Here is a 48,805-nt window from a genome sequence, read left to right as displayed (position 1 = left end):
CCGGTGGCCGTCAGGGTCGCGAGGGTACGCCCGTGAAAGGCGTTTTCCATCACAATGATGCTGGGGTTGGTCACGCCGCGCTGGTGGCCGTAATGGCGTGCCAGCTTGATGGCCGTCTCGTTGACCTCAGCGCCGGAGTTGGCGAAGAAGGCACCGTCCATGCCGGTAAGGCTGCAGACACGGTGCGCCAGCTCCTGCTGGAGCTTGCAGTGGAACAGGTTTGAACAGTGGGTCAGGCGTTCCGCCTGTTGGCTTATGGCGCCCGCCACGCCGGGATGGCTGTGCCCCAGGCCGCATACGGCGATACCTGTGAAGGTGTCCAGGTAGCGCTGGCCCTCGGTATCATAGAGCCACATCCCGCGACCGTGTTCAAAGACGACGGGCAGGCGACCGTAAGTGTTGAGCAATGGCTGGTTCGCCATGGCAGAGGGCCTCACTGAAACAAAAAAGGCAGCCTTCAAAGCTGCCTCCGTGTGAAGCCAATACTAGCGTTAAACTCGGGGGCTGGCAAACCGGGCCGGTGGCTGCACGCTTCGCCGGAAGGCTGTAGCGAATAACCCAGTACAATGGTCAGGTATGGGTATGTCCTGTAGAATGAAGCCCGATAACGATCAGCGTGTTCCAGCTGGAGGATCAATGGACATCAACGACACCATCAAGCAACAACTCAGTGAAAACCCCATCCTGCTGTATATGAAGGGAACGCCCCAGGCGCCCCAGTGCGGGTTTTCCGCCAAGACGGTCCAGGCTCTCATGGCCTGTGGCCAGCGTTTCGCCTACGTGAATATTCTCGATAACGACGAGCTGCGCGAAGGGCTCAAGGTCTATTCCAACTGGCCGACCTACCCGCAGCTGTACGTGAACGGTGAGCTGGTCGGTGGCTGCGACATCATCCTGGAGATGCACGAAAGCGGTGAGCTCCAGGAAGTGGTGGACAGTGCCGCCGAGGCAACCGAGGATAATTCCGGCGCCTGAGATCACTCCGGCCGGGCCGGCTCGAATATGAGCCGGACACTGAAGCGGCGGCGTCCCTCCGGTGGCACCGGGAAGGGCGTTGCCGCCAGGGCGGCTTCCCGCGCCACCCCATCAAGCTCCGGGATCCCCGAGGGTGTGCCCACCCGGGCCCGCCTGAGGGCTCCATTGGTCATAAGCCTCAGATCCAGGACTACCTCTCTGGGCTCCTCCAGTTCCGCCAGAAGCGGCGTGTATTCCACTTCCCGGGCAATCTGTTCCCACAGTGCGATTTCGTAGTCTGAGCGTTCCCGTCTGTCGTCCTGGCTGAGCCGGGTAACCGGTGTGCGCGTATCGGCCTCGTTGGCCGGGGCATCGTGGCCGGCGTTACTGGCCGCCTTGTCCGGCGAAGGCGATTCTTCGGGCTGGGCAGCGGTTTCCCGGGGGGCATCCTTTCCGTTGGCTTTTCCAGCCGGTGAAGCCGTCGGCTCCGCGGACCTGTCTGTTGTGCCCGGTGTGGTGGCGTTGGCTTCGGGAGCGCTGGTTTCCGGGGCCTCATCGCGCGGGGCCTTCTGGTCCCGGGTTCGGGGCGGGGACTCCGGCTGCACCGGTGACCGCTGGTTGCTGCTGCCCGGCGGAGCGATGCGTACGCTGACAGCCGGCGCGGGCTCTTCTGGAGCCGGCAGGGAAAGCCACGCATTGACCAGGGTGCCCAGGACCACATGGATAAAAAGGGCCACCGACAGCGCCAGTACAAGCGGGTAAGGGGTCTGTTGGTTCGGGGGCTCTGTCATGTACTCCAGGGCCGTTGGCCGTCCATGCTTTAGCCGGCCTTGCGGTTCAGGCCTCCGACAACGGCATGCAGTGCCCGGTCGATCAGTGCGCCCTGCTCGAGCAGGGTCATGCGCCCGCGCCTGAGCTCGTGGGCCAGGTCGGCGCGGCTCTTTTCCGCCACCTTCAGGCCCATGCGGTTGACGAATACAAAGCTGTCGGCATCCTCAATGACTGCGGACAGCTTACAGCGGAATTGGGTGCCGTTGACAAGGTGAAATTCCACCCAGTCGCCGATGCTGATGGTTTCCAGCTTCTCGTAGTGCTCCGCCATGGCGGCATCCTCGAACGCCTGGCTCTGCTTGACCGCGGTCTGTACGACAGGTCCCGGGGGCGGGCCGTCCTCGGCCGCTTCCGCCAGGGCCTGGCGGCGGAAGGCCTGGGTGAGATCCCGTTTGAGGCCTGTCATGGTCTCGTCCAGCCGGTTGGCATTGTAGGAGACTTCCTCCAGGCCGGCCCTGATGGTCTTGATCAGGGTGGGCACAAGGCGCACCCACTGCTCACGGCCATCGCTTTCCGCCTGGGGGCGCAGGCACCACAGCAGGTCGTCCACAACCCTGACGGTATGGGCCCAGCGGTGTTCGTTGTCATCGCGCAGATAGGCCAGGAACATGACCCGGCTCCAGCCCTGGGTCAGCAGCTGGTGTACGTGTTCCGGGACATTCCGTCCGTCCAGCCGCTCCCGCAGGACCTGGTCGACCGTCTCCTGAGCGCGGCGGGACTTGATACGGCCCCTTTCGGATTCCCGCGTGCGCTGCTCGACCAGTGTCGCCTTGCGGGTCTCGCGCTGCAGGAACTGTTCGAACTCGTCGTACAGCGTTTCGAAGAGGGCGATGTCGCCATCAAATTCCTCCAGGATGCGTTGCACCACCCGCTGGATCTCGTTATACAGCCGATCCCGGTTCTTCTCGCTGTGGTCGTTCCATCCGATGCCTGCCCTCGCCAGGGCGTTGAGCAGCTTGCGCGCCGGGTGGGAGGGGTTGCTGAGGAAGGAGCGGTCACGGACCACCACCTTGAGAACCGGAATCTGCAGCCGGCTGATCAGTGCCTGGATCGGGGGTGAGAGGTTGCGGTCGTCGAGGATGAACTCGAACAGCAGGGCGACCAGGTTGATCAGGTCCTCGTCCATGGTCTCGAGTGCGGCCTGGTTACCCTGCGTCTCGGACTGGCGCTCCAGCAGCTCGCCCACCAGGCCGCGCAGATCGGGGCGGTCCGGGGCGCCCTGGCTCAGGTCGCTCCGGGGCTGGGGTTGGGGGATTCTTGAAAGCAAATCGTACAATTCCCTTTTGGATACGATATGGAAGGAGTCTGAGGGCGCGTTGCCCATGGCATCGGTGCTGTAGCGACGGTAGCCGGACAGCAGCGAGCTGATGCTCGACAGGAATTCCCTGGCCTCGTCACTGGCTTCCTGTTCCGTGCGGTCGCCCGTTTCATGCCGGGGGCGCTCCGGATCCGGGTGATCCTGGCTGCCCCGGGTATGGACCTCGTAGCGGAAATCCGGGATCACTCCGGCCTGGATCAGGATGCGGTTGGCCTCATCGAGCACGATGCCCAGGCTGGCGAGCAGATACCGGTCAAAGTGTTTGAGCAGGATGAGCCTTTCCCGGATCTGGATATCCAGGTCGGAACAGGCGTCACGGAACGCGCTGCACAGGTGCTCCGGAGCCAGCGGGTTCACCGTATGCTCGCGGTCATGGCCGGGATAGAGGGCTGTGAGGCGCGTCTGGAGCTGGAGCAGGGGGCCCTGGAAGCTGACCGTCGCCTTGGTGATCATGGCGTTGATGGCAACCTGTTCTTCAAGGTCGTCGTTGTCGACCAGTGACAGGCTGTCGGCATCGACGCTCTGTGGCTGGTCGTGAGTTTCCTCGGCGTTGCTCCCCGGGGGGTTGAGGAACAGGTTGGTCAGTGCCTCGCGGAATTGTTTCTCGATGCCCTTACGCTTGATGCGGATCTCGCGCATGGTCTCGAAGTAGCGGTTCTGGTCGTTGTTACTGCGTGCGCCGTTGGCCAGCTCGAACAGGGCATCATCAATGGCGTCCAGTGTGCCGCCCAGAAGATCGCACAGCCCGGGCGTTACCGTGTCACGGACCTGGCGGATCGCTTCGGGAAGGGTGCTGCCGTTACGCCGGCCCTGGCCGGGCGGAACGGGATGAATGCCGGATTGTTCGCTCATGGCGTGTCCCCACTGGCTCGCATGGCGCACTGGGCTTGCGATGTATACTCAGTGTACAAACACTAAACCATAATAACAAAGTGTTACTTGTCCGGTTTCTCATTTTCTGGTCCGGAGGGAGGCTCGGGGAGCTCAATCGGGTGGATGCGGACCGTGCGGATAACATTGTCCTTGATCTGGAGGGTTTCCAGTCGCATGCCGTGCAGCGACAGGCAGAGGTTGTTTTCCGGGATGGATTCCAGGTAGTCCGTGATCAGGCCATTGAGGGTCTTGGGGCCGTCCGTGGGCAGGTCCAGGTTCAGAGCCCGATTCAGGGTCCGGATGGGAGTGGTGCCGTCAACAATGGTGGTGCCGTCGCTCTGGGGCAGAATGTCCTGGCTGCTGCTGGAGGCGAAGTCGGTTGTGAACTCGCCCACGATCTCCTCGAGAATGTCCTCAAGAGTGGCGATACCGAGCACGTCACCGTATTCGTCCACCACGATACCGATGCGGCGGCGTTCCTTCTGGAAATTGAACAGCTGGGTGTGCAGCGGCGTGCTTTCCGGGATGAAATAGGGCTCCCGGCAGAGCTGCATCAGCGTGGCCTTGTTGATCTCATCCGTGTGCAGCAGGCGGCTGATGTTGCGCAGGTGAAGAATGCCCACGGTGTTGTTGATGTCGCTGCGGTAGACCGGCAGGCGGGTGTGCTGGCTGCCGCGTACGAGCCTGAGAATCTCATCCATGGGGTCATCCAGATCGATGCCCACGATCTCGTTACGCGGAACCATGATGTCGTTCACCGTGACCTTTTCCAGGTCCAGGATGCTGAGCAGCATGTCCTGGTGGCGGCCCGGCAGCATCGAGCCGGACTCATTGACCAGGGTGCGCAGTTCCTCCCGGCTCAGGTGGTCGCTGCCCTGGTCGCCTTCCAGGCGCACCCCCATGAGGCGCAGCAGGTTGTTGGTGATCAGGTTGAGGGTCCACACCACCGGGTAGAGCAGTTTCAGCAGTGGTCCGAGCGCGTGTGAGGCTGGGAAGGCGATCTTTTCCGGGTACAGGGCTGCCAGTGTCTTGGGCGTCACTTCCGAGAAGATCAGGATGATGATGGTCAGGCCGATGGTGGCGATGACGACACCGGCGTCACCCCAGATGCGGACCGCGATCAGGGTGGCGATGGCCGAGGCCAGAATGTTCACAAAGTTGTTGCCGATCAGGATGACGCCGATCAGCTGGTCCGTGCGGGCAAGGAGGCGGTCGGCGCGGAGGGCGCCCCGGTGGCCGGTCTTGCTGAGGTGGCGCAGCCGGTAACGGTTGAGCGCCATCATGCCGGTCTCGGAACTTGAAAAGAACGCGGACAGGATGATCAGCAGGAGCAGGATCGCGCTGAGCGTGGTTAATGAGGCTTCGTTCAAGGCTGAGGGTCCCTGTCCATACGGTGTTCGTCAGAGGATGACGTCAATGACCAGGCGGCTTCCGAAGTAGCCCAGGGTCAACAGAACGCAGCCGGCCAGGGTCCAGCGGCTGGCCACGGCACCCCGCCAGCCGCGGATCTGGTGCCCGAGGATGAGCGCGGCGAATACCAGCCAGGCCAGCAGGGTGAACACAGTCTTGTGGGCCAGCTGCTGGCTGAAGAGGTCCTGGACGAAAATGGCGCCGGTGATGATCGCCAGGGTGAGGATGGCAACCCCGGTGTGGATCAGCCCGAACAACAGCGCCTCCATGGTCTCCAGCGGTGGCAGCGCGCGCACCAGAAAGCCGCTGTGATGGGCCTTGAGGTGATGGTGCTGGAGATAGAGCAGGACAGCCTGGATTGCGGCCAGCGCCAGCAGGCTGAAGGCGGTGATGGCCAGACTGACGTGCAGCAGAACCCCCAGGTTGGAATCATCGATGATCCGGGGGCCGGTATAGAAAGCAAGTTTGACCAGAATGCTCAGCAGCGCGATTGGGTAGGCGATCAGCAGCAGCGGCTGCACCGGGTAGCGCAGGGACAGGATGAGCACCAGCGCTGCCAGTAGCGCGGCGATGGTTGTGCCGGCAACCAGCATGGAGAGGTTAACGCCACCCTCCAGGACCATGAAGCGCAGGGCGAAACTGAGATGGGCGGCAATGGCCAGAACCCCGGTGAACTGGGCAAGCCAGCCAGCGCGCTGGTTGCCTGATCGGATCCGCAGTGCCTGTAGCAGTGTTCCCGCACCGTAGAGGATGACAGCGGTGAAGGCGATGATGGTCGTGCCCATGTGTGTTGGTATGACCGGCTCCGGTTCGTCTCCAAGCGCTCAGTCTGGTTATAATGGCGTTAAACATCAACCGACAATTGCGGGCGTCCATGTTTGATAATCTGACCGATCGGCTCTCTGGAAGCCTCCGGAAGATCTCCGGCCAGGCGAAGCTGACCGAGAACAACATCAGTGAAACCCTGCGCGAAGTGCGTATGGCGCTGCTCGAGGCGGACGTAGCGCTGCCCGTGGTCAAGGACTTCGTCGAGAACGTGCGGCAGAAGGCCATGGGCCAGGAGGTGATGCGCAGCCTCACGCCGGGGCAGGCGTTCATCAAGCTTGTCCAGAGTGAACTGGAAGCCGTCATGGGGGCGGCCGAGCCGTTGAAGCTCGACGGCAAGCCCCCGGCGGTGATCATGATGGCCGGCCTTCAGGGCGCGGGTAAGACCACCAGTGTGGCCAAGCTGGCGCGCTATCTGAAGGAGCGCGAGAAGAAGTCAGTGCTGGTGGTCAGCGCCGACGTCTATCGTCCGGCGGCCATCAATCAGCTGGAGACGCTTGCGGGTGAGGTGGACGCCACCTTCTATCCGAGCAGCACCGACCAGGATCCGGTCACCATCGCCAACAACGCGGTGGATGAGGCACGCCGGCGTTTCATCGATGTGGTGATCGTCGACACGGCGGGCCGCCTGCACGTCGATAACGACATGATGGACGAGATCGGGCGGCTGAATAAGGCGGTCCAGCCCAACGAGACGCTGTTCGTGGTGGATGCCATGAGTGGCCAGGACGCGGCCAACACCGCGAAGGCCTTCAGTGAGGCGTTGCCGCTCAGTGGCGTCATCCTGACCAAGGCCGATGGTGATGCCCGCGGTGGTGCCGCGCTTTCCGTGCGCCATATCACGGGCCGGCCCATCAAGTTCATGGGTGTGGGCGAAAAGAACGACGCGCTTGAGGTGTTCCATCCGGACCGCATCGCTTCGCGCATTCTGGGCATGGGGGACGTGCTCTCCCTGATTGAGGATGCTGAGCAGAAGGTCGACCAGAAGAAGGCCCAGAAGCTCACCAAGAAGATCAAGAAGGGTAAGAAGTTCGATCTGGAGGATTTCCGGGACCAGCTCCAGCAGATGAAGAGTATGGGCGGCATGGGCGCCATGCTCGAGAAACTGCCCGGTATGGGTCAGTACCAGGAGATGGCGGAAAAGCAGGTCAATGATAAGTCCATCGGCCGCATGGAGGCGATCATCTCCTCCATGACTCCGCATGAGCGCCGCTACCCGGACGTCATCAGCAGTTCCCGCAAACGCCGCATTGCCTCCGGCTCCGGTGTGCAGATGCAGGAGATCAACCGCCTGCTCAAGCAGCACAAGCAGATGCAGAAGATGATGAAGAAGATGGGCAAGAAAGGCGGCATGGAGAACATGATGCGCGGCATGCAGGGTATGATGGGGCAGGGCGGTCCCGGTGGACCCGGAGGTGGGCCCGGCGGTATGGGCGGTGGTGGCATGCCTCCCATGGGGCGGCGCTGACGCCCGTTATCAATGCTTTTCAGGGCCGGCGTTTTACAGTAGAATGCCAGCCCTTTCGCACGGGCGTAACTGAGCCCGTGACAGCCGGTTCGCATGCACAGGCTTGCCTGAACTGATTATTCGAACGCAACAGGACAGTCGTTGAAATGGTAACAATCCGTTTGACACGAGGCGGCGCCAAGAAGCGCCCGTTCTACCACGTCCAGGTCACGGACAGCCGTAAGCCCCGTGATGGCCGCTACATCGAACGGCTGGGCTTTTTCAATCCGGTGGCGCGCGGCAACGAAGAGCGTCTGCGGCTCGACACCGAGCGTGCCCAGTACTGGATCGACCAGGGTGCGCAGCCCACTGAGCGGGTGAGCAGCCTGCTGAAAGAGGCGGCTTCCGAGTAAGGGAGTCGTATCCATGGGGGTCGGGGAAACCGTACTGGGCCAGATCACCTCGGTTTACGGGGTGCAGGGCTGGGTGAAGGTGTATTCGTACACTGAGCCCCGGGAAAATATCTTTCAGTACAGCAACTGGACCCTGGTGGATGGGCGTTCACCGTCCCGCGAGCCCCGCAAGGTCCGCCTTGTGACCGGCAAGCCCCATGGCAAGACACTGGTTGCCAGGCTTGAAGGCATTGAGGACAGGGATCAGGCGGCCAGCCTCTGCGGTCTCGACATCCGTGTTGAGACCAGTGAGCTTCCGCCGCTCGGGGAGGGCGAGTACTACTGGTACCAGCTCCAGGGGCTGCGGGTAAGGACTGCCGATGAAGGGCATGACCTGGGGGTGGTGGACCACCTGATCGAGACCGGGTCCAATGACGTGCTGGTGGTGCGTGCTGACGCAGCCAGCATGGATGGCAGGGAGCGGCTGATCCCCTTCCTGCCGGATGAGATTGTCCGATCGGTGAACCTGGAGGACGGTGTCCTCGAGGCTGACTGGGATCCGGAATTCTGAGAAACGGCCCGCGCACCGGGTGAACGGTCACGGGTCAGACAAGAGGCGCTCGGGTTGCGGGTTGCGGCCATCAGTATTTTTCCGGAAATGTTCCGGGCAATCACCGACTATGGGGTGAGCGGCCGGGCGGTTTCCGAAGGGCATCTGGTGCTGGACTGCATCAACCCCCGGTCCTTTACTCACGACCGTCATCGTACGGTTGATGACCGCCCCTACGGAGGCGGACCGGGCATGGTCATGAAGGCCGAGCCGGTGGAGGCCGCCATAGACGAGGCGGTTGAGCGGGTCGGCGGGGAGGCGAAGGTCATCTGCCTTTCGCCCCAGGGCCGGGTGCTTGATCAGGCGATGGTCGAGTCCTTGGCAGCGGAACCCGGTCTGGTACTGCTGTCCGGGCGCTACGAAGGCATTGATGAGCGCGTGCTGGAGTCGCGGGTGGATGAGGAGATCTCCATCGGCGATTACGTGCTCAGTGGCGGCGAGCTCGCGGCCATGGTTCTGGTGGATGCAGTAGTCCGCCAGATACCGGGGGTTCTGGGGCACAGCCAGTCCGCCGTGGAGGATTCCTTCGCGGACGGGCTGCTTGACTGCCCGCATTACACGCGCCCGGAGGAGCATCGCGGATCCAGGGTGCCGAAGGTCCTGCTCGGTGGCGATCACGAGCGGATCCGGCGCTGGCGGCTGAAACAGTCGTTGCAGCGGACCCTGATCAGACGCCCTGAACTGCTCCGCGAACGGGAACTGACCGCCGAGGAGCAGCGACTGCTGGCGGAGATTGAAAACGAACGGCCGGATGGCGGGTCGGATTGGTGACACATTCAGGAGTGAGCGAAACGATGAGTGGCAAGAACAGTATCATCCAGGAAATTGAAAACGAGCAGCTCAAGGACTCCGTTCCCGAGTTCGGCCCGGGTGATACCGTGGTCGTTCAGGTGCGGGTAACCGAGGGCAACCGCGAGCGTCTGCAGGCGTTTGAGGGCGTGGTTATCGGTAAGCGCAACCGTGGCCTGAACTCCTCGTTCACCGTACGCAAGCGCTCCTATGGCATCGGTGTCGAGCGGACCTTCCAGACGCATTCCCGCTTGATTGACAGCATTTCGGTCAAGCGTCGCGGTGATGTGCGCCAGGCGAAGCTGTACCATCTGCGTCAGCTCTCCGGTAAGGCCGCGCGGATCAAGGAAAAGCTTGGCTGAGGAACGCAACGAGCAACTGGTTGCGTCATTCAGTGAGTCGCTCTGGCTGGAATCCGGCCTGAGCGACCGCTCCCGGCTTTCCTACGAAAGCGATCTCAGACAGTTCGGACGCTGGCTCGCCCGGCAGTATCCTGAAAAGGATCTGTCCAGCGTGGACCGGAGCTGTCTCATGGACTACCTCTCCAGTGTGCTCTCTGCTGGAGCCCGCTCAAGTACGGCGGCCAGGCGTCTCTCCTGCCTCAGACGGTTTTACCGCTACCTCCTGCGTGAAGGCCTGATCGACGAGGATCCGACGCTGCGTCTGGACAGTCCGAAACTGGCCCGGCGTCTGCCGGATACTCTGACAGAGGCGGATGTGGAAGCCCTCCTGGATGCGCCTGACACGGAGGAAGCCATTGAACTCCGCGACAGGGCCATGATGGAACTGCTCTATGCCTGCGGTCTTCGGGTCTCGGAGCTGGTGGCGTTGCGGCTCTCCCAGGTGAACCGGCGCCAGGGTGTGGTTCGGCTTCTGGGCAAGGGCAACAAAGAGCGCCTGGTGCCCATGGGCGAGGAAGCCCTTGAATGGCTTGACCGGTATCTGCAGGAAGCCCGGCCGGAGCTGGCCGGGGGCGCCGGCACGGACGCCCTGTTTCCCGGAGGTCGTGGCGGGCACCTCACGCGCCAGGCGTTCTGGTATCGGATCCGGCGCTACGCCGTGCGGGGCGGCATCCACAAACCGCTCTCGCCCCATACCCTGCGCCATGCCTTCGCGACCCATCTGCTCAACCACGGCGCGGATCTCCGGGTGGTCCAGATGCTGCTGGGGCACAGTGATCTGTCGACCACCCAGATCTATACCCATGTGGCGCGGGAGCGGCTGCAGCAGCTCCACCAGACCCACCATCCCCGGGGCTGATCAACGACAGACCAGCGGAAATCCGGTATCCTCCGGAACATTGAAAGTGAACCCGGAGTTGATCATGAGACGCCTATCAGCCGCTTTTCTGCTGCTCGCTGCCATGCTGCTGACCACAGCAGCACAGGCGGAATCCCCGCAGGAGCGGATCCGCGAGCGCCTGAAAGAGAGCTTTCCTGACATGCCCTTGGACAGCATCCGGGAAACGGAACGTGAGGGCCTGTACGCCGTTCAGGGTGGCGGTAACCTGATCTATACAACCGCTGATGGCCGCTATCTGTTCACAGGCCAGATGCTGCGTCTTGGCGACGATGGCATCGCCAATCTGACCGAGCAGACCCGTACCCGGCAGCGCCGACAGACGCTGTCGAAGCTGGACAGCGGTGAGATGATCCGTTTCGGGCCGGATGAAGGCGGGGTCAAGGCCGATCTCTATGTGTTCACGGACACGACCTGTGGCTACTGCCGCAAGCTTCACCGTGACATGGAGGCCCTGAATGACCTGGGTATCCGGGTCAACTATCTGGCCTATCCCCGGGGAGGTCCCGGCAGCAAGGGCGCCCGGCAGCTGAATGCGGTCTGGTGCTCGGACGATCGCCGCAGCGCCATGACACGGGCCAAGCAGGGAGAGTCCGTATCCGCGGGCCAGTGCGAGTCACCGGTACAATCCCACTTCCGGATGGGGCGTGCATTCGGCGTCCGCGGAACACCGGCGCTGGTTACGGAATCCGGCCGCATGATCCGGGGCTACAAACCCCCGAGAGTCCTGGCGAGGGAGCTCGGGCTCGACGGCTGACGTAACCGTAACGCTGGGAGGTTGTCGAGTTTTTTTCGGCGCGCAAAGCGTATAACATGCGCGTTTCCCCGGCATTGACGTGCATTTTTCAAGCGAACGAGAGGTGGCCAGTTGAAGGACGTGAACATCGGAATCTGTGGTCTCGGGACCGTTGGTGGCGGAACCTGGGAGGTCCTGCAGCGCAACGCCCGGATCATCGCCGGTCGTGCCGGCTGCAACCTGCGCGTGGCGCGTGTAGCGAACCGGAGCCCGCGCCCGGACCTGGGTCTGGGTGACACGCCGTTCTCCACGGACTTGAACGATGTGGTCAATGATCCGGACATCGATATTGTCGTTGAGCTCATCGGGGGCTATGACGATGCCCGCCGTCTGGTGCTGGCCGCCATCGAGCAGGGCAAGCATGTGGTCACCGCGAACAAGGCCCTGATCGCACAGCACGGCAATGAGATCTTCGACGCGGCCCGGGAGAAGAACGTCATTGTCGCCTATGAGGCGGGCGTTGCCGGTGGTATTCCGGTCATCAAGGCGATCCGGGAGGGACTGGCCGCCAACCGGATCCAGTGGCTCGCGGGCATCATCAACGGCACCGGCAACTACATCCTCACTGAGATGCGGGCCGGGCGCGATTTCGATGAAGTGCTGAAGGAAGCCCAGGAACTCGGGTATGCCGAAGCCGATCCCACCTTCGATGTTGAGGGGATCGATGCGGCCCACAAGCTGACCATCATGGCCTCGGCCGCCTTCGGCGTACCACTGCAGTTCGACCGGGCCTATACCGAGGGCATTGCCAATATCACGCCCTACGACATCACCCACGCGGAAGCTCTGGGTTACCGGGTCAAGCACCTGGGCATCGCCCGTTCCCGTGAGGATGGCATTGAGCTGCGTGTGCACCCGACACTTGTGCCCGAGAAGAATCTGATTGCCAAGGTCGACGGCGTTCTCAATGCCGTGCTTGTTGATGGTGATGCGGTCGGCCAGACCATGTACTACGGCCCGGGTGCCGGGGATGAGGCCACGGCCTCCGCGGTGATCGCGGACCTGGTGGATGTGGCGCGTACCGTGTCGACCGACAGCGCGCAGCGCGTGCCCTATCTTGGCTTCGAGTCTGATGCGGTGACCGATCACCGAATCCTGAGTCCGAACGAGATCCGCTCGGCCTACTATCTGCGCATCCAGGCGCTGGATCGGCCCGGTGTGCTCGCCAAGGTGGCCTCCATCATGAGCGAGAACGGCATCAACATCGAATCCATCATGCAGAAGGAATCCGAACTGCATGACGGCCAGATCCCGGTGATCCTGCTGACCCATACGGTTCTGGAGAAACAGGTCAACGATGCCATTGCCGAAATGGAAGCACTGCCCGAGGTAGAGGGCAGGGTGGTGCGCATCCGCGCCGAGAACTTTCTCTGAGAACTGACCCTGGACACTGACGGAATACTGCCTTGAGATACATCAGCACCCGCGGGCAGGCGCCCGCGCTCAGCTTTGAAGACGTGCTCCTGCAGGGGCTTGCCACTGACGGCGGGCTCTACGTGCCCGAAACCCTGCCGCGCTATACGCCGGAGGATCTGATGGCGCTGCGTGGGCTGCCCTACGACGAACTGGCCTGCCGGGTGATGTATCCCTTCGTCGAGGAATCCATTGCCGAGGACGACTTCCGGGCCATGGTCCGTGAGACCTACGCCGGTTTTACCCACCGTGCGGTGGCGCCCCTGGTGCAGCTGGATGCCAACGAATGGGTCATGGAACTGTTCCGGGGCCCGACGCTGGCGTTCAAGGATTTCGCCCTGCAGCTGCTGGGCCGGCTCCTGGACCATGTTCTGGAAAAGCGTGGCCAGCACGTGGTGATCCTGGGTGCCACCTCCGGCGATACCGGTTCGGCGGCCATTGAGGGTTGCCGCCACTCAGAGCACGTGGACATCTTCATCCTGCATCCCCACGGGCGGGTCTCGGAGGTGCAACGGCGCCAGATGACCACCGTGCTCAGCGACAACGTCCACAACATCGCGGTGGACGGGAATTTCGACGACTGCCAGAAGATGGTCAAGGCCAGCTTTGCGGACCAGTCCTTCCTGGAAGGCAAGACCTCCCTGGTGGCTGTCAACTCCATCAACTGGGCCCGGATCATGGCCCAGATCGTCTATTATATCTACGCCTCACTGGCTCTGGGCGGTCCGCACCGCAGCCTGGCTTTCTCGGTGCCCACCGGTAATTTCGGCGATATCTTCGCTGGCTACCTGGCAAGGCAGATGGGTGTGCCGGTGCAGCAGCTGGTGGTCGCCACCAACCAGAATGACATCCTGCACCGGTTCATCAGCGGTAATCACTACGAGACCGGCAAGCTGCAGCACACCCTGTCGCCGAGCATGGACATCACCATCTCAAGCAACTTCGAGCGGCTGCTGTTCGACCTCTATGGTCGCCATCCAGAGAGCGTGGTTCAGTTCCTGAAAAGTGCAGAGCATGGTGCTGTGTCACTGGAAAATGACCGCTGGAAATCAGCCCGCGGGCTGTTCGACAGCCTCTCAGTGAACGATGAGCGCACCTGTGAGGTGATTGCCGAAGTCTACGGCGAAACCGAGTACCTGCTGGACCCGCACACGGCCATTGGCGTGGAGGCGGCGCGGCGCTGCCGGCGTGATGCCACCGTGCCGATGGTGACCATGGGGACCGCGCACCCGGCCAAGTTCCCGGATGCCGTGACCCGTTCCGGCGTGCCCCGCGAGGCGGCACTGCCCGAGCACCTCTCGGATCTGATGGAGCGGGAGGAGCGGTTCACGGTGCTGGACAACGACCTCGCCACCATTCAGCAGTTCATGGCCCGTAACTGGCGCTACGCCGACAGCTGAGCCCTATGCAGCAGACCATCGTTCGGCGTGTTGGCGCCGGCGGGGATGCCCTCGCCAGTGCCGATCTACATCCTCTCCTGCGGCGGCTCTATGCCGCCCGGGGCGTCATGGACGCCAGCCAGCTCGACTATGGCCTTGCCTCCCTGGCTCGCCCGGAGGGCTTCCTGGGGATGGAGATGGCCGCCTCCACGCTTGCCAATGCCGTGATGCAGGGGCAGCGGATTACCATCGTGGGCGACTTTGACGCCGATGGCGCTACCAGCACGGCGTTGGCGGTGCTGGCACTCACCCGCTTCGGTGCCCACCAGGTGGACTACCGTGTGCCCAGCCGCTTCACGGATGGCTATGGCCTGACGCCGGGCATTATCGACCAGCTGGCGCAGGAGGGCAGCCTCCCGGATCTGATCCTGACCGTCGACAATGGCATTGCCGCCCATGAAGGGGTGGCCAGGGCCGGGGAGAAGGGCGTGCGCGTCGTGGTCACAGACCACCACCTGCCCGGGGAGACGCTTCCGGGGGCCGAGGCCATTGTCAATCCCAACCAGCCAGGCTGCGGGTTTCCCACCGGCAATACGGCCGGCGTTACCGTGACTTTCTATGTGATGAGCGCGCTGCGCAGACACCTGGAAGTGGCCGGATGGTTTGCCCAGGCGCCTCCGGCAATGGCGGAATACCTGGATCTGGTGGCACTGGGCACGGTGGCGGACGTGGTGCCCCTGGATCACAACAACCGAACCCTGGTGGCCCAGGGGCTGCGCCGTATCCGTGCCGGCCGGACACGCCCCGGCATCCGGGCACTGCTTGAACTGGCTGCTCGGGATGCGGATGCGCTGGAAGCGACGGATCTGGGGTTTGTCCTGGGCCCGCGCCTCAACGCGGCGGGCCGCCTGGACGACATGGCCGTGGGCATTGAATGCCTGCTGACGGAGGATGAGGGCGAGGCGCAGCGCCTTGCCTCCGAACTGGACCGCCTGAACCGCGAGCGCCGGAACATTGAGTCGGACATGCGCGGCGAGGCGGAGGCGGCATTGGCCAGGCTGCACCTGGATGAGGGCGAGCTGCCGCCGGTGCTCTGCCTGCACGATGAACAGTGGCACGAAGGCGTGATCGGTCTTCTGGCCTCGCGCATCCGCGAACGCTTCCACCGTCCGGTGATCGCCTTCGCCCGCGGTGGTGAGGGGCTGCTCAAGGGCTCGGCCCGTTCCGTGCCAGGCCTGCATATCCGGGACCTGATCGCGGAGCTCGATGCCCGCCATCCGGGGCTTTTGAATCGTTATGGCGGCCATGCAATGGCGGCTGGCATGACCCTGACTGACTCCGGTGTGGACCGGTTCCGGGAGGCAGTGACGGAACTGGTCCGCGAGCGGGTTGAGCCGGAGCTTCTGCGCCCGGAGATCCTCAGTGACGGTGAACTGGAGCCATACTGGTTGACCCTCGAAACCGCCCACCTTCTGTCCAGCGGCGGACCCTGGGGGCAGGGGTTCCCCGAGCCGGTGTTCGACGGTGAGTTCGAGCTCCTGGAGCAGCGGATTGTGGGCGAGCGCCACCTCAAGCTGCAGATCGGCGTGCCCGGATGGAACTCACCGCTGGACGGCATCGCCTTCAATATCGACACCGATCAGTGGCCGTGCGAATGCCGGCGGGCCCGGCTTGCCTACCAGCTGGATGCCAACCGCTTCCGCGGGCGCGAGCGGCTGCAGCTGCGCGTACTGCATCTGGAGCCGCTGTAAGCCGCGTATTCAGTGCCCTGCGCATTCGTTACAATAAGCCATCTTTCTGACATGCCCACTCAACAAGAGGCCGTCGGCTATGGAAACCAATCCGATCATTCAGACCATTCGTGACCTGGAAGCGCGTACGGAAGCGCTTAGGGGGTATCTTTGACTACGACAGCAGGAAGGAACGGCTGACGGAAGTCGAACGCGAACTGGAACAGCCTGAAGTCTGGAACAATCCGGACCGCGCCCAGGCACTGAACAAGGAGCATGCCAGCCTGCATGCCATTGTTTCCACGCTGGACCGGCTGAGCACCGGCATCCGCGATGCGGAAGAGCTGCTCCAGATGGCCGAGTCCGAGGAGGATGAGGCGGCCGCCAATGACGTGACCGGCGAACTCCAGACCCTGGAAGGGGAGCTGGAGAAGCTGGAGTTCCGGCGGATGTTCTCAGGCGATATGGATGCCAGCAACTGCTATCTGGACATCCAGTCCGGCTCCGGCGGCACGGAGGCCCAGGACTGGGCCAATATGCTGCTGCGCATGTACCTGCGCTGGGCCGAGGCCAAGGGTTTCAAGTACGAGGTGCTCGAGGCCCAGGACGGTGATGTGGCCGGTCTCAAGAGCGCCACCATCCGGATCGAGGGCGAGTACGCTTACGGCTGGCTGCGCACCGAGACAGGCGTGCACCGGCTGGTGCGCAAGTCGCCCTTTGATTCGGGCAACCGCCGGCACACCTCCTTTGCCTCCGTGTTCGCCTCGCCGGAGATCGACGACAACATCGAGATCGAGATTGACCCCTCGGATCTGCGGATCGACGTGTACCGCGCCTCCGGCGCCGGTGGCCAGCACGTTAACACCACGGAATCCGCGGTGCGGATCACCCACCAGCCCACGGGCACCGTGGTGGCGAACCAGAGCGGCCGCTCCCAGCACCAGAACAAGGATTACGCGATGAAGCAGCTGCGCGCCAAGCTTTACGAGCTGGAGCTGCAGAAGCGCAACGAGGAGAAACAGGCTGCCGAGAACAACAAGTCGGACATCGGCTGGGGCAGCCAGATCCGCTCCTACGTTCTGGATGACCAGCGCATCAAGGATCTTCGTACGCGCGTGGAAACGAGCAATACGCAGAATGTGCTCGACGGGAGTCTTGATCAATTCATCATCGCCAGTCTCAAGCAGGGCCTGTAACCACCGGAGAATCTTTCGCCCATGACGGACAACACCGACGCAACGCCATCCCAGGACGAGAACCGGCTGATCGCCGAGCGCCGCGAGAAGCTCCAGGCGCGGCGGGACGCCAGCGACAACCCGTTCCCCAATGACTTTGAGCGGGACAGTACCGCCGCGGAGCTGCAGGCGCGCTACGGCGACTACAGCAAGGAAGAGCTGGCCGAGCTGAACATGAAGGTGGCAGTGGCCGGGCGCCTGATGCTGGACCGCAAGCCCTTTTCGGTGATCCAGGACATGAGTGGCCGGATCCAGATCTACAGCACCAAGGAGGTGCAGAAGGAGATCAAGGACTGGGATGTGGGCGACATCGTGGGCGTGAAGGGTACGCTGTCGAAGTCCGGTAAGGGCGACCTGTACGTGGTGATGGAGGAATACCAGCTCCTGACCAAGTCACTCCGGCCCCTGCCGGAGAAGCACAAGGGCCTGGTGGACCCGGAGCAGCGTTACCGCCGGCGCTACGTGGACCTCATCATGAACGAGGACACGCGCAGCACCTTCAAGGTGCGCTCTAAGGTCATCAACCACGTCCGCCATTACCTCACCAGCCGCGACTTCGTCGAGGCGGAGACGCCCATGCTGCAGGTGATCCCCGGCGGTGCTGCGGCCCGGCCCTTCGTGACCCACCACAACGCGCTGGATATCGACATGTTCCTGCGCGTGGCGCCGGAGCTCTATCTCAAGCGCCTGGTGGTTGGTGGGTTCGAGAAGGTCTTCGAGATCAATCGCAACTTCCGCAACGAAGGGCTCTCCACCCGGCATAACCCGGAGTTCACCATGCTTGAGTTCTATCAGGCCTATGCGGACTACAACCACCTGATGGAACTGACCGAGAACCTGCTGCGGGAAGTGACGGAAAGCGTTTTTGGCGAAGCGCACTTCAGCAACGGGGTACGGGGTGAGAACGGCGAGATCGTGGATCACGTTACCTACGACTTCTCGGGTCCTTTCCGGCGCCTGAGTGTGATGGAAGCGATCCTGGAGCATAATCCCGAGCTGACCGAGGCACAGCTCTCGGATCCGGAGCAGGCGGCGAAGGCCGCCGCGGCTCTGGGCATCAACGTCAAAGACGGCTGGGGGCTGGGGCGCATCCAGACCGAGATCTTTGAGGAGACCGCCGAGCACCGGCTGACCCAGCCCACCTTCATTACCCGGTATCCGACCGAGGTGTCACCGCTGGCACGCCGCTGTGACGATGATCCGAGCGTGACCGAGCGTTTCGAGCTCTTTGTGGGCGGGCGCGAGATCGCAAACGGGTTCTCCGAGCTCAACGATGCCGAGGACCAGGCCCAGCGCTTCAGGGAGCAGGCCGAGGAAAAGGCGGCCGGCGATGACGAGGCCATGTTCTACGACGAGGACTACATCACGGCGCTGGAATACGGCCTGCCGCCGACCGCGGGTGAGGGGATCGGTATCGACCGGCTGCTGATGCTGCTGACGGATTCGCCCTCGATCCGCGATGTCATCCTGTTCCCGGCGATGAGACCCGAGAGGGGCTGAGCATGCACCCGGCCACGGAAGCGCTGCTGTCGCATCTGAAACCGGGCACCGGCTGGCGGGAACGCCTTGAGGGTGAATTCAGCCAGCCGTACATGGAAAAGCTCGGGGAATTCCTGGCCGCGGAAGAGCAGGCCGGGAAAACTCTGTTCCCGCGCGCCAGCCTCTGCTTCAATGCGCTCAACAGCACGCCGTTCGAGCGCACCTCGGTGGTCATTCTGGGGCAGGATCCCTACCACGGGCCGGGTCAGGCCCATGGCCTGTGCTTCAGCGTCCGGCCCGGTGTCCAGGTGCCGCCCTCGCTGGTGAATATCTTCAAGGAACTGAATCAGGACCTGGGCGCGCCCATTCCGGATCACGGCTGCCTGCAGCCCTGGGCGGAGCAGGGTGTGCTGCTGCTCAACAGTGTACTGACCGTGGCCCAGGGCAACGCCGGAGCACACCGCGGCCAGGGCTGGGAGACTTTCACGGACCGGGTTATCGGGCACCTCAACGAGGAGCGTGAAGGCGTGGTTTTCCTGTTGTGGGGCAGCTACGCCCAGAAGAAGGGTGGGTTCATCGACCGCAACCGGCATCTGGTGCTGGAAGGGCCCCACCCATCGCCTCTTGCCGCCCATCGGGGGTTCTTCGGGCAGAAATGGTTCTCGCGGACCAACGAGTGGCTGGCGCAGAAGGGACTTCCGGAGGTGGACTGGGCGCTGCCGGACCAGGCCACACTGGAAGCCCGTTACCGTGGCGGCAAACAGGCACAGGGCTGAGCGGGATCAGCCCTTGAGCAGGGCCATGGCCGCGTCCATCTGCTCGCCCAGATCCTCGTCATCCTCCATTCCGGATTCCGGATCCAGACCGAGGCGATGGAACGCTGTGACCTCGTGCCAGTTCATTTCCGTGTAGGGGTGGCCGGTTCCCACCAGGGTCTGAAGGCTGGCGACCATGACCACATCCGCGTAGTCCGCTTCCGGCACCTGGCGCCCGAAGTTCACGTGCTCTGACGGCACGTGATGCAGCTCCAGAGGGAAGTCCCAGCGTTTGAGAATCCGGTCCCCGATCACCGGGTGGAGCTCATCCACCAGGTTGTCCAGCATGGCGCTGTTGACCTGCAGGTCATGGTCCTCGACGAATCGCAGTACCGGCAGGGCGCCGATCTGGCAGACAAGACCCGCCAGGGTCGCCTGCTCTGGCCGGAGCTTCGTGTAGTGCTGGGCGAGTACCTGGGCAATGCCGGCGATTTCGGTGCTGCGCTGCCAGATGGTCCGCAGGCGCCGGTCCACCATATCCGAGGTGGCCTGGAACATCTGTTCCATGGCCAGCCCCATCGCAAGACTGCTGGTGTAGTCCATGCCCAGCCGGCTGACGGCCATGTTGAGGGTGTTGATCTCGCGTGATCCCCGGAACAGGGGGCTGTTAACCACCTTGATGATGCGCGCGGACATGGCCGCATCATCACTGATGGTCTTTGAGATGTCCTGGATGGTGGCGTTGTCGTCCTCGGCGATGTCCCGGACTTTCAGCGCCACTTCCGGCAGCGTCGGCAGGGTCAGTTGATCCTGGTCGATGGCTGTTAGGAGCTGATCACGAATGCGATTGGCCAGTTCCGTCATAGCCCTGAGGGCCTCCTGAATGCTTTGAAATGCTGCCCTCTTTATAGCAGGAGCTGGCGCGGCCTGCCGTTATATTTTGTCACGGCTGCTGTTCGGGCACGTCATATCCCAGTGGCTGCAGTTCCAGCTGGGCCCCCGGTTGATCGGCAAGCGTGATGGTGGCTTCCATGGCGGCATGCTTGAGAACCCCGAGAAGCTGCACGGTGCCATCGTCGGTGGCGATACTGTCTGTGATCTCACCCAGGGCATTGCCGTCGCCGTCCACCAGCCGGTCGCCGGGGGCGGGGAGGGTATCGGTGAAGCGGGCCTCAAGACGGAAAAGGCTCTTCTTGAGCTGTCCCAGGTGATGCATGCGCGCGATGATCTCCTGGCCGGTGTAGCAGCCCTTGGTAAAGCTCACGCCCCCGTAGGACTGGAGGTTCAGGTTCAGCGGTATGTACTGTTCCGTGGTGGTTTCGTTGAGCAGGGTAAGGCCGCTCATGATTTCCGAGAGCTCCCATGCGGTGCCAGGCTGATCCGGCTCTGGTGCCTCCTTCGCGGCCGTATTCCACCAGAACTCAAACCGGGGCCGGCCGTCCGGCAGCGGCACGGTGCGTACCAGGACGCCATTGTCGGTGATGGTGGCGTCGTTCAGCTCCGCCGGGAGTGACGGGGCGAGGGTCGCGGGGTGTTCTTCCCCGATAAGGCCCAGGAGCTGCCAGTCCTCTGCGGCTTTCAGTTCCGCCTGGAAGAAGGCGAGGTACTTGCTCAGCTGCTGGCTGATCCGGTCGCTCAGGGTTTCGGGAAAGCGCACCAGGACCCTTTCGGGCGACAGACGCACCAGGCGGAACAGCGCATAGGTACGCCCCTTGGGTGTGCAGGCCGCGCCGGGCAGGCTGTGTTCGCGGGTCAGTTCCTCAATGTTGCAGGTGACCTGGCCCTGGAGGAAACGGTCCACATCCGGGCCTTCCAGCAGCATCAGCCGATGGGCATCGGCTGATGCGGTCATGGCATCAGGCAGGGTGGCGGGGGCCGTGGTCGTCTGGGTCATTCCGTGTCTCCGTGAAAAGGATTCATGAGCTCACTCACCGCTGGCGCGGCTCGGCCCCAGCCGGAGCCAGCCCGTCAGTCGGCGCAGGCTTTGCGCGTCAGTATTGCGGATACCGGGGAGGGTGCTCAACAGCAGGGGTTGGGCATGGCCGCTTCCACTGAGGCGCAACCAGATGAGGCGGTGGGTGATCCGGGAACCGGCACCGACCCGGACTGGGTGTTCGTCGCCCAGGGGATTCACCGTCCGCAGCCCCTCCGGTCCGGCGATCAGTCGCAGCGGGCTGTGGCGGGTGCGCAGGAGCTGGCGCCGGGTGGCCGTGATGGCGCCAACCGCGCTGGCAGCGATCACGCCCACTGTGACAGCGCCGGGAATGCTCTCCAGGCCCAGGATCAGCCCCGCCGGCAGCAGCCAAGGCGCTGCGGCTACGGCAGCGAGGCCCGGGGAAGGGCTCAGCGGGACGTCAATCCGGCTGAACCCGCTGGAGGATGAGGTCGACGATGCGGGCAAGGTCCGGGTCCTCGGGGCGGCTGCGCTGCATGAACCAGGCGAAGAGGTCGTTGTCCTCGCACTCGATCAGGGTCCGGTAACGGGCCTGGTCGGCTTCGGGCAGCGAGGGGTAGGCTTCCTTCACAAAGGGCACGAGCAGCAGGTCAAGCTCCAGCATGCCCCTGCGGCTGTGCCAGACAAGGCGTTTGTATTCACGGTCGTCAGTCATGGAGTCGGTGGTTTCCATCAGGGCTCAGGCGTCGGAACGCATGTAGGTGGTTGGCACCAGCACGGTGTCCTTGGGCTCCGCGATGGTTGTCGGGTAATCCAGGTTGTAGTGAAGCCCCCGGCTTTCGCGCCGCTGCAGGGCCGAGCAGATGATCAGGTCCGCCACTGTCACCAGGTTGCGCAGCTCCAGCAGGTCATTGCTGACGCGGTAGTTGCTGTAGAACTCCCGGATCTCACTGTGCAGCATGTCCGCCCGGTGCTTGGCCCGCTGCAGCCGCTTGGTGGTGCGCACGATGCCCACATAGTCCCACATGAAGTGGCGCAGTTCATCCCAGTTGTGGGCGATCACCACGTCCTCGTCCGAATCTCGCACCCGGGACTCGTCCCATTCGGGCACTTCCGGCGGTTCCGGAACATGCGGGGTCTGTTCATTGATGTCCCGGGCGGCGGCCCGGCCGTAGACCAGACATTCCAGCAGCGAGTTGCTGGCCATGCGGTTGGCACCGTGCAGGCCGGTGAAGGAGGTCTCGCCCACCGCGTAGAGCTGGTTCACGTCCGAGCGGGCGTGATCGTCCACCATGACGCCGCCGCAGGTGTAATGGGCGGCGGGCACGATGGGAATGGGCTCGCGGGTGATGTCGATGCCGTACTCGCGGCAGCGCGCGGCGATGGTGGGGAAGTGTTCCTCGATGAAATCCGCCGGACGGTGGCTGATGTCCAGGTAGAGGCAGTCCGCGCCCAGGCGCTTCATTTCATGGTCGATGGCCCGCGCCACGATGTCCCGCGGAGCCAGTTCGGCGCGTTCGTCGAAGCGGTCCATGAATCGGCTGCCGTCCGGCAGAAGCAGTTTACCACCTTCCCCGCGCAGGGCCTCGCTGATCAGGAACGACTTGGCCTGGGGGTGATAGAGGCAGGTGGGGTGGAACTGGTTGAACTCCATGTTGGCCACCCGGCAGCCGGCACGCCAGGCGATGGCAATCCCGTCGCCGGTAGCGCCATCCGGATTGCTGGTATAGAGGTAGGCCTTACTGGCACCGCCGGTGGCCAGCACCACGAACCGCGCGCGGAAGAGTTCCACCTCCTGGGTGTCGTGATTGAATATGTAGGCGCCCACGCAGCGGTTGCCCGGCAGGAACAGTTTGCGGTGGGTGACCAGATCCACCGCCACCCGGTTTTCGAAGATGTCGATGTTGGGCTGCTGTCGGGCACGCTCGCAAAGGGCCTCGGAGACCGCCTGACCGGTGGCGTCCGCCGCATGGATGATACGGCGGTGGCTGTGGCCACCCTCACGGGTCAGGTGGAAGTGGCTGCCGTCGGCCCGGGTGAACTGGACACCCTGCGCAATCAGCCAGTCGATACTGTCGCGTGCCTGGGAGACGGTCAGCCGGACCGTGTCCTCGTGGCAGAGCCCGGCACCGGCCGCGAGGGTGTCGGCGGTGTGCGCGTCCTCGCTGTCGCTGTCGTCCAGCACGGCGGCAATGCCGCCCTGGGCCCACTGGGTAGAGCCGCTGTCGAGCTCCGTCTTGCTCAGAACCGCAACGCTCAGGTCAGAGGACAGGGTCAGGGCAGTGCTCAGACCTGCTGCACCGCTGCCGACGATCAGCACATCGTAATGGTGGAATGCATGCATGGCGGATATTGAACTAAAGTTTGCTTCTGGTGTCACTCTTTACGTACAGCGATGGCCGGGAGATGATCCGGATATCGGAATGGGGACGGGCAATGGAAGAACAGGCGCAACCGGACGACGAACGCCAGGGCGAGGTTCTCGAATGCGTGGGGCAGCGTGCCCGGATACGGGTGGCGCCGGCCGCTGGCTGTTCGCGCTGTGCAGCCGGTGAGGGCTGCGGCCAGGGGTTGCTGGGCGCGATGCGGAGTGCCCCCTCTCCCGGCGAGTTCTGGGTTACCGTCCCCGGGGATGAACGGATGACACCGGGAGACCGGGTGCTGCTGCGGATGAGGCCTTCGGCCCTGGTGGCCGGCGCGGCGATGGTCTATATGGTGCCGCTTCTGGGGCTGGTGCTCGGGGCTCTGCTTGCGGAGGTGCTGATTGGCAGTAGTGATGGGGTGACCACGGCTGCCGGGATTGCCGGCCTCGCGGGGGGGCTGCTGCTGGCCCGCTATCGGTTGCGTAGTGCCCGCGAGGCCGGGCGCTACGAGCCGGTTTTTGTGAGGCGCGTCCCTGATTGTGACGTACAGTTCACTTGAAAACCCCGGTGTCGAACTCAATATCATGACGGGGTATCAGGCGAGGGTCCGTGCACCACGTACGGCCCCTGAGTATTCAAACCGGATGGGAGATCCCAATGACGAGGATGCCACATCGAGTCACACCGCTGCTTGCCCTTGCATTACTGCTGGTGAGTGCCTGTGTGCCCGCGCAGCAGAGCGGGAGTCAGTTGCCGGATTTCACCGGGCTGGTCGAGAATAATGCGGACGTTGTGGTTAATATCAGTACCACGTCCACGAGCTCCCGGGGCGCGACGCCGTTTGGTGGCCAGATGGAGCAGCTCCCGGAATTCTTCCAGGAATTCTTCAATGAGCGCTTCCGCGGGCAGATGCCGGACCGCCAGCGTGAGCACCAGTCCATGGGGTCGGGGTTCATTGTCTCTTCCGATGGTTACATTCTCACCAACAACCATGTGGTCGAGAACGCGGACGAGATCATCGTGCGCATGAACGACCGGCGCGAGATGGAAGCGGAAGTGGTGGGGGCTGATGCCCGTTCCGACATTGCGGTACTGAAGGTGGATGCCGAAGGCCTGCCCACGGCGAAGATCGGCAGCTCCTCGGATCTGTCGGTGGGCGAATGGGTGTTCGCCATCGGGTCGCCTTTCGGCTTTGACTACACCGTCACTTCGGGGATCGTCAGCGCCAAAGGCCGTTCCCTGCCGCGTGACAACTACATTCCCTTCATCCAGACCGATGTGGCCATTAATCCCGGCAATTCCGGTGGCCCCCTGTTCAATATGGACGGTGAGGTCATAGGGGTGAACTCCCAGATCTATACCCGTTCAGGTGGTTTCATGGGGGTTTCCTTCGCCATTCCCATGGATGTGGCCATGGATGTGTTCGATCAGCTCAGGAACAAAGGCAGTGTTACCCGTGGCTGGCTGGGCGTGATGATTCAGGAGGTCAACCGGGACCTGGCCGAAACCTTTGGTCTTGAACGGCCGCACGGCGCCCTGGTGGCGGACGTGGTGCCGGATTCACCGGCCGCGGAAGCCGGTCTGCAGCAGGGTGACGTGATCCTCGAGTTCAATGGCGAGGAAATCACCCGCTCTTCGGATCTGCCGCCCAAGGTCGGGCAGGCGGATGTTGGCAGCGAGGCCGAACTGACCGTGATGCGCGGCGGCGAACGGATCAAGGTGTCCTTTACTGTGGGTAAGCTGCCGGAAGATGGGCAGCAGGCGCAGCAGCAGTCCGTGCAGCCGGATACCGGCAACCGTCTGGGGCTGAGGGTTGAACCGCTGCCTGAGCAGCTGGCACGCCAGTGGGATCTGGACGGCGGTGTGCTGGTCACGGAAGTCGGGCGTGGTCCGGCACGCCAGGCCGGTATCCGCCGTAATGATGTAATCCGCAAGATCGGCAACCAGGGTGTGACCGACGTTGACGAGTTCCGCGAGGCGGTTTCCGGGCTGCCGGCCGGCAAGCCGGTAGCGGTCACTCTGATCCGGCAGGGGAATCCACGGATCGTGGCCCTGCGCCTGCCTGAGTAACGCCTGTCACCATGCCGGCCGGCCCGGGGTATTCCACCCGGGCCGGCCATAGCCTTTCCCTCCCGTGTCCGGTAAAATCCGCCCGGTCATGGCCGCTGCCGCAATGGCAGTCGCCGGAAACCGGATTCTGGAGTTTCAGTGAGCGATCTCAGCCACATACGCAACTTTTCGATCATTGCCCACATCGACCACGGCAAGTCCACACTGGCGGACCGCTTCATCCAGGTCTGCGAAGGACTGACCGACCGGGAAATGAACGAGCAGGTCCTGGATTCCATGGACCTGGAGCGTGAACGTGGGATCACCATCAAGGCCCAGAGCGTGACGCTCAAGTACAAGGCAAAGGATGGCAACGTCTACGAGCTCAACTTCATCGACACGCCGGGGCACGTGGACTTTTCCTATGAGGTGTCGCGCTCCCTCAAGGCCTGCGAGGGTGCGCTGCTTGTTGTGGATGCGGGCCAGGGCGTCGAGGCCCAGTCCGTGGCCAACTGCTACACCGCCATGGATCAGAACCTTGAGGTCATCCCGGTTCTGAACAAGATCGACCTGCCACAGGCCGATCCCGAGAAGGTGATGTCCGAGATTGAGGACGTCATCGGGATTGATGCCAGCGACGCGGTTCCCTGCAGCGCCAAGAACGGCACGGGCGTCGAGGACGTGCTGGAGGCGCTGATCAAACGCATTCCGCCGCCCGAGGGCGAGGTGGATGACGCCCTCCAGGCACTGATCATTGATTCCTGGTTTGATAACTACCAGGGCGTGGTATCGCTGGTGCGCGTGATGCACGGCAGCGTGCGCAAGGGCGAGAAGATTCTGGTCAAGTCCACCGGCAAGACCCACGTGGTGGACAAGGTGGGCTACTTCAATCCGAAGCCCACGACCATCCCCGAGCTCAAGGCCGGAGAAGTGGGCTTTGTCGTCTCCGGCATCAAGGACATCAAGGGTGCCCCCGTGGGCGATACCATGACCCACGCCAGCACTCCGGATGTACCCCAGCTGGAAGGCTTCCAGAACGTAAAGCCGCAGGTTTATGCGGGCATCTTCCCGGTGTCCTCGGAGGACTACAACGCCTTCCGGGACGCGCTTGAGAAGCTCACCCTCAATGACGCCTCGCTGTTCTTTGAGCCGGAGAGCTCGGATGCGCTCGGGTTCGGCTTCCGCTGTGGCTTCCTGGGCATGCTCCACATGGAGATCATCCAGGAGCGGGTGGAGCGCGAATACGGCATCAATCTCATCACCACTGCGCCCACGGTGGTCTATGAGGTGGTGATGGTGGATGGCACCGTTGAGTACATTGAGAATCCATCGCGTCTGCCGGACCCGGCGGAGATCGAGGAGATCCGCGAGCCCATCTGCGAGGCCAACATCCTCGTGCCCCAGGAATTCCTGGGCAACGTGATCGCACTCTGCGAGGAGCGCCGGGGCCAGCAGACCAACATGAACTTCCTGGCCACCCAGGTCCAGGTGGTCTATGAGCTGCCCATGAGCGAGGTTGTGCTGGACTTCTTCGACCGCCTCAAGAGCGCCACGCGCGGTTATGCGTCGCTGGATTATCAGTTCCAGCGTTTCCAGGCGGCGAATCTGGCGCGGCTGGATATTCTCATCAACGGCGACCGCGTGGATTCCCTGGCCATCGTGGTGCACCGGGATCAGGCCCACAGCAGGGGCAGGGCCTTTGCCGAGAAGATGAAGGAACTGATTCCCCGCCAGATGTTCGATATCGCCATCCAGGCGGCCATCGGCAACCACGTGGTGGCGCGCCAGACGGTCAAGGCGCTGCGCAAGAACGTCACGGCCAAGTGCTACGGCGGTGATGTCAGCCGCAAGAAGAAACTGCTGCAGAAGCAGAAGGAAGGCAAGAAGCGCATGAAGCAGGTCGGGAACGTGGAGGTGCCCCAGGAGGCCTTCCTGGCCGTGCTCAGGGTGGACGATGACTAGGGAGTGTCCATGAACATCAATTTCCCGCTGCTGCTGGTGGTACTCACCGCCGTCACCGGCATCATCTGGCTGATTGATGGCCGGTTCTTCCGGCCGCGCCGGCAGGAGCGCTATGCCCAGAGTGGTGCCCGCAAGAGCGCCGAGGACGCGGCGGACAGTAATGATCCGGACCAGCCCTGGCTCGCCGAGGTCAGCCGTTCCTTTTTCCCCATCCTGCTGGTGGTTCTGGTGCTGCGTTCCTTCCTGGTGGAGCCTTTCCAGATTCCGTCCGGCTCCATGCTGCCAACACTGGAAGTGGGGGACTTCATCCTGGTGAACAAGTTCACCTATGGGCTGAGGCTGCCGGTGGCGCACTGGGAGATTGCTGATTTCGGTGATCCTGAAAGAGGCGACATCATGGTGTTCCGCTACCCGGTGGAGCCCTCCGTCAACTACATCAAGCGTGTGGTCGGGGTGCCTGGCGACCGTGTTGCCTATGAGGGCAAACAGCTCTACGTTAATGGAGAGCCGGTGCCTTCCGCGTTTGTGGCGAGCCTGGGAAACCAGGACCTGCACCGGGAAAAGCTGGGGGGCGATGTGTTCAGCACCCTTTATGCCCAGCGCCGGACGGACCCGGATGCCGAGGGTGAGTGGACGGTTCCCGAAGGTCACTATTTCGTGATGGGCGACAATCGCGACAACAGTCGGGACAGCCGGTACTGGGGCATGGTGTCCGACCAGCATGTGGTGGGTAAGGCCTTCGCCATCTGGATGCACTGGGAGTCGCTGACCAGCCTTCCCAGTTTCCATCGTGTCGGCTGGATCCAGTAGCAGCGGAGATCCGTTATGAAACCAGCAGTCAGACACCAGAGTGGTTTTTCGATGCTCGCGATGATGCTGTTCATCGTGATCGGCGTTTTTCTACTGACCGTGGTTGTTCGTGTGGTGCCGGTGTACATCGAGGACTTCACGCTCAGCAGCATCATCGGCTCCATGGAAGAGTCCCGGCCCTACCGCGAGGCGGAAACCGTGGGGGATGTGCGGGAGCTGCTCCGCAAGCGCATTCAGATGGAGAACATTGATGGCGTGGATGTGGATGAGATCGCCATGGAGCGTGATGGCGAGCGCCTGCGCCTGGAATTCTCCTATGAAGTCCGCTCTCCGTTCATGGGCAATATCGACACCGTGATCCAATTCGACCACCAGCATGAACTGAGGATGCCGTGACCGAGCAGGAACGCCTCGACCAGCTCCAGAAACGACTGGGCTACCACTTCAGTAACGTGGAACACCTCCGGCTGGCGCTGACGCACCGGAGCTACGGTGGCAACAACAACGAGCGGCTTGAGTTCCTTGGGGATTCCATCCTCAACATGGTCATGGCCCAGTATCTCTTTCACCGCTTTCCGGAAGCCCGGGAAGGCCAGCTCAGCCGCCTGCGGGCAAGGCTGGTGCGCGGGGCGACGCTGGCGGAGATCGCGCTGGAGTTCGAGCTGGGTGACTGCCTGCGCCTGGGATCGGGGGAGCTCAAGAGCGGTGGTTTCAGGCGGGAGTCGATTCTGGCTGACGCCGTCGAATCGATTGTTGGCGGCATCTATCTGGATTCAGATCTGGAACATGCACGGGAGCGCCTGCTGGCCTGGTTCGGGCCCCGGCTCGACCGGCTCAGCCTGCAGGATACCCAGAAGGATCCCAAGACCCGCCTGCAGGAGTTTCTCCAGTCCCGGCGCGAGTCGCTGCCCAACTACGAGGTGGAGACGGTGCGCGGTGAGGCGCACCAGCAGACCTTCTACGTGAACTGCACTGTGCCCATACTGGCGGCGGCGACCCGTGGCCAGGGCGGGAGCCGGCGTGCCGCGGAACAGGATGCGGCCAGGCTGGCGCTGGAGCAGCTCGACCAGGAGGCAGGCAGCAATGACGGATGAACCGGTCACCCGCAGTGGTTTTGTCGGCATCCTGGGACGGCCCAATGTGGGCAAGTCGACCCTGATGAACCACCTGTTGGGCCAGAAGCTCAGCATCACCTCGCGCAAGCCCCAGACCACCCGCTACCAGCTCCTGGGAATTCACACGGTGGAGCAGGATCAGATGGTGTTCGTGGATACACCCGGGCTGCACACCGAGGAACCCAGGGCGCTCAACCGTTGCATGAACCGGGAGGCCACCACGGCTCTGAGGGACGTGGATGTGGTGGTGTTCGTGGTCGACCGGGATCTTTGGAACGAGGGCGATGCCAATGTGCTGGAACGCTTCTCCCACCTTCAGTGCCCGGTACTGGCGGTGATCAACAAGGTCGACCAGATGCCGGATACGGACCAGCTTCTGCCGCACATCGAATGGCTCAGCCAGCAGTACCCGTTCACCGAGATCGTGCCGGTTTCGGCGCTGCGCTCACGCAACCTGGACCGGCTGGAAAGCGCCATCCGCAGTCACCTGCCGGAGGGGCCGCATCACTTCGGTGATGACGATCTGACCAACCGGAGCTCGCGTTTCCTCGCCGCGGAGATGATCCGCGAGAAGATCACCCGCCAGCTCGGGGCGGAGCTGCCGTACACCATGGCGGTTGAGATCGAGACCTTCGAACAGGAAGGGAACACGCTGCACATCAATGGGCTCATCCTGGTCGAGCGCCAGGGGCAGAAGAAGATCGTCATCGGCGACAAGGGCAGCCGTCTGCGCCAGATCGGCCAGGAGGCCCGGCTGGACATGGAGAGCCTGTTCGGCTCGAAAGTGATGCTGCGTCTCTGGGTCAAGGTGCGCAAGGGGTGGGCTGATGATGAGCGCGCCCTGCGTTCCCTGGGGTATGGGGACCAGGGGCGCTGAGCCGTGAGCGAGCGCGGCCAGCAGCTGGATCCGGCCTTTGTGCTGCATCGCCGCCCCTATGGTGAAACCAGCCTGATTGTTGACCTCTTCACCCTGCACCATGGCCACTTCAGCGCTGTGGCCCGTGGTGCCGCCCGGCCCCGGAGCCAGTGGCAGGCGGAGCTCCAGCCCTTCCGGCCTCTGAGGACCTCCTGGTCCGGCCGTCAGTCGCTGAGGACGCTGCGCCACGCTGAGGCCACGGCGCCTGCCCTGGCGCTGTCCGGTGATCGCCTCTACTGTGGTTTCTATCTGAATGAACTGCTGTTGCGGCTGCTGACCGAGGCGGATCCGGCCCCGGACCTGTTCAGCGTCTACCTCGATACCCTCGAACGGCTTGCGGGGGGCAGTGCGGCGCTGGAGCCCACGCTGCGGCGGTTCGAGTACCGGCTGGCGGGGGAGTTGGGGTACGGCATCAGCTGGGACAGGACCGGGGATACCGGTGACCCCGTACAGCCCGACCGTGTCTACGCATTCCACCCGGCCCAGGGCGTGCTGGCGGACGGCCACGGCTCTGTCGGGGGCATTTCCGGTGAGCACCTGCTGGCGCTGGCTGCGGATGAGCTGGATAATCAGGCGGTACTGAAGGTGGCCAAACGGCTCATGCGCAGCCTTGTGGATCATCTGCTACAGGGGCGGCCGTTGCACAGCCGCCGTCTTTTCGCGCGTCAGGGGAGGTCAGAATGAGTCATCAGTCCCGCCGTGTTCTGCTCGGCGTCAACGTGGATCACGTGGCAACCCTCCGGGAGGCCCGGGGGACGCGTTATCCGGATCCGGTCCAGGCCGCACTGCTGGCGGAGGAAGCCGGGGCGGATGGCATCACGGTGCATCCCCGGGAGGATCGTCGCCACATCCAGGACCGGGATGTACGGATCCTGAGCGAGACCCTGAACACCCGCATGAACCTGGAAATGGCCGTGACCGATGCCATGCTGGGCTTCGCCGAAACCATCCGTCCCGAGCACTGCTGCTTCGTCCCGGAGAAGCGCGAGGAGCTGACTACTGAGGGCGGTCTGGATGTGGCTGGCCAGCCCGGGCGGGTCAGGGCCGCCTGCGAGCGCATGGCGGCGATGGGTACGGAAGTCTCACTGTTCATTGATGCCGATCCGGACCAGATCCGGGCGGCGGCGGACTGTGGCGCGCCGGCCATTGAGCTGCATACCGGCGAATACGCGCTCGCGGAGACGCCAGAGGTGATGGAGCGGGAGCTGAATCGGCTGAGGGAGTGCGTGGACCTGGCCCGGGGGCAGGGGCTGACCGTCAACGGCGGCCATGGCCTGCACTACCACAATACGGCCGCTATCGCGGCGCTCGGGGGCATTCACGAGCTCAACATCGGCCATGCCATCATGGCCCGGGCACTGATGGTTGGCATGAAGGAGGCGGTCCGGGACATGCGGGCGCTGATTGATCAGGCGTCAGGTGTCGGTGCTGTGTAGCAGCTGGTGCCAGTGCGTCTGCTCACACCAGCGCATCAGCCGGTCCATGGCGGCAAGCAGGCGCTCCACCGCGTCGCCGATCCCTTCAGCCCCCTTCTTGAGGCGGGTTTCCAGGTCCGCTGCGCAGTCGCCCAGCTCCGGAACACCGGTGTAGCGGGTGGCCCCGTGAAGCCGGTGGACCCGTTCAAGCAGGGTGGCCTGGTCCCCCTGGTTGTACAGGTTCTCAACAGCCGTCCGATCCTCCTCGACATGATCCAGCAGCATGCTCAGCATCTCCTCCGCCAGATCCGGCTTGCCATTGGCCCGCTGCAGGCATGCCTCAGGGTCGACCACCGCGTGCTGGCGGCCCCGTGACGAAGGCCTGACCCCCTCCGGCTCCCTGGGCTGGCGCTCCTCGGCGGCCTGGACGTCCAGCCCCAGGTGGCGCTGGAGCGTATGGGCAATCAGTGACGGGTTGATGGGTTTGGTCAGATAGCCGTCGAAACCGGAAGCCAGGAGATGCTCACGTTCCTCCGAGAGGGCGTGGGCCGTGAGGGCGATGACCGGTACATGGCTGTTGGCGTTGTTGAGCCGGCGTATGCGGGTGGTGGCCTCGGTACCATCCATGCCGGGCATCTGGACATCCATCAGGACCAGGTCGAAGGTCTCCTGCTGGAGGCGTTGCAGAGCCTCATAGCCGCTGCCCACATCCTCCACATGGAGGTTGAATTCCCGCAGCAGCGTTGTGACAAGCTTGAGGTTGGCCGAGTTGTCGTCTACCGCAAGAACCCGGGCATTCGTTTCCTGGCGGTCGGCCGCAGGCAGAGGCGCCGGTGCCCGCGGCTGCTCCGGCAGCTCCCCCGTGCCCTGGATCAGCTGCCCCAGGCGCTGCTGGAAGAAGGTGCGGCGCACCGGTTTGGTCATGTGGGCCGAGGCCATGCTCACCAGCGGGCTGGCGTCCTCATTGAGCGTAGGGGTAAGCAGCAGCACCCGGCAGTCGCACTCGTATTCCAGGGTCCGGATCAGTTCCCGGTGCTGGTTCGAGTGGAGCAGGTGGCGGGCCACGCCCAGGATCACCAGAGCGAAGCCCTGGCCGCTGGCCTGGGCGGACTGGACCTGTGCAATCACCTCCTGCGGGCCGGAGGCGTGGGTAACAGCGACCCCGCATTCCCGCAGCAGGTTGGTGATCGCCAGCCCGGTTGTTTCCTGATATTCCAGATAGAGGACTGATTCCCCGCTGAATGGAGGAGGCGGGGCTGTTTCCGCTGTGCCCGAGGTCTCCAGGGGCAGGCTGAACCAGAAACTGGAGCCTCTGCCCAGCTCGCTATCAACCCCGATTTCGCCGCCCATTTCCTCTACCAGCCGGTGTGAGATCACCAGGCCCAGCCCGGTGCCGCCGTACTGGCGCGCCGTGGAGGCGTCCGCCTGGCTGAAGGCATTGAAGATGCTTTCCTGCTGGGATTCGGAAAGACCCACACCGGTGTCCGTGATGCTGATCCGGATTCGGTTGTCGTCTGGAGCATCCTCATCGAGCATCACCCGTACCACCACTTCGCCGTGCTGGGTGAACTTGATGGCATTGTTCACCAGGTTGGTCAGCACCTGCTTGATGCGCAGCGGGTCCCCCATGAAGGCGTCGGGGACATCGGTGTAGATCAGGGGCGCCAGGTCCAGGTTCTTCTCGTGGGCTGCTGGTGCCAGCATGATCAGCACCTCCTCTACGGTCTCGCGCAGGTGGAAGGGCGTCCGGTCCAGAACCAGTTTGCCCGCCTCGATCTTGGAGAAGTCCAAAATGTCGTTGATGATGGTGAGCAGGATTTCCGAGGACTTGCGGATGGTATTGAGGTGGTCCCGCTGCTGGGCCGAGGCGGGGGCTTTCAGCAGCAGATCCGTGAAGCCGATGATGCCGTTGAGTGGGGTGCGGATCTCATGGCTCATGTTTGCCAGGAACTCCGACTTGATCCGGCTTGCCTCGAGGGCCTGCTTGCGTGCCAGGTCGAGTTCGATGTTCTGGACTTCGATGGTCTCCAGGGTCTCGCGCAGATCCTCGGTGGCCTGGTCCACATTCTGCTGCATCTCATCCCGCGCCTGCTGCAGGCTGCCGGCCATGGCATTGAGCCCGGAAGCCAGTTCCTCCAGCTCAGGTCCTGCCGTCATCTCCACCCGGGTGTCGAGCTTGCCCTCGCGCAGACGGTTGATGGCGCGGGTGAGCTCATGGATGGGGTCGGTGACCGAGCGGCTCAGGTGAATGGCAATCAGGGTGTTCAGGAAAAGTCCGCCCCCGACCAGAAGCAGGCTCACCAGAAGGGCTTCATACTGCTCTTTGCGGGTGGTGGCATGGGAAAGTTCAACGCTCACCCATCCCAGGGGCTGCTCGCCCCCAGCGGTGTCGTTCCGGCGTCGGTCCATGTCCAGGAGGCCGTCAATCATGAGGTCCTGGGGGTAGATGGGGGCAGTGAACAGCGACGCGTCCTCGCCGGTGTGGACTGTCGGGCTGGTTACGTTCTGGAGCGGTTGCTGTCCCTGCAACCGCTCCCGGCGGCCGGTCTGTACCAGCTTCCGCCCATCACTGTCATAGATGGTGATGGCGCGGACATCGTCCTCTTCCAGCATGGAACTGGCGATGCCGAACAGCAGGTTACGGTTGCCGGTAAAAGCACCGTACTCAGAGGCGGAAGCCAGCTGGCGGCTGAGCGACATGCCCCGTTCCTCGAGCATGCGCGACAGGTTGCTGACCCAGCTGTGGGTGAAATACACCCCCACGATCACGATCAGCACCATCGTGGGGATCAGAGACAGAAAGAAGACCTTTTTCTGGACGCCCCAGCGGCGCATCAGTGACCCTGCTTGATCGTGTGGATGGCTCCGGAGTGGTTGGGCGCGGCTCCGGATCGGCGTATCATGGGCGCCAATCTAACACAAGCGTGTGCCGGCACGCGTTGCCGGTGTCACAAGCCTGAGGAGTTTCCGCCGCCATGGCCTATGCAACCATTGAGGATTATGTGGGCAATACGCCGCTGGTTCGGCTCCAGCGCCTGCCGGGCAATACCAGCAACACCATCCTGGTGAAGCTTGAGGGCAACAACCCGGCCGGCTCGGTCAAGGACAGGCCCGCGCTGAGCATGATCAGTGAGGCGGAAAAACGCGGTGATATCAAGCCGGGGGACACCCTGATCGAGGCCACCAGCGGCAATACCGGCATTGCCCTTGCCATGGCGGCTGCCATCAAGGGGTACCGCATGATCCTGATCATGCCGGAGAATGCGAGTGAGGAACGCCGTGCCTCCATGCGCGCCTACGGGGCCGAGATCATCAGCGTCTCGCGCGAGGCCGGCATGGAGGGCGCGCGGGATACGGCGCAGCAGATGGCGGCCGAAGGACAGGGCCTGATCCTGGACCAGTTCGCGAACCCTGACAATCCGCTGTCGCACTACAAGGGCACGGCGCCTGAGATCTGGCGGGATACCGGTGGAGGGATTACACACTTCATCTCTTCCATGGGGACCACCGGTACCATTATGGGCTGCTCCCGGTATTTCCGTGAGCAGAGCCCGGACGTCGAGATTATCGGGCTGCAACCGGGGGAGGACGCGGCCATTCCGGGTATCCGCCGCTGGCCGCCGGAGTACCTGCCCGGGATCTTCAATGCCAGCGCCGTGGACCGGACTATGGAAATGGGCCAGCAGGAGGCCGAGGACACCATGAGGGCCCTGGCCGCGAAGGAGGGTATCTTCTGCGGCGTATCCTCCGGGGGTTGCGTGGCCGGTGCGCTCCGTCTCTCCCAGGAGGTTGAAAACGCCACCATCGTCGCCATTATCTGCGACCGGGGCGACCGCTATCTGTCCACCGGTGTGTTTTCCAGCCAGTAGACCATCGGCCCACACCCCGTAAATCGACCATCAACAGGGTAGTCCAGCATGAGCCGACGCCGGCGAGGTCCGCGCATCCCCGCAGAACCGGTGAGCATTGAAATTGACAGCCTCAGCCATGATGGACGTGGCGTTGGGCGCATTGAGGGCAAGGCGGCGTTTGTGGCCGGCGCGCTGCCGGGGGAACAGGTGCAGGCACGCTTCCTGGACCGCCGCCGGCGTTTTGATGCCCTGCGCACGCTGGAGGTAGAAGCCAATCCCGGCCCCGACCGGGTAACGCCACCGTGCCCGCACGCGGATCTGTGCGGCGGCTGCAGCCTGCAGCACCTGGCACCGGCGGCGCAGGTCCGGCTCAAGGCGGAAACGCTGGCCGAACAGTTCGCCCACTTCGGAGGAATCGAACCGGAGCAGTGGGCTGAGCCGCTGACTGGCGAAACCCTTGGGTACCGCCGTAAGGCGCGCCTGGGCGTGCGCTACGTGACCAAGCGCGGCGAGGTTCTGGTGGGTTTCCGTGAGAAGGGCAGCAGTTTCATCACCGCGATCAACGACTGCGCGGTGCTCGACCCCCGTGTGGGTCAGCGCATCGAGGCCCTGAAGGAACTGATTGCCGGGCTTTCGGTCTACAACCGGCTGGCCCAGATCGAAGTGGCCTGTGGTGATGACGAGGCGGCCCTTGTCCTGCGCCACCTGGAGCCTCTGACACCGGAGGACGAAGCCACTCTGTGTGAATTCGGCCGGACCCATGACCTGCAGATCTATCTCCAGCCCAAGGGGCCGGATACCGTGCACCGCCTCTGGCCGGAGCCGGGTAACGGGCCTGACCGGCTGTTCTACCAGCTTCCGGAATGGGATCTGACGCTGGGCTTCCATCCCATGGATTTCACCCAGGTGAACGCGGACATCAACCAGCGCATGGTCAGCCAGGCACTGGCATGGCTGGCGCCGGAGCCCCATCACCGGGTGCTGGACCTGTTCTGCGGTCTGGGCAACTTCTCGCTGCCGCTGGCGCGCCAGGCCGGCGAAGTGGTCGGTGTCGAGGGTGAGGAGGCGCTGGTCCAACGCGGCCGCGAGAACGCCGAGCGTAACGGTCTGGGTAACGTCACCTTCCGGGCCACGGATCTGCAGCAGGATTTCACGGCGGAGCCCTGGGCCGCGGAAGGGTTTGACCGGGTACTGATTGACCCACCGCGCTCCGGTGCGGAAGACGTAGTGCGTCATCTCTCCGGTGCCGGTGTGGAGCGCATTGTCTATGTGTCATGCAATCCGGCGACCCTGGCCCGGGACGCCGGTATTCTCGTGGCGAGTGGCTACCGGCTGGTGCGGGCCGGGATCATGGACATGTTCCCGCATACCGCCCATGTCGAGTCCATGGCCCTGTTCGAGCGGGAGTCACGCTGATGGTGAAGGTCCGTGAAAATTACGCCAGCACGGCGGATGGCGGCGTGGATATCGGTGCCTGGGTCGACCACATTGACGCCCAGCACCCGCTGGAGGACCGTGACACACTGATCCGCGCCTGCCGGCGCAGTCTCGCCATAGACCGTAAGGCCGTACGCGAGGATCGGCAGTGGGCACCCGGGGCCAGCAGTTTCCTGACTGGGCTCGAGATGGCCCAGATCCTGACCGAGCTGCGCCTGGACCAGGAAACCCTGGTTGCGGCGGTGCTGTACCGGGCGGTGCGCGAGGAGCGCATGACGCTGGAGGCGGTGCGCTCCGAGTTCGGTGAGGCCATCGCGCAGCTGATTGAGGGTGTGGTCCAGATGGCCGCCATATCCACCCTTCACCGGCCGCTCAAGGGCAATGTGCTGGGGCAGGCCCAGGGGCAGCAGGACAATGTCCGCCGTATGCTGGTGACCATGGTGGACGATGTGCGCGTGGCCCTGATCAAGCTGGCGGAGCGTACCTGTGCCATCCGTGCGGTCAAGGACGCCCCGCCGGAGAAGCGCCTGCGCGTGGCCCGTGAGGTGTTCGACATCTATGCGCCGCTGGCCCACCGGCTGGGCATCGGGCACATCAAGTGGGAGCTGGAGGACCTGTCCTTCCGCTATCTGCACGAATCCGCGTATAAGAAAATCGCCAAGCTTCTGGACGAGAAGCGCGTTGACCGGGACGCCTATGTCAAACGCGTGGCTGAGATCCTCAGGGGCGCCCTGGCCGAGTCGGACATCCAGGCCGAGGTGGCGGGGCGCGCCAAGCACATCTACAGCATCTGGCGGAAGATGCGCCGCAAGGGCATTGATTTCTCGGAGGTCTACGACATCCGGGCACTGCGTGTCCTGGTGCCGGAAGTGCGTGACTGCTATGCCGCGATTGGGGTGGTGCACGGGCTCTGGCGCCATATTCCCCATGAGTTCGATGACTACATCGCCAATCCCAAGGAAAACGGCTACCAGTCCCTGCACACCGCCGTGGTGGGGCCCGAGGGCAAGACCATGGAGGTGCAGATCCGCACCCATGATATGCACGAGGATGCGGAGCTGGGCGTGTGTGCCCACTGGCGCTACAAGGGCACCGATAACGGCGGTTCGGAGGCGGCCTATGAGGCCAAGATCAACTGGCTGCGCCAGGTCATCGAATGGCAGGAGGATCTGGGCGAGAGCGGCAACCTGGTGGAGCAGCTGCGCAGTGACGTGGGCGGCGATCGCATCTATGTATTCACTCCCGAGGGCCACGTGGTGGACATGCCCCGTGGGGCGACGCCGCTGGATTTCGCCTACAAGATCCACACCGAGGTGGGCCATGCCTGCCGGGGCGCCAAGGTCAACGGCCGTATCGTACCGCTGACCCATACGCTGCGGACCGGGGATCAGGTGAGCATCCTGCGTGGAAGCGAGGCCGCGCCCAGCCGTGACTGGCTCAATCCCGGGCTGGGTTACATCCAGACCTCGCGGGCCCGCGCCAAGGTGACCCACTGGTTCAAGATGCAGGACCGGGAACAGAACATCGCCGACGGAAAGGCGGTTCTGGAGGACGAGCTTGGCCGCCTCTCGCTGCGCGATCTCGATCTCGACGCCCTGGCCCGGAAGGTCAACTACAGCTCGGCCAGCGACATGTACGCCGCCATCGGGGCCGGGGATCTCAAGCCGGCCCAGGCGGTCAAGGCGGCCCAACGGGTGCTGGAGCCGGCCGATCGCCAGCTGGATTTCCGGTTTGCGCGCGGGCGCAGTGACAAGGCGAAAAAGGACCCGGACATCCACATCCAGGGCGTGGGCAATCTAAAGACCACCATTGCCCAGTGCTGCAGCCCCGTGCCCGGAGACCCCATCATCGGCTACATCACTGTTGGCCGTGGCGTGACCGTCCACCGGGATGACTGCATGAACCTGCTGCAGCTTCGCGAGCAGGAGGCCAGCCGCATCATTGAGGTGGACTGGGGGCCGGAGCCCGAAGCTCGCTACCCGGTGACCATCGATATCGAGGCCTATGACCGGGCGGGGCTACTGAACGACATCACTTCGGTGCTGGCCAACCGCAAGCTCAATGTGCTGTCGATGCAGACCCAGTCCCACAGTGACAGCAATATGGCGAACATGACGCTGACGGTGGAAATCGGCGATATCGACCAGCTCTCGCGCCTGCTGGCCTCCATCCGCCAGCTGCCCAACGTCATGGATGTGCATCGCCACCGTGAAGCCTGACCGGAGTGACCCGATGAGCCGAACCTATTCGATGGAGGACCTGCTGGCGCTGATGGCCCGCCTGCGGGACCCGCAGCAGGGCTGCCCCTGGGATCTGGAGCAGGACTTCCGCAGCATAGTGCCGCACACCATTGAGGAGACCTACGAGGTGGCGGACGCCATCGAGCGCGGGGATTTCGATCATCTGCCGGATGAACTGGGGGATCTGCTGTTCCAGGTGGTGTTCTATGCCCAGCTGGCCCGGGAAGAGGGGCGTTTCGGCTTCAGTGACCTGGTTGATGGGGTGACCCGCAAGATGATCCGTCGCCATCCGCATATTTTCCCGGATGGCACCCTGGACAGCCATCCCGGTGACGCCGATGGCATGACCGAAGCGGATGTGCGCGTGAACTGGGACCGCATCAAGGCCGAGGAGAAGGGGAAGCAGGGGGCAGAGGCAACACCTGCAAGCGCCCTGGACGACGTGACCCCCGGCCTTCCCGCCTTTCAGCGCGCGGCCAAGCTGCAGAAGCGTGCCTCAAAGGTTGGCTTCGACTGGCCGGAGACCGGCATGGTCTTCGACAAGCTCCACGAGGAGGCGGATGAGCTCAGGACGGCCTGGCAGGAACAGTCCGGCCCCGAGGACAGGGACGCGGTAGAGGATGAACTGGGCGACCTGCTGTTCGTGGCCGTGAACCTCAGCCGCTTTCTGGGGGTGGATGCGGAACAGGCCCTGCGCCGCGCCAACCTCAAGTTCGAGCGCCGCTTCCGGTGCATGGAGGCACAGCTGGAGGATGCGGGGGAAAAGCTGAAAGGGCGGGATATCGAGACCCTGGAAGCGGCCTGGCAGAGGGCCAAAAAGGCCTCGGATGCGGACAGTTGAGGCCCTGAGCGGTCACCATACGTACAATCCATTACCGTTATTCCCTCTCCTCCCAAGCCCGAATGGACTACAGTATTGTCAAAGAGGCGGCATCAACGGGGAGGTAATATGCGGCTTGGACAACTCGTCAATCACTGGGAGCAGCATGCCCGAGGCCGGCTGGCCGAGGAGCAGGTGACCGTAAGGCTCCCGGAGGAAGGCGAACAGCAGCTTGAGGCGCTTGCAAAGCAGTACCCTCTCAAGTCCCGCGAAGCCCTGCTGCGTGATCTGATCAACGCCGCCCTGACTGATCTTGAGGTCTGCTTCCCGTACCGCGAAGGCAGCCGTGTCGTTGCCCGGGACGAGGACGGGTTCGAGATCTACGAGGACGCCGGCATGACCCCGCGTTTCCTCAACCTCTCCCGCAAGTACATGCAGCAGCTCAAGGGTGACGCCTCACGCGTGGCGTGAGGCCGTCCCCGTTGACTACTTCTGGCGGCCCGGCTCCGGGAGATCGGAGAGGGCCGCGTTGAGCAGGTCCCGCAGCAGTTCCTCTTCCGAATAGTCCGGATACAGCTCCGCCAGCGCACGCAGCCGTGCCGCATCCTCCAGTGTGACGTTCACCTCGTATTCCTGCTTGCCGTCCTCCGGTGTGCGTTCACCGGATTCCCACTGTTTCGGCAGATCCGCGATTTTCATGGTATTGCGTTGCTCCGGTCATGTTGGGCCATACTAAGGGCGTTAAGCCGGTTTCATCCTAGCACGGAGCCACCGGCATTGCCCGCAGCGAAAGGGACCCTTTTCAATGACCGAACTCCATCCCGCTCTCAGGGAAAACATCCGTCTTCTTGGTGAGATCCTCGGTGACTGCATCCGCGAGAAACCCGGTCCGGAATGGTATGAGCGGGTAGAGGCGGTGCGTCAGGCAGCCAAGGATGACCGTATGCAGGAAAGCGGCTCCGGGCAGCGCCTCGCCGAATTTCTGGCAAGCCTGACCGACGACCAGCTGGTGCCGGTGACGCGGGCTTTCAACCAGTTCCTGAATCTGGCCAACCTGGCCGAGCAGTACCACAGCATCCGACGCCGGCGTGAACCCCGGGAAGAGGGGCCCGACGAATCGGTGCATGCGACACTGGCACGCCTGGCAGAGCAGGGTGTGGAACCGTCCCGGCTGCACGAATGCGTGCGGGATATGCGCATGGAGTTCGTGCTGACGGCCCACCCCACCGAAGTGGCCCGCCGGACCCTCATCATGAAATACGATGAGATGTCCGCCTGCCTCCAGCGCCTGGACAGTGAGGATCTTCTGGCGGATGAGCGTGAGCGGGAGGTGGCGCGCCTGCGCCAGCTGATCACCCAGGCCTGGAATACCGACGAGATCCGTTACGAGCGCCCCACCGCGGTGGACGAGGCACGCTGGGGCTTTGCCGTGGTTGAGAACAGTCTCTGGCAGGCATTGCCCGACTTCCTGCGGGAGCTGGACGGAGCCCTCGTGGAACAGACAGGGGAAGGCCTGCCCATTGAGGCCAGCCCCATCCGGGTGGCTTCCTGGATGGGTGGTGACCGGGACGGCAACCCCAACGTCACCGCCGCCGTGACCCGCGAGGTGCTGCTGCTCAGCCGCTGGATGGCGGCGGATCTGTTCCTGCGCGACCTCCAGGATCTGCGGGCGGAGCTGTCCATGTGGGAGGCCTCTCCGGAATTGCAGGAGCGGGTCGGGGGCCACCGTGAACCCTACAGGGCGCTGCTCTCGGAACTGCGGGACCGCCTGAGGGCCACCCGGGACTGGGCTGAAGAGGCGGTGAGAGGAAGCGCTGAACCCTCACCGGAGGTGATGCTGGACTCCGCCGAGCTGACCGAACCCCTGCAGCTGTGCTACGACTCCCTCGTGGCCTGCGGCATGGAATCGGTGGCGCGCGGGCCGCTGCTGGACACACTGCGGCGCGCCCACTGTTTCGGGCTGGAGCTGATCCGGCTGGATGTGCGCCAGGAAGCCTCCCGGCATGCCTCGGCCATTGGCGAAATCGTCGAGTGGCTGGGGCTGGGGGATTACACGCAGTGGAACGAGACCGAGCGCCAGCAGTTCCTGATCCGGGAACTGGAGAGTCGCCGTCCGCTGGTCCCGCGCAACTGGGCGCCCTCGGAGGAAACACGGGAGGTTCTGGATACCTGCCGGGTGATTGCCGAGCATCCGCCGGAAGCACTGGGCTCCTATGTGATCTCCATGGCGGCCCAACCCTCGGACGTGCTGGCGGTGATCCTGCTGCTGCGGGAGGCCGGCATGGATCATCCCATGCGCATCGTGCCGCTGTTTGAAACCCTGGCGGACCTGGACCATGCTCCGGAGGCACTGAGGGCCCTGCTGGAGCTGGACTGGTATCGGGAGTACACCGGTGGCGCCCAGGAGGTGATGATCGGGTACTCGGATTCGGCCAAGGATGCCGGGCAGATGATGGCGGCCTGGGCCCAGTACCAGGCCCAGGAAGCGCTGACCCAGGTGGCCACGGATTACGGGGTACACCTGACACTCTTCCACGGTCGTGGCGGCACCGTGGGCCGTGGTGGCGGCCCTGCCAATCAGGCCATTCTTTCGCAGCCGCCGGGCTCGGTGAACGGCAGCCTTAGGGTGACCGAGCAGGGCGAGATGATCCGCTTCAAGTTCGGCCTCCCGCGCGTGGCCCATCGGAGCTTCAATCTCTACACCAGTGCAGTGCTGGAAGCGACGGTGGCGCCGGCCCCGGAACCGAAGCCGGAATGGCGCGAGATGATGCACTCGCTGAGCGGTGAGGCTGTGCGCTCCTATCGCGGGCTGGTGCGCGAGACGGATGAGTTCGTCACCTACTTCCGACAGGCCACCCCCGAGCAGGAGCTGGGCAAGCTGGCGCTGGGCAGTCGTCCGGCGCGGCGCAGGCCAACAGGGGGTGTGGAGAGTCTCAGGGCGATCCCCTGGATCTTCGCCTGGACCCAGATGCGCCTGATGCTGCCGGCCTGGCTGGGCAGTGATGTGGCCCTGGGCCGGGCGCTGGAGGACGGGCATGAACCCCTCCTGAACGAGATGATCCGGGACTGGCCTTTCTTCCGCACCCATATCGACATGCTGGAGATGGTTCTTGCCAAGGCGGACCTGCGGATTGTCAGCTATTATGAGCAGAAGCTTGTGGAACCGGATCTCCGCCCCCTGGGTGAGACACTGCGTGAACGTCTGCGTGGGTGTGTCCAGCATGTGAACCGGCTGAAGGGGCAGGAGGAGCTGCTGACCCAGCAGCCGGACTTCGCCCATTCAATGAGGGTCCGCAACACCTATACGGACCCACTCCATTATCTGCAGGCGGAGCTGCTGCAGCGCGACCGGTATGCAGCCGGGCGGGTTCCAGAGAACGTCGAGAAGGCCATGAAGGTGACCATGGCCGGGATTGCGGCCGGTATGCGCAATACCGGCTGAGGCAGGGGAGAACGGATGACGGAACAGCCGGATATGGACGCACTGGCGGCAAGGGTTCAGCAGCTTTACCGACTGCCGCCCATGCCGGCTATTGCGTTGCGGGTCATGCAGATGACAGCCGCACCTGAGACAACGGCCGCCGACCTGGCGGGCGTGATCGAGCGCGACCCCAGCCTGGCGGCCCAGGTCCTGCGTTACGCCCGCTCGGCTCTCTTCAACTACCGGGGGGAGCTGCACAGTGTCCAGGAGGCCGTAACCCGGGTGCTCGGGTTCGACCGAGTCACTCACCTGGCGGTGGGCATCGCGGCCTCACGCAGTTTTGAGCTGCCGCGTTCCGGCCCTCTGGGGCTGGAGGCGTTCTGGCACCACTCACTGCACTGTGCCCGTCTTTCCCTGTCGATCGCCCGCAGCATTCCGCGGGATGCTCCTGGGCGTCCGGGCCCGGAGCTGGCCTACCTGTGTGGGCTCCTGCATAACCTGGGTCTGTTGCTGATCGGGCACCTGTTTCCGGAGGATTTCCGTCAGCTCCGTGAGGCGCGCGAGGCGGAACCGGACGTGCCGCTGACGGAGCTTGAATCCCGGGTGTTCCACAGCAGCGGGCAGGACGATGGCACACCGTTGCGCGTCGGCCATGCCAGTGCCGGCGGACTTCTGCTGCATCTCTGGGAAATGCCCGCCCCGGTGGTGACGGTTGCCGGCATGCATGAGACGCCGGACTATCAGGGCCAGCACGAGGCCTACGTACACTGTGTTCAGCTCGCCAATGGGCTTCTGAAGGAACGTGGCATTGGTGATGGCAGCAGTGGATCCGATCCCGCTGATGCAGCCCGTGCCCTGGGGTTGGATCAGACGGCTATTGAGTCGCTCGGGAGTACCATCGACCAGGTGAGCGCTGAAATCGAGGAACTTGCCCGCGGCCTTGCCGCCTGATTTGCTACATACGGTCTGCCACGTATAATGAGCCTTCGATTTTTAATGTGCCTGTCCCTGTTCAGGGGGCTGCAAGCCAATGGGAGCAATCAGTATGCGTATCATTCTGCTCGGCCCGCCGGGAGCCGGAAAAGGAACCCAGGCTGCGTACCTCACCGAAGCTTTCGGTATTCCCCAGATCTCCACGGGCGACATGCTCCGTGCCCAGGTGAAGGCCGGAACCGAGCTGGGCAAGAAAGCGGAAGAGGTGATGAACGCGGGTCAGCTGGTCTCCGATGACCTGATCATCGGTATGCTGAAGGAACGCATTGCTGAGGACGACTGTAAGAACGGCTATCTTCTGGATGGCGTGCCCCGGACGATTCCCCAGGCGGAATCACTCCAGGAGCAGGGCATCAAGATCGACTACGTGGTCGAGATCTCGGTGGACGACGACGAGATTGTTGAGCGTCTCTCCGGTCGCCGGATCCATGAGCCCAGCGGCCGCGTTTACCACATCAAGCACATGCCGCCGAAAGAGGATGGCAAGGACGACGAGACGGGCGAGCCCCTGATCCAGCGTGAGGACGACAAGGAAGAGACCGTACGTAAGCGTCTCCAGGTCTATCGTGAAGAGACCGAACCACTGGTGAAGTTCTATCAGGACCTGGAAGCGAAGAACCCGGGTAATGCCCCCCACTATGTCCGGATCGAGGGTGTGGGTTCCACCGAGTCCATCCGTGACCGGATCATTTCCACCCTGAAGGGCTGATGCCTGCCATGACCCGGCTGCTCGCTGTGGATACCAGTGCTGGCCGGGGCTCCGTTGCCCTCCTTGACGGGGGCAGCGTGCTCACCGATTACAGCGATGAACCCCGGTCCCACACCCGCCGGCTGGAGCCCATGGTCAATGGCCTTCTGGCTCAGTCCGGGCTGCGGCTGGGGGATCTGGATGCATTGGCCTTCGGCGCCGGCCCGGGATCGTTCACGGGCCTGAGGGTGACCGCCGGGCTGGTTCAGGGGCTGGCTTTCGGGCTCCAGCTGCCGGTGGTGCCGGTGTCGTCACTGCGGGCCATGGCCCATGCCGTGCATGGGCGGTTGGACGCACCCGCAGAGGTCGCCGTGGCCCGGGATGCCCGTATGGGGGAGCTCTACTGGGGGCTCTATCGGGTGACGCCGGAGGCAGCGGTGGAACCGCTGCTGCCCGATTCACTGGTTTCTCCCGCGGCACTGTCGCTGCCTGAGACGACCGGTGTCTGGCTGGGCGTCGGTGATGGCTGGCTTCTGCGGGAAGCGATTCCGGACCCCGTGCTTGCGCGCATGGAGACAATCATGCCCGACGTGATGCCGGAAGCCGGTGCGATTGCCTGCCTGGCTGAGACCCTGCTGCACCAGGGCGAATGGGTTGGGGCAGAAGCGGTCCAGCCGGTCTACCTGCGGGACGATGTGGCCTGGCAGACCAGCGCCTGAGCAGAGTGGGCGATCAGTGATTATACTGTTACCCGGTTCTCCTTTTTTCGATTCTGACGGGCATTGATCCAATGGTCGGTGGTATCTCCGGAAACAGCCCCCTGCCGCTCGCACCGGATCCGGCACGGCGGCCTGACGGTCCCGGGCGGGAAGCACCCCGCGCGGAACCCCTCAATGAGGCCCGCAGTGCCCCCCGCGAAGACAGCGGTCAGGCGCGCACCCGGCGTGCTGAGGCCGTGGCCGAGCCGGAGGTTGTGCGTCCCCGCCGCAGTCCGGATACCGACAGTCTCCCTCTCCGGAATCAGGAGGCACTCAGCGCCTATGATCGTATCGGCAGTGCCGCCGTGGCGGAGGACGTGGAGCTGGTCGGCGTGGACATCCGGATCTGATGGTGGCTGAGCTTCAGGTGGCGGCTGCCGGGCCGGAATGGCTCCCGGTTGCGGCCGAAGTGGCGCAGCGGCTGGGGCTCGAGTGTCTGCCCGAACCGGTGGACAGACCGGCGGAACTGGCCAGCCCCGCGTTGCTGGTGCTGGTTTCCGGTGAGGGCATCAGTCTTCAGGCGACCGGAAAGAAGGCGCCGGGCCCGGTGCGGGTGGACTGGGTGCACGGGCGCAGCGGTCACCGCCGCCGCCAGGGCGGCGCCGAACTGCTGGTCAAGGCCATTGGCGTGGGGCGGGCTTCAAGGCCACTCCGGATCCTGGATGCCACCGCCGGGCTGGGTGAGGATGCGCTGGTATTGGCCGGTTTCGACTGTGAGCTGGTGCTGTTCGAACGCTCACCGGTGATCGCCGAGCTGCTTGCCGATGGTATGGCCCGGGCGGCACATGAACCGGCGCTGTCGGATCGACTCGCGCGCATGCAGCTGGAACGTGGTGACGCCACCCACTGGCTTGCGGCGCATCCCGAGGCTGTGGATGTGGTCTACCTGGATCCGATGTTTCCGGAGAAGCGCAACAGTGCCGCGGTGCGCAAGGAAATGCAGCTGGCCAGGAGCGTGGTCGGTGATGACGGGGATGCCGCCTTACTGCTGGAGACGGGCCTGGCCGCCGCGCGTCACCGTGTGGTGGTCAAGCGCCCGCGCCGGGCGGACCCGCTGCCCGGGCCGGAACCCGCCACCTCAGTTGAGGGCCGCAGCAGCCGGTTTGACGTCTACAGCCGCCGGGCCCTTCCGTAGCAAGCCGTCAGGACTGGCCCGTTTCGGGAAGATCCGCGCTTTTGACGCCCGGCATGGGAACACTCACATTCGTCACCTGCAGGATCGACTGGCGGAGCTCCGAGCTCAGCACCAGGCGGGCCTCTTCAGCCACTTCCTCCAGCCCCGAGCGCCAGGCCAGCCGGCCATCCTCATCCGTGGTCAGGATGCCGTTGGTCCGCAGGTTGGCAATGAAGTTCCGGAACAGGGTCTTGTCGAAGAATTCCGGCGCGCTCAGCCCGAACAGCACGGATACACGCTCGGCCAGCAGCGTGGACTGTTCCTCCAGCTCTTCCGGTGTCAGGGTGTTGGGCCCGAAGCGCTGCAGTATGGCGATGCTCAGGTAGTAGCGCTGCAGGGTCTGGATCATGCCGTTGGAGAGCACCCCGAGCCGGACGGCATCCGCCGTGCCGGGTTCCGGCCGGTGCAGGAGGCTGCCTTCACTGATGAGAAGCCCTTCCTCCACCAGCCGGTCGATCCAGGTATCCAGCACGTCGTCGATGCTTTCCGTGGGCCAGCGCAGGAAGAGCTCTGACTGGATGTAGGGATAGATAGCGCGCGCCAGGAACACCAGGCGTTCACGCTCCAGTGAGCTGTTGTTCTGGAACAGGCTGGCCAGCAGTGCGGGAATCGCGAACAGGTGCTGGACGTTGTTGCGGTAGTAGGTCATCAGAACCGCGTGCCGCCCCTCGAGCATGATGATGTCGCCCAGCTTCTGCTTGCGCCGGACAATCAGCCCCATGGTCTCGTTGTAGGCGATCCAGTCCTCGCCGGAGCCTTCAGGGAAGGTCATGCGGTCGCTGTAGGGCTGCTTGTGGAGCAGGTTGCACAGGTCTTCCATCAGCCGGGCCAGCAGCTGTTCGTCCATGGCCAGGCGGTCGGTCGCCAGCATGACAGTGGCCAGCAGGTTGACCGGGTTCAGGGCGGCCGCTTCGTTGAGGTTCGTCACGGTGCGCCGGGCCAGGGTGTTGACCACGTCCGGCAGCCACTCAGGGCGGGATTCCTCGTCATACGACTGTTCACGCCACTGCGGCTGCTTTTCGTCCAGAACGCCGGCCAGCTCAATGGGTTCACCGAAGTTGACCGACACCTGGCCGAAGGAACGCCGCAGGTTGCGTACCGAGCTGATCAGGCCCAGGAGCCCTTCCTTTTTCTTCCTGGTGCCCTGGAGTTCGCCCAGGTAGGAACGGCCTTCCAGCACCTTCTCGTAGCCGAAGTAGACCGGTACGAACACGATGGGCTTGCGCGGATCGCGCAGGAAGCTGCGGACCGTCATCGACAGCATGCCCGGGCGCGGCTGCAGGGTGCGACCGGTGCGGCTGCGCCCGCCTTCCACGAAATATTCCACCGAGAAGCCGCGGGTGAACATCACGTGCATGTATTCA

At 63.7% G+C, this 48,805-nt stretch carries 46 protein-coding genes and 1 pseudogene; 34 read left to right on the top strand and 13 right to left on the bottom strand.

Features of this window, described 5'->3' with window-relative positions:
* Window positions 1-422 (bottom strand): aminotransferase class III-fold pyridoxal phosphate-dependent enzyme (locus QZ501_RS05255; protein ID WP_295717751.1); only part of this gene is annotated, 422 nt, incomplete at its 3' end.
* Window positions 423-636: 214 nt separating this feature from the next.
* Between QZ501_RS05255 and grxD the strand changes: the two genes are divergently transcribed.
* Window positions 637-975, top strand: a complete 339-nt coding sequence (grxD, locus tag QZ501_RS05250) for a Grx4 family monothiol glutaredoxin (RefSeq protein ID WP_151441319.1) — start codon at window positions 637-639, stop codon at window positions 973-975.
* A gap of 2 nt (window positions 976-977) precedes the next feature.
* On the opposite strand, the gene QZ501_RS05245 is transcribed toward grxD, so the two are convergent.
* From QZ501_RS05245 to ccsA, 4 genes are all read right to left on the bottom strand, one after another.
* Window positions 978-1,745: a TonB family protein gene (locus tag QZ501_RS05245; protein WP_295717748.1), complete on the bottom strand. Its 768-nt coding sequence runs from the start codon at window positions 1,743-1,745 to the stop codon at window positions 978-980.
* 29 nt (window positions 1,746-1,774) lie between these two features.
* Window positions 1,775-3,955, bottom strand: coding sequence for a DUF1631 domain-containing protein (locus QZ501_RS05240; protein WP_295717745.1), 2,181 nt, complete (start codon window positions 3,953-3,955; stop codon window positions 1,775-1,777).
* A gap of 83 nt (window positions 3,956-4,038) precedes the next feature.
* A complete protein-coding gene (locus tag QZ501_RS05235) occupies window positions 4,039-5,346 on the bottom strand; it encodes an HlyC/CorC family transporter (RefSeq protein WP_151441316.1) in 1,308 nt (435 codons plus the stop codon).
* Window positions 5,347-5,376: 30 nt separating this feature from the next.
* The gene (gene ccsA / locus QZ501_RS05230; RefSeq protein WP_151441315.1) at window positions 5,377-6,171 is read right to left on the bottom strand and encodes a cytochrome c biogenesis protein CcsA; all 795 of its coding nucleotides are present in this window, start codon (window positions 6,169-6,171) and stop codon (window positions 5,377-5,379) included.
* An 89-nt stretch (window positions 6,172-6,260) separates the two neighbouring features.
* Between ccsA and ffh the strand changes: the two genes are divergently transcribed.
* The 13 genes from ffh to ung all read left to right on the top strand — a co-directional run bounded on the left by ffh (window position 6,261) and on the right by ung (window position 19,556).
* The gene (gene ffh / locus QZ501_RS05225; protein ID WP_151441314.1) at window positions 6,261-7,679 is read left to right on the top strand and encodes a signal recognition particle protein; all 1,419 of its coding nucleotides are present in this window, start codon (window positions 6,261-6,263) and stop codon (window positions 7,677-7,679) included.
* A gap of 146 nt (window positions 7,680-7,825) precedes the next feature.
* A complete protein-coding gene (rpsP, locus tag QZ501_RS05220; protein ID WP_095617685.1) occupies window positions 7,826-8,071 on the top strand; it encodes a 30S ribosomal protein S16 in 246 nt (81 codons plus the stop codon).
* A 13-nt stretch (window positions 8,072-8,084) separates the two neighbouring features.
* Window positions 8,085-8,621, top strand: a complete 537-nt coding sequence (rimM, locus tag QZ501_RS05215) for a ribosome maturation factor RimM (protein ID WP_151441313.1) — start codon at window positions 8,085-8,087, stop codon at window positions 8,619-8,621.
* A gap of 54 nt (window positions 8,622-8,675) precedes the next feature.
* Window positions 8,676-9,431 carry a tRNA (guanosine(37)-N1)-methyltransferase TrmD gene (trmD, locus tag QZ501_RS05210; RefSeq protein WP_295717741.1) on the top strand — a complete coding sequence of 252 codons (756 nt, stop codon included), beginning with the start codon at window positions 8,676-8,678 and terminating at the stop codon, window positions 9,429-9,431.
* 23 nt (window positions 9,432-9,454) lie between these two features.
* The gene (rplS, locus tag QZ501_RS05205; protein ID WP_095617688.1) at window positions 9,455-9,811 is read left to right on the top strand and encodes a 50S ribosomal protein L19; all 357 of its coding nucleotides are present in this window, start codon (window positions 9,455-9,457) and stop codon (window positions 9,809-9,811) included.
* On the top strand, window positions 9,804-10,709 hold the full coding sequence (gene xerD, locus QZ501_RS05200) for a site-specific tyrosine recombinase XerD (RefSeq protein WP_237416514.1): 906 nt from the start codon (window positions 9,804-9,806) through the stop codon (window positions 10,707-10,709). The genes rplS and xerD overlap by 8 nt, the downstream gene beginning before the upstream one ends.
* 64 nt (window positions 10,710-10,773) lie before the next feature.
* Entirely contained in the window at window positions 10,774-11,505 is a 732-nt protein-coding gene (locus QZ501_RS05195) for a DsbC family protein (RefSeq protein WP_295717735.1), read from the top strand.
* Between the two features lie 111 nt (window positions 11,506-11,616).
* A complete protein-coding gene (locus QZ501_RS05190; RefSeq protein ID WP_151441309.1) occupies window positions 11,617-12,918 on the top strand; it encodes a homoserine dehydrogenase in 1,302 nt (433 codons plus the stop codon).
* A 32-nt stretch (window positions 12,919-12,950) separates the two neighbouring features.
* A complete protein-coding gene (thrC, locus tag QZ501_RS05185; RefSeq protein WP_151441308.1) occupies window positions 12,951-14,357 on the top strand; it encodes a threonine synthase in 1,407 nt (468 codons plus the stop codon).
* Window positions 14,358-14,362: 5 nt separating this feature from the next.
* On the top strand, window positions 14,363-16,087 hold the full coding sequence (gene recJ, locus QZ501_RS05180) for a single-stranded-DNA-specific exonuclease RecJ (RefSeq protein ID WP_295717730.1): 1,725 nt from the start codon (window positions 14,363-14,365) through the stop codon (window positions 16,085-16,087).
* A gap of 79 nt (window positions 16,088-16,166) precedes the next feature.
* Window positions 16,167-17,262, top strand: a protein-coding gene (gene prfB, locus QZ501_RS05175; protein ID WP_151441306.1) for a peptide chain release factor 2 whose coding sequence is annotated in 2 segments (ribosomal slippage) — window positions 16,167-16,238 and window positions 16,240-17,262 — 1,095 coding nt in all. Because the reading frame shifts where the segments join, the coding sequence is not laid out codon by codon here.
* Between the two features lie 21 nt (window positions 17,263-17,283).
* Window positions 17,284-18,801: a lysine--tRNA ligase gene (gene lysS / locus QZ501_RS05170; RefSeq protein ID WP_160898551.1), complete on the top strand. Its 1,518-nt coding sequence runs from the start codon at window positions 17,284-17,286 to the stop codon at window positions 18,799-18,801.
* A gap of 2 nt (window positions 18,802-18,803) precedes the next feature.
* Window positions 18,804-19,556, top strand: a complete 753-nt coding sequence (gene ung / locus QZ501_RS05165) for a uracil-DNA glycosylase (RefSeq protein WP_151441304.1) — start codon at window positions 18,804-18,806, stop codon at window positions 19,554-19,556.
* Window positions 19,557-19,562: 6 nt separating this feature from the next.
* On the opposite strand, the gene QZ501_RS05160 is transcribed toward ung, so the two are convergent.
* The 5 genes from QZ501_RS05160 to nadB all read right to left on the bottom strand — a co-directional run bounded on the left by QZ501_RS05160 (window position 19,563) and on the right by nadB (window position 23,773).
* Window positions 19,563-20,399, bottom strand: coding sequence for an HDOD domain-containing protein (locus QZ501_RS05160; protein WP_095617697.1), 837 nt, complete (start codon window positions 20,397-20,399; stop codon window positions 19,563-19,565).
* 79 nt (window positions 20,400-20,478) lie between these two features.
* Entirely contained in the window at window positions 20,479-21,429 is a 951-nt protein-coding gene (locus tag QZ501_RS05155; RefSeq protein WP_295717723.1) for a hypothetical protein, read from the bottom strand.
* A gap of 30 nt (window positions 21,430-21,459) precedes the next feature.
* Window positions 21,460-21,936 (bottom strand): hypothetical protein, encoded by a 477-nt coding sequence (locus QZ501_RS05150; RefSeq protein WP_295717721.1) that lies wholly within the window; start codon window positions 21,934-21,936, stop codon window positions 21,460-21,462.
* Window positions 21,890-22,144, bottom strand: coding sequence for a succinate dehydrogenase assembly factor 2 (locus QZ501_RS05145; RefSeq protein ID WP_151441353.1), 255 nt, complete (start codon window positions 22,142-22,144; stop codon window positions 21,890-21,892). The genes QZ501_RS05150 and QZ501_RS05145 overlap by 47 nt, the downstream gene beginning before the upstream one ends.
* A 24-nt stretch (window positions 22,145-22,168) precedes the next feature.
* Complete coding sequence (nadB, locus tag QZ501_RS05140) at window positions 22,169-23,773, bottom strand: L-aspartate oxidase (RefSeq protein WP_151441301.1); 1,605 nt, start codon at window positions 23,771-23,773, stop codon at window positions 22,169-22,171.
* Window positions 23,774-23,865: 92 nt separating this feature from the next.
* On the opposite strand from nadB, the gene QZ501_RS05135 reads away from it, so the two are divergent.
* From QZ501_RS05135 to pdxJ, 9 genes are all read left to right on the top strand, one after another.
* Window positions 23,866-24,351, top strand: a complete 486-nt coding sequence (locus tag QZ501_RS05135) for a SoxR reducing system RseC family protein (protein ID WP_295717719.1) — start codon at window positions 23,866-23,868, stop codon at window positions 24,349-24,351.
* Between the two features lie 107 nt (window positions 24,352-24,458).
* A complete protein-coding gene (locus tag QZ501_RS05130; RefSeq protein ID WP_363174589.1) occupies window positions 24,459-25,862 on the top strand; it encodes a DegQ family serine endoprotease in 1,404 nt (467 codons plus the stop codon).
* 138 nt (window positions 25,863-26,000) lie between these two features.
* Window positions 26,001-27,803, top strand: a complete 1,803-nt coding sequence (gene lepA / locus QZ501_RS05125) for a translation elongation factor 4 (RefSeq protein WP_151441298.1) — start codon at window positions 26,001-26,003, stop codon at window positions 27,801-27,803.
* A gap of 15 nt (window positions 27,804-27,818) precedes the next feature.
* Window positions 27,819-28,613 (top strand): signal peptidase I, encoded by a 795-nt coding sequence (gene lepB, locus QZ501_RS05120; RefSeq protein ID WP_295717753.1) that lies wholly within the window; start codon window positions 27,819-27,821, stop codon window positions 28,611-28,613.
* 15 nt (window positions 28,614-28,628) lie between these two features.
* Entirely contained in the window at window positions 28,629-29,009 is a 381-nt protein-coding gene (locus QZ501_RS05115; RefSeq protein ID WP_151441296.1) for a DUF4845 domain-containing protein, read from the top strand.
* A complete protein-coding gene (gene rnc / locus QZ501_RS05110) occupies window positions 29,006-29,707 on the top strand; it encodes a ribonuclease III (RefSeq protein WP_095617705.1) in 702 nt (233 codons plus the stop codon). Before QZ501_RS05115 ends, rnc begins: the two co-directional genes overlap by 4 nt.
* Window positions 29,697-30,605 (top strand): GTPase Era, encoded by a 909-nt coding sequence (gene era / locus QZ501_RS05105; protein ID WP_151441295.1) that lies wholly within the window; start codon window positions 29,697-29,699, stop codon window positions 30,603-30,605. The genes rnc and era overlap by 11 nt, the downstream gene beginning before the upstream one ends.
* A gap of 3 nt (window positions 30,606-30,608) precedes the next feature.
* Window positions 30,609-31,328 carry a DNA repair protein RecO gene (recO, locus tag QZ501_RS05100; RefSeq protein ID WP_295717712.1) on the top strand — a complete coding sequence of 240 codons (720 nt, stop codon included), beginning with the start codon at window positions 30,609-30,611 and terminating at the stop codon, window positions 31,326-31,328.
* Window positions 31,325-32,080: a pyridoxine 5'-phosphate synthase gene (pdxJ, locus tag QZ501_RS05095; RefSeq protein ID WP_295717710.1), complete on the top strand. Its 756-nt coding sequence runs from the start codon at window positions 31,325-31,327 to the stop codon at window positions 32,078-32,080. The genes recO and pdxJ overlap by 4 nt, the downstream gene beginning before the upstream one ends.
* Here pdxJ and QZ501_RS05090 read toward each other — a convergent pair.
* Window positions 32,060-34,894 (bottom strand): ATP-binding protein, encoded by a 2,835-nt coding sequence (locus QZ501_RS05090; RefSeq protein ID WP_295717708.1) that lies wholly within the window; start codon window positions 34,892-34,894, stop codon window positions 32,060-32,062. The genes pdxJ and QZ501_RS05090 overlap by 21 nt on opposite strands.
* A 140-nt stretch (window positions 34,895-35,034) precedes the next feature.
* Between QZ501_RS05090 and cysM the strand changes: the two genes are divergently transcribed.
* From cysM to QZ501_RS05065, 5 genes are all read left to right on the top strand, one after another.
* Entirely contained in the window at window positions 35,035-35,928 is an 894-nt protein-coding gene (cysM, locus tag QZ501_RS05085; RefSeq protein WP_151441291.1) for a cysteine synthase CysM, read from the top strand.
* A gap of 90 nt (window positions 35,929-36,018) precedes the next feature.
* Window positions 36,019-37,326 (top strand): 23S rRNA (uracil(1939)-C(5))-methyltransferase RlmD, encoded by a 1,308-nt coding sequence (gene rlmD / locus QZ501_RS05080; RefSeq protein WP_363174585.1) that lies wholly within the window; start codon window positions 36,019-36,021, stop codon window positions 37,324-37,326.
* Window positions 37,326-39,566, top strand: a complete 2,241-nt coding sequence (gene relA, locus QZ501_RS05075; protein ID WP_151441289.1) for a GTP diphosphokinase — start codon at window positions 37,326-37,328, stop codon at window positions 39,564-39,566. Before rlmD ends, relA begins: the two co-directional genes overlap by 1 nt.
* 13 nt (window positions 39,567-39,579) lie before the next feature.
* On the top strand, window positions 39,580-40,428 hold the full coding sequence (mazG, locus tag QZ501_RS05070) for a nucleoside triphosphate pyrophosphohydrolase (protein WP_295717702.1): 849 nt from the start codon (window positions 39,580-39,582) through the stop codon (window positions 40,426-40,428).
* Window positions 40,429-40,536: 108 nt separating this feature from the next.
* A complete protein-coding gene (locus QZ501_RS05065; RefSeq protein ID WP_151441287.1) occupies window positions 40,537-40,878 on the top strand; it encodes a pilin assembly protein in 342 nt (113 codons plus the stop codon).
* Between the two features lie 15 nt (window positions 40,879-40,893).
* Here the strand turns inward: QZ501_RS05065 and QZ501_RS05060 are convergent, their stop codons facing one another.
* Window positions 40,894-41,106 carry a hypothetical protein gene (locus QZ501_RS05060; RefSeq protein ID WP_095617715.1) on the bottom strand — a complete coding sequence of 71 codons (213 nt, stop codon included), beginning with the start codon at window positions 41,104-41,106 and terminating at the stop codon, window positions 40,894-40,896.
* Between the two features lie 106 nt (window positions 41,107-41,212).
* Here QZ501_RS05060 and ppc point away from each other — a divergent pair, with 106 nt between their 5' ends.
* From ppc to QZ501_RS05030, 6 genes are all read left to right on the top strand, one after another.
* Complete coding sequence (gene ppc / locus QZ501_RS05055; protein ID WP_295717699.1) at window positions 41,213-43,849, top strand: phosphoenolpyruvate carboxylase; 2,637 nt, start codon at window positions 41,213-41,215, stop codon at window positions 43,847-43,849.
* Between the two features lie 15 nt (window positions 43,850-43,864).
* Complete coding sequence (locus QZ501_RS05050; RefSeq protein ID WP_295717697.1) at window positions 43,865-44,779, top strand: HDOD domain-containing protein; 915 nt, start codon at window positions 43,865-43,867, stop codon at window positions 44,777-44,779.
* A 94-nt stretch (window positions 44,780-44,873) separates the two neighbouring features.
* The gene (gene adk, locus QZ501_RS05045; RefSeq protein ID WP_151441284.1) at window positions 44,874-45,530 is read left to right on the top strand and encodes an adenylate kinase; all 657 of its coding nucleotides are present in this window, start codon (window positions 44,874-44,876) and stop codon (window positions 45,528-45,530) included.
* A complete protein-coding gene (gene tsaB, locus QZ501_RS05040) occupies window positions 45,530-46,228 on the top strand; it encodes a tRNA (adenosine(37)-N6)-threonylcarbamoyltransferase complex dimerization subunit type 1 TsaB (protein ID WP_225741762.1) in 699 nt (232 codons plus the stop codon). Before adk ends, tsaB begins: the two co-directional genes overlap by 1 nt.
* A 71-nt stretch (window positions 46,229-46,299) precedes the next feature.
* Window positions 46,300-46,617 carry a hypothetical protein gene (locus QZ501_RS05035; RefSeq protein ID WP_151441283.1) on the top strand — a complete coding sequence of 106 codons (318 nt, stop codon included), beginning with the start codon at window positions 46,300-46,302 and terminating at the stop codon, window positions 46,615-46,617.
* Window positions 46,617-47,402, top strand: coding sequence for a class I SAM-dependent methyltransferase (locus QZ501_RS05030; RefSeq protein WP_295717694.1), 786 nt, complete (start codon window positions 46,617-46,619; stop codon window positions 47,400-47,402). The genes QZ501_RS05035 and QZ501_RS05030 overlap by 1 nt, the downstream gene beginning before the upstream one ends.
* 7 nt (window positions 47,403-47,409) lie before the next feature.
* Here QZ501_RS05030 and QZ501_RS05025 read toward each other — a convergent pair.
* A pseudogene (locus QZ501_RS05025) lies at window positions 47,410-48,805 on the bottom strand (glycerol-3-phosphate 1-O-acyltransferase); the annotation flags it as partial.

The sequence above is a fragment of the uncultured Halovibrio sp. genome (assembly GCF_913056445.1).
Classification (GTDB): Bacteria; Pseudomonadota; Gammaproteobacteria; order Pseudomonadales; family Oleiphilaceae; genus Halospina; species Halospina utahensis_B.
Note: the sequence above shows the minus strand (reverse complement) of the source record. Positions and strands in the feature narration are given on the sequence as shown.

Coding starts and splice junctions, on each gene's coding strand:
- grxD (WP_151441319.1), top strand. CDS start 637: ATGGACATCAACGACACCATCAAGCAACAACTCAGTGAAAACCCCATC.
- QZ501_RS05245 (WP_295717748.1), bottom strand. CDS start 1,745: ATGACAGAGCCCCCGAACCAACAGACCCCTTACCCGCTTGTACTGGCG.
- QZ501_RS05240 (WP_295717745.1), bottom strand. CDS start 3,955: ATGAGCGAACAATCCGGCATTCATCCCGTTCCGCCCGGCCAGGGCCGG.
- ccsA (WP_151441315.1), bottom strand. CDS start 6,171: ATGGGCACGACCATCATCGCCTTCACCGCTGTCATCCTCTACGGTGCG.
- ffh (WP_151441314.1), top strand. CDS start 6,261: ATGTTTGATAATCTGACCGATCGGCTCTCTGGAAGCCTCCGGAAGATC.
- rpsP (WP_095617685.1), top strand. CDS start 7,826: ATGGTAACAATCCGTTTGACACGAGGCGGCGCCAAGAAGCGCCCGTTC.
- rimM (WP_151441313.1), top strand. CDS start 8,085: ATGGGGGTCGGGGAAACCGTACTGGGCCAGATCACCTCGGTTTACGGG.
- rplS (WP_095617688.1), top strand. CDS start 9,455: ATGAGTGGCAAGAACAGTATCATCCAGGAAATTGAAAACGAGCAGCTC.
- QZ501_RS05195 (WP_295717735.1), top strand. CDS start 10,774: ATGAGACGCCTATCAGCCGCTTTTCTGCTGCTCGCTGCCATGCTGCTG.
- recJ (WP_295717730.1), top strand. CDS start 14,363: ATGCAGCAGACCATCGTTCGGCGTGTTGGCGCCGGCGGGGATGCCCTC.
- lysS (WP_160898551.1), top strand. CDS start 17,284: ATGACGGACAACACCGACGCAACGCCATCCCAGGACGAGAACCGGCTG.
- ung (WP_151441304.1), top strand. CDS start 18,804: ATGCACCCGGCCACGGAAGCGCTGCTGTCGCATCTGAAACCGGGCACC.
- QZ501_RS05160 (WP_095617697.1), bottom strand. CDS start 20,399: ATGACGGAACTGGCCAATCGCATTCGTGATCAGCTCCTAACAGCCATC.
- QZ501_RS05155 (WP_295717723.1), bottom strand. CDS start 21,429: ATGACCCAGACGACCACGGCCCCCGCCACCCTGCCTGATGCCATGACC.
- QZ501_RS05145 (WP_151441353.1), bottom strand. CDS start 22,144: ATGACTGACGACCGTGAATACAAACGCCTTGTCTGGCACAGCCGCAGG.
- nadB (WP_151441301.1), bottom strand. CDS start 23,773: ATGCATGCATTCCACCATTACGATGTGCTGATCGTCGGCAGCGGTGCA.
- QZ501_RS05135 (WP_295717719.1), top strand. CDS start 23,866: ATGGAAGAACAGGCGCAACCGGACGACGAACGCCAGGGCGAGGTTCTC.
- QZ501_RS05130 (WP_363174589.1), top strand. CDS start 24,459: ATGCCACATCGAGTCACACCGCTGCTTGCCCTTGCATTACTGCTGGTG.
- QZ501_RS05115 (WP_151441296.1), top strand. CDS start 28,629: ATGAAACCAGCAGTCAGACACCAGAGTGGTTTTTCGATGCTCGCGATG.
- era (WP_151441295.1), top strand. CDS start 29,697: ATGACGGATGAACCGGTCACCCGCAGTGGTTTTGTCGGCATCCTGGGA.
- pdxJ (WP_295717710.1), top strand. CDS start 31,325: ATGAGTCATCAGTCCCGCCGTGTTCTGCTCGGCGTCAACGTGGATCAC.
- QZ501_RS05090 (WP_295717708.1), bottom strand. CDS start 34,894: ATGCGCCGCTGGGGCGTCCAGAAAAAGGTCTTCTTTCTGTCTCTGATC.
- cysM (WP_151441291.1), top strand. CDS start 35,035: ATGGCCTATGCAACCATTGAGGATTATGTGGGCAATACGCCGCTGGTT.
- relA (WP_151441289.1), top strand. CDS start 37,326: ATGGTGAAGGTCCGTGAAAATTACGCCAGCACGGCGGATGGCGGCGTG.
- mazG (WP_295717702.1), top strand. CDS start 39,580: ATGAGCCGAACCTATTCGATGGAGGACCTGCTGGCGCTGATGGCCCGC.
- QZ501_RS05065 (WP_151441287.1), top strand. CDS start 40,537: ATGCGGCTTGGACAACTCGTCAATCACTGGGAGCAGCATGCCCGAGGC.
- QZ501_RS05060 (WP_095617715.1), bottom strand. CDS start 41,106: ATGAAAATCGCGGATCTGCCGAAACAGTGGGAATCCGGTGAACGCACA.
- ppc (WP_295717699.1), top strand. CDS start 41,213: ATGACCGAACTCCATCCCGCTCTCAGGGAAAACATCCGTCTTCTTGGT.
- QZ501_RS05050 (WP_295717697.1), top strand. CDS start 43,865: ATGACGGAACAGCCGGATATGGACGCACTGGCGGCAAGGGTTCAGCAG.
- adk (WP_151441284.1), top strand. CDS start 44,874: ATGCGTATCATTCTGCTCGGCCCGCCGGGAGCCGGAAAAGGAACCCAG.
- tsaB (WP_225741762.1), top strand. CDS start 45,530: ATGCCTGCCATGACCCGGCTGCTCGCTGTGGATACCAGTGCTGGCCGG.
- QZ501_RS05035 (WP_151441283.1), top strand. CDS start 46,300: ATGGTCGGTGGTATCTCCGGAAACAGCCCCCTGCCGCTCGCACCGGAT.
- QZ501_RS05030 (WP_295717694.1), top strand. CDS start 46,617: ATGGTGGCTGAGCTTCAGGTGGCGGCTGCCGGGCCGGAATGGCTCCCG.